General features: G+C 67.6%; 51 protein-coding genes (1 of these 51 running past the window's edge). 35 read left to right on the top strand and 16 right to left on the bottom strand.

All coding sequences use genetic code 11. The annotated features are described in order from the left end of the window. Both uvrB and AB4Y75_RS14370 read left to right on the top strand, forming a co-directional pair. Positions 1-309, top strand: partial view of an excinuclease ABC subunit UvrB gene (gene uvrB / locus AB4Y75_RS14375; protein ID WP_441436558.1) — the final stretch only. Its footprint begins 1,788 nt before the window's first position; the window shows 309 of its 2,097 coding nt (coding positions 1,789-2,097); its start codon lies beyond the left edge, outside the window; its stop codon occupies positions 307-309. Between the two features lie 191 nt (positions 310-500). Then, complete coding sequence (locus AB4Y75_RS14370; RefSeq protein ID WP_441436557.1) at positions 501-1,598, top strand: TerC family protein; 1,098 nt, start codon at positions 501-503, stop codon at positions 1,596-1,598. Positions 1,599-1,695: 97 nt separating this feature from the next. Here the strand turns inward: AB4Y75_RS14370 and AB4Y75_RS14365 are convergent, their stop codons facing one another. The 3 genes from AB4Y75_RS14365 to AB4Y75_RS14355 are packed head-to-tail and all read right to left on the bottom strand — an operon-like array spanning position 1,696 to position 6,027. After that, positions 1,696-3,021: an alpha/beta fold hydrolase gene (locus AB4Y75_RS14365; protein WP_441436556.1), complete on the bottom strand. Its 1,326-nt coding sequence runs from the start codon at positions 3,019-3,021 to the stop codon at positions 1,696-1,698. Beyond that, positions 3,018-3,521: a GNAT family N-acetyltransferase gene (locus AB4Y75_RS14360; protein WP_441436555.1), complete on the bottom strand. Its 504-nt coding sequence runs from the start codon at positions 3,519-3,521 to the stop codon at positions 3,018-3,020. Before AB4Y75_RS14360 ends, AB4Y75_RS14365 begins: the two co-directional genes overlap by 4 nt. Before the next feature lie 31 nt (positions 3,522-3,552). Then, the gene (locus AB4Y75_RS14355; RefSeq protein WP_441436554.1) at positions 3,553-6,027 is read right to left on the bottom strand and encodes a DEAD/DEAH box helicase; all 2,475 of its coding nucleotides are present in this window, start codon (positions 6,025-6,027) and stop codon (positions 3,553-3,555) included. A gap of 123 nt (positions 6,028-6,150) precedes the next feature. On the opposite strand from AB4Y75_RS14355, the gene AB4Y75_RS14350 reads away from it, so the two are divergent. Then, positions 6,151-6,960 (top strand): trans-aconitate 2-methyltransferase, encoded by an 810-nt coding sequence (locus AB4Y75_RS14350; RefSeq protein WP_441436553.1) that lies wholly within the window; start codon positions 6,151-6,153, stop codon positions 6,958-6,960. After that, on the top strand, positions 6,957-7,331 hold the full coding sequence (locus tag AB4Y75_RS14345) for a GntR family transcriptional regulator (protein WP_441436552.1): 375 nt from the start codon (positions 6,957-6,959) through the stop codon (positions 7,329-7,331). The genes AB4Y75_RS14350 and AB4Y75_RS14345 overlap by 4 nt, the downstream gene beginning before the upstream one ends. A gap of 3 nt (positions 7,332-7,334) precedes the next feature. On the opposite strand, the gene AB4Y75_RS14340 is transcribed toward AB4Y75_RS14345, so the two are convergent. Continuing rightward, positions 7,335-8,981: a beta-N-acetylhexosaminidase gene (locus tag AB4Y75_RS14340; RefSeq protein ID WP_441436551.1), complete on the bottom strand. Its 1,647-nt coding sequence runs from the start codon at positions 8,979-8,981 to the stop codon at positions 7,335-7,337. Between the two features lie 157 nt (positions 8,982-9,138). On the opposite strand from AB4Y75_RS14340, the gene uvrA reads away from it, so the two are divergent. The 12 genes from uvrA (at position 9,139) to secG (ending at position 23,101) form a co-directional block, all read left to right on the top strand. Continuing rightward, a complete protein-coding gene (gene uvrA, locus AB4Y75_RS14335; RefSeq protein ID WP_441436652.1) occupies positions 9,139-12,036 on the top strand; it encodes an excinuclease ABC subunit UvrA in 2,898 nt (965 codons plus the stop codon). Between the two features lie 87 nt (positions 12,037-12,123). Further along, complete coding sequence (locus tag AB4Y75_RS14330; protein WP_441436550.1) at positions 12,124-12,918, top strand: HAD hydrolase-like protein; 795 nt, start codon at positions 12,124-12,126, stop codon at positions 12,916-12,918. Further along, entirely contained in the window at positions 12,905-13,573 is a 669-nt protein-coding gene (locus tag AB4Y75_RS14325) for a lysophospholipid acyltransferase family protein (protein ID WP_441436549.1), read from the top strand. The genes AB4Y75_RS14330 and AB4Y75_RS14325 overlap by 14 nt, the downstream gene beginning before the upstream one ends. Positions 13,574-13,593: 20 nt before the next feature. Continuing rightward, positions 13,594-15,603, top strand: a complete 2,010-nt coding sequence (uvrC, locus tag AB4Y75_RS14320; protein ID WP_441436548.1) for an excinuclease ABC subunit UvrC — start codon at positions 13,594-13,596, stop codon at positions 15,601-15,603. 86 nt (positions 15,604-15,689) lie between these two features. Next, a complete protein-coding gene (rapZ, locus tag AB4Y75_RS14315; RefSeq protein ID WP_441436547.1) occupies positions 15,690-16,610 on the top strand; it encodes an RNase adapter RapZ in 921 nt (306 codons plus the stop codon). Continuing rightward, positions 16,610-17,626, top strand: a complete 1,017-nt coding sequence (locus tag AB4Y75_RS14310) for a gluconeogenesis factor YvcK family protein (RefSeq protein ID WP_441436546.1) — start codon at positions 16,610-16,612, stop codon at positions 17,624-17,626. The genes rapZ and AB4Y75_RS14310 overlap by 1 nt, the downstream gene beginning before the upstream one ends. 8 nt (positions 17,627-17,634) lie before the next feature. After that, on the top strand, positions 17,635-18,615 hold the full coding sequence (gene whiA, locus AB4Y75_RS14305; protein WP_278268939.1) for a DNA-binding protein WhiA: 981 nt from the start codon (positions 17,635-17,637) through the stop codon (positions 18,613-18,615). 159 nt (positions 18,616-18,774) lie between these two features. Then, complete coding sequence (locus AB4Y75_RS14300) at positions 18,775-19,401, top strand: superoxide dismutase (RefSeq protein ID WP_441436545.1); 627 nt, start codon at positions 18,775-18,777, stop codon at positions 19,399-19,401. Positions 19,402-19,675: 274 nt separating this feature from the next. Next, positions 19,676-20,686: a type I glyceraldehyde-3-phosphate dehydrogenase gene (gene gap, locus AB4Y75_RS14295; RefSeq protein ID WP_441436544.1), complete on the top strand. Its 1,011-nt coding sequence runs from the start codon at positions 19,676-19,678 to the stop codon at positions 20,684-20,686. Between the two features lie 10 nt (positions 20,687-20,696). Continuing rightward, positions 20,697-21,923 carry a phosphoglycerate kinase gene (locus tag AB4Y75_RS14290; protein WP_441436543.1) on the top strand — a complete coding sequence of 409 codons (1,227 nt, stop codon included), beginning with the start codon at positions 20,697-20,699 and terminating at the stop codon, positions 21,921-21,923. Between the two features lie 82 nt (positions 21,924-22,005). After that, on the top strand, positions 22,006-22,806 hold the full coding sequence (tpiA, locus tag AB4Y75_RS14285; protein WP_441436542.1) for a triose-phosphate isomerase: 801 nt from the start codon (positions 22,006-22,008) through the stop codon (positions 22,804-22,806). A gap of 40 nt (positions 22,807-22,846) precedes the next feature. Continuing rightward, positions 22,847-23,101: a preprotein translocase subunit SecG gene (secG, locus tag AB4Y75_RS14280; RefSeq protein ID WP_066212811.1), complete on the top strand. Its 255-nt coding sequence runs from the start codon at positions 22,847-22,849 to the stop codon at positions 23,099-23,101. Between the two features lie 135 nt (positions 23,102-23,236). Here the strand turns inward: secG and pgl are convergent, their stop codons facing one another. The 6 genes from pgl to tkt all read right to left on the bottom strand — a co-directional run bounded on the left by pgl (position 23,237) and on the right by tkt (position 31,530). Beyond that, positions 23,237-24,055 carry a 6-phosphogluconolactonase gene (gene pgl / locus AB4Y75_RS14275; RefSeq protein WP_441436541.1) on the bottom strand — a complete coding sequence of 273 codons (819 nt, stop codon included), beginning with the start codon at positions 24,053-24,055 and terminating at the stop codon, positions 23,237-23,239. A 1-nt stretch (position 24,056) separates the two neighbouring features. Beyond that, positions 24,057-24,983 (bottom strand): glucose-6-phosphate dehydrogenase assembly protein OpcA, encoded by a 927-nt coding sequence (locus AB4Y75_RS14270; RefSeq protein ID WP_441436540.1) that lies wholly within the window; start codon positions 24,981-24,983, stop codon positions 24,057-24,059. After that, complete coding sequence (zwf, locus tag AB4Y75_RS14265; protein ID WP_441436539.1) at positions 24,980-26,536, bottom strand: glucose-6-phosphate dehydrogenase; 1,557 nt, start codon at positions 26,534-26,536, stop codon at positions 24,980-24,982. The genes AB4Y75_RS14270 and zwf overlap by 4 nt, the downstream gene beginning before the upstream one ends. 44 nt (positions 26,537-26,580) lie before the next feature. Further along, positions 26,581-28,203: a glucose-6-phosphate isomerase gene (locus tag AB4Y75_RS14260; RefSeq protein WP_441436538.1), complete on the bottom strand. Its 1,623-nt coding sequence runs from the start codon at positions 28,201-28,203 to the stop codon at positions 26,581-26,583. Between the two features lie 7 nt (positions 28,204-28,210). Next, entirely contained in the window at positions 28,211-29,326 is a 1,116-nt protein-coding gene (gene tal, locus AB4Y75_RS14255; RefSeq protein ID WP_441436537.1) for a transaldolase, read from the bottom strand. Positions 29,327-29,409: 83 nt separating this feature from the next. Next, a complete protein-coding gene (gene tkt / locus AB4Y75_RS14250; RefSeq protein ID WP_441436651.1) occupies positions 29,410-31,530 on the bottom strand; it encodes a transketolase in 2,121 nt (706 codons plus the stop codon). 468 nt (positions 31,531-31,998) lie between these two features. On the opposite strand from tkt, the gene AB4Y75_RS14245 reads away from it, so the two are divergent. Then, positions 31,999-32,961: a heme o synthase gene (locus AB4Y75_RS14245; RefSeq protein ID WP_441436650.1), complete on the top strand. Its 963-nt coding sequence runs from the start codon at positions 31,999-32,001 to the stop codon at positions 32,959-32,961. Positions 32,962-33,192: 231 nt separating this feature from the next. Here the strand turns inward: AB4Y75_RS14245 and AB4Y75_RS14240 are convergent, their stop codons facing one another. Genes AB4Y75_RS14240 through AB4Y75_RS14230 form a run of 3 tightly spaced genes read right to left on the bottom strand, consistent with a single transcriptional unit; the run spans position 33,193 to position 35,973 of the window. Further along, a complete protein-coding gene (locus AB4Y75_RS14240; protein WP_441436536.1) occupies positions 33,193-34,137 on the bottom strand; it encodes a COX15/CtaA family protein in 945 nt (314 codons plus the stop codon). Positions 34,138-34,168: 31 nt separating this feature from the next. Further along, positions 34,169-34,969 (bottom strand): ABC transporter permease, encoded by an 801-nt coding sequence (locus tag AB4Y75_RS14235; protein ID WP_441436535.1) that lies wholly within the window; start codon positions 34,967-34,969, stop codon positions 34,169-34,171. After that, positions 34,966-35,973, bottom strand: coding sequence for an ABC transporter ATP-binding protein (locus AB4Y75_RS14230; protein ID WP_441436534.1), 1,008 nt, complete (start codon positions 35,971-35,973; stop codon positions 34,966-34,968). The genes AB4Y75_RS14235 and AB4Y75_RS14230 overlap by 4 nt, the downstream gene beginning before the upstream one ends. Before the next feature lie 187 nt (positions 35,974-36,160). On the opposite strand from AB4Y75_RS14230, the gene AB4Y75_RS14225 reads away from it, so the two are divergent. Genes AB4Y75_RS14225 through AB4Y75_RS14200 form a run of 6 tightly spaced genes read left to right on the top strand, consistent with a single transcriptional unit; the run spans position 36,161 to position 41,221 of the window. Then, positions 36,161-36,967, top strand: coding sequence for a helix-turn-helix transcriptional regulator (locus AB4Y75_RS14225; protein WP_441436533.1), 807 nt, complete (start codon positions 36,161-36,163; stop codon positions 36,965-36,967). Next, a complete protein-coding gene (sufB, locus tag AB4Y75_RS14220; protein ID WP_441436532.1) occupies positions 36,967-38,430 on the top strand; it encodes a Fe-S cluster assembly protein SufB in 1,464 nt (487 codons plus the stop codon). The genes AB4Y75_RS14225 and sufB overlap by 1 nt, the downstream gene beginning before the upstream one ends. Next, the gene (gene sufD, locus AB4Y75_RS14215; RefSeq protein WP_441436531.1) at positions 38,430-39,668 is read left to right on the top strand and encodes a Fe-S cluster assembly protein SufD; all 1,239 of its coding nucleotides are present in this window, start codon (positions 38,430-38,432) and stop codon (positions 39,666-39,668) included. The genes sufB and sufD overlap by 1 nt, the downstream gene beginning before the upstream one ends. Before the next feature lie 11 nt (positions 39,669-39,679). Continuing rightward, complete coding sequence (locus AB4Y75_RS14210; RefSeq protein WP_441436530.1) at positions 39,680-40,030, top strand: non-heme iron oxygenase ferredoxin subunit; 351 nt, start codon at positions 39,680-39,682, stop codon at positions 40,028-40,030. Positions 40,031-40,071: 41 nt separating this feature from the next. After that, positions 40,072-40,854 (top strand): Fe-S cluster assembly ATPase SufC, encoded by a 783-nt coding sequence (gene sufC, locus AB4Y75_RS14205; RefSeq protein ID WP_441436529.1) that lies wholly within the window; start codon positions 40,072-40,074, stop codon positions 40,852-40,854. Between the two features lie 34 nt (positions 40,855-40,888). Continuing rightward, a complete protein-coding gene (locus tag AB4Y75_RS14200; protein ID WP_066212780.1) occupies positions 40,889-41,221 on the top strand; it encodes a metal-sulfur cluster assembly factor in 333 nt (110 codons plus the stop codon). A gap of 110 nt (positions 41,222-41,331) precedes the next feature. Here the strand turns inward: AB4Y75_RS14200 and proS are convergent, their stop codons facing one another. The 3 genes from proS to AB4Y75_RS14185 all read right to left on the bottom strand — a co-directional run bounded on the left by proS (position 41,332) and on the right by AB4Y75_RS14185 (position 44,744). Then, positions 41,332-42,753 (bottom strand): proline--tRNA ligase, encoded by a 1,422-nt coding sequence (proS, locus tag AB4Y75_RS14195; RefSeq protein WP_441436528.1) that lies wholly within the window; start codon positions 42,751-42,753, stop codon positions 41,332-41,334. A gap of 65 nt (positions 42,754-42,818) precedes the next feature. After that, positions 42,819-43,271, bottom strand: coding sequence for a carboxymuconolactone decarboxylase family protein (locus tag AB4Y75_RS14190; protein WP_441436527.1), 453 nt, complete (start codon positions 43,269-43,271; stop codon positions 42,819-42,821). A gap of 48 nt (positions 43,272-43,319) precedes the next feature. Next, positions 43,320-44,744, bottom strand: coding sequence for an MFS transporter (locus AB4Y75_RS14185; RefSeq protein ID WP_441436526.1), 1,425 nt, complete (start codon positions 44,742-44,744; stop codon positions 43,320-43,322). 122 nt (positions 44,745-44,866) lie between these two features. Between AB4Y75_RS14185 and AB4Y75_RS14180 the strand changes: the two genes are divergently transcribed. The 12 genes from AB4Y75_RS14180 to AB4Y75_RS14125 all read left to right on the top strand — a co-directional run. Next, positions 44,867-45,721, top strand: a complete 855-nt coding sequence (locus AB4Y75_RS14180) for a helix-turn-helix transcriptional regulator (protein ID WP_441436525.1) — start codon at positions 44,867-44,869, stop codon at positions 45,719-45,721. A 137-nt stretch (positions 45,722-45,858) separates the two neighbouring features. Then, positions 45,859-47,868 (top strand): threonine--tRNA ligase, encoded by a 2,010-nt coding sequence (gene thrS / locus AB4Y75_RS14175; RefSeq protein WP_441436524.1) that lies wholly within the window; start codon positions 45,859-45,861, stop codon positions 47,866-47,868. Between the two features lie 2 nt (positions 47,869-47,870). Continuing rightward, complete coding sequence (locus tag AB4Y75_RS14170) at positions 47,871-48,515, top strand: HIT family protein (RefSeq protein WP_441436523.1); 645 nt, start codon at positions 47,871-47,873, stop codon at positions 48,513-48,515. 4 nt (positions 48,516-48,519) lie between these two features. Then, positions 48,520-49,131, top strand: coding sequence for a phosphatidylinositol phosphate synthase (gene pgsA / locus AB4Y75_RS14165; RefSeq protein WP_441436522.1), 612 nt, complete (start codon positions 48,520-48,522; stop codon positions 49,129-49,131). 196 nt (positions 49,132-49,327) lie between these two features. After that, positions 49,328-50,257, top strand: a complete 930-nt coding sequence (pdxS, locus tag AB4Y75_RS14160; RefSeq protein WP_441436521.1) for a pyridoxal 5'-phosphate synthase lyase subunit PdxS — start codon at positions 49,328-49,330, stop codon at positions 50,255-50,257. A 218-nt stretch (positions 50,258-50,475) separates the two neighbouring features. Further along, a complete protein-coding gene (locus AB4Y75_RS14155; RefSeq protein WP_441436520.1) occupies positions 50,476-51,366 on the top strand; it encodes a helix-turn-helix transcriptional regulator in 891 nt (296 codons plus the stop codon). Positions 51,367-51,368: 2 nt separating this feature from the next. Continuing rightward, positions 51,369-52,355, top strand: a complete 987-nt coding sequence (locus AB4Y75_RS14150; protein ID WP_441436519.1) for an aldo/keto reductase — start codon at positions 51,369-51,371, stop codon at positions 52,353-52,355. Positions 52,356-52,385: 30 nt separating this feature from the next. Beyond that, the gene (locus AB4Y75_RS14145) at positions 52,386-52,823 is read left to right on the top strand and encodes a cupin domain-containing protein (protein WP_441436518.1); all 438 of its coding nucleotides are present in this window, start codon (positions 52,386-52,388) and stop codon (positions 52,821-52,823) included. 206 nt (positions 52,824-53,029) lie between these two features. After that, a complete protein-coding gene (locus AB4Y75_RS14140; protein ID WP_441436517.1) occupies positions 53,030-54,973 on the top strand; it encodes a glucose PTS transporter subunit IIA in 1,944 nt (647 codons plus the stop codon). Positions 54,974-55,000: 27 nt separating this feature from the next. Next, entirely contained in the window at positions 55,001-56,419 is a 1,419-nt protein-coding gene (locus tag AB4Y75_RS14135; RefSeq protein ID WP_441436516.1) for a glycoside hydrolase family 1 protein, read from the top strand. An 88-nt stretch (positions 56,420-56,507) separates the two neighbouring features. Continuing rightward, entirely contained in the window at positions 56,508-57,356 is an 849-nt protein-coding gene (locus AB4Y75_RS14130) for a PRD domain-containing protein (RefSeq protein ID WP_441436515.1), read from the top strand. Between the two features lie 91 nt (positions 57,357-57,447). Beyond that, on the top strand, positions 57,448-57,671 hold a 224-nt coding region (locus AB4Y75_RS14125), incomplete at its 3' end, for an HPr family phosphocarrier protein (protein WP_441436168.1).

Raw genomic sequence — 57,671 nt, 5'->3', positions numbered from 1 at the left:
CGGAAGAAGATCGCGGACATCACGGATCAGCTGGCCCGGGAGGACGCGGACACTCAGGAGCTCCTGGCGGGCGCCAAGCGCAACACCAAGGGCTCCAAGGCCGCCGCGGAGAAGGGCAGTGCCACGATCCGCCGGGATGGCCTCGCGGCCGCTCCGGCCACGGAGTTGGTGGGCCTGATCGAGCAGATGACCGAGCAGATGCACGCTGCGGCCGCCGAGCTGCAGTTCGAGCTGGCAGCCCGGCTCCGCGATGAGGTGGGCGATCTGAAGAAGGAGTTGCGCCAGATGCAGTCGGCGGGCCACGCCTGAGCCGTGGTGTGTGACGGACGGACGCAGGTGGACTTCGCGGTGGGATAGAATGGTCACCGAGTAGGGGAGTATCCCGTGTGCTCAGTCCGTCAACACGTGAGGCAATGGCGCTTCGCCGGGCTGGGCAGATCCTGTGCGACAGGATCGGAGAGACTTATGGCAATGTCCCATACCCTCTGAAAGGTCTCCCCGTGCCTGAACTTCCCCTCTGGTTTGAGGTCGGATCCTTTGTGGTCCTCGGCGTCGTGCTTCTCGTCGATCTCCTGATGGTCCTCAAGCGTCCCCACGAACCCTCCATGAAGGAAGCCGGCCTCTGGGTCGGTTTCTACGTGGCTCTGGCGCTCGTGTTCGCCGGCCTGATGTTCGCCTTCACCGGCCCCGAGTACGGCAGCCAGTTCGTGGCCGGCTGGGTCACCGAATACAGCCTGAGCATCGACAACCTGTTCGTCTTCATCATCATCATGGCGCGCTTCTCGGTGCCCCGGAAGTACCAGCAGGAAGCCCTCATGGTGGGCATCATCATCGCGCTGATCCTGCGCGGCATCTTCATTCTCCTGGGTGCCGTCATCATCGAGCAGTTCTCCTGGGTCTTCTACATCTTCGGCGCCTTCCTCCTCTGGACCGCCTACAACCAGGCCAAGGACGACAGCGAGGATGACGAGGACGGCGGCGACAACCGCCTGGTCCGCTGGTTCTCCAAGGTCCTCCCCATGCACAACGAGTTCAACGGCGGCAAGGCCACCGTGAAGATCAACGGCAAGCGGCTCTTCACCCCGATGCTCCTGGTCTTCCTGACCCTCGGCATGACGGACCTGATCTTCGCCCTGGACTCCATCCCCGCGATCTTCGGCCTCACCAAGAGCCCGTTCATCGTCTTCACGGCCAACATCTTCGCCCTCATGGGTCTGCGGCAGCTGTACTTCCTGCTGGGCGGACTCATGGAACGGCTCATCTACCTCAAGCACGCTCTCTCGATCATCCTGGCCTTCATCGGTTTCAAGCTGATCTTCCACGCCATGCACGAGAACGAACTGCCGTTCATCAACGGCGGCCAGCACATCGAGTGGGCCCCGGACATCCCCACGTCCTTCTCGCTGATCTTCATCCTCGGCACCATCATCCTGGCCGTGGTCGCCAGCCTGGCGGTCTCCAAGAAGAGGGACGGCCGGGAAGAGACGCAGCACCAGATCAGCCGGACGGCGGAGCGGGTGGCTCATCAGGAGGAAGTGGCCGCCCGTCGCGAAGCCGAGGCGGCGGCTGAGGCAGGAAAGACTCCCGAGCAGCGCTGACGTCAGCCCGGGTTTCCGGGAACGCCTCTGAACGACGACGCCGGGCGCCAGCTGACAGCTGCCGCCCGGCGTCGTTCGTCTGGGGAGGAGGCTCGCGTCAGGCCGCCGGGCCGTCCCCGCTCCGCGCCATGGCGAGCAGGCGGCGGAAGATGGCCTCGCCGTCGTCGGCGATCCCGTCATGGTGGAAGTCAGGGGTGACCCAGCTCTTCAGGCCGCGGACGGAGGACGCGGTCTCCAGGGAGAGCTCACGGTCCACGAAGACGTCATCGGCATACACCGCAGCCGCGACGGGCACCGTGTTGGTGGTCAGGACGTCCCGGTCGAAGACCCGGGGCCAGTCCTGCTTGGCGGCGATCAGCTCCGCCACCTCCTTCAGGGGCCGCAGCGACGGATCCTGGTCGAACAGCCAGGGCTGGATCATCTCGCCCGTGAGCAGGACGTCCTCGGCGTCGGGGGAGAACTGCGGGAACTCCTGGAGCACCCGCCAGGACGACCAGTCGGTGGCCGCCTCCTGGGCGTAGATCGACTCGTGGATCGCGGCATACAGAGGATTCGCCGCGAAGTCCAGGTAGGCGGGCAGCTGCGCGAGGAACCAATCGGACAGACGCTCACCCTCGGGAGTCTGGATGAACGCCTTCTCCAGGAGATAGTGCAGCGAGTCGACCCGCGTGTTGCCACCCAGGTACATGCCGAGCATCTGGAAGCGCTCCACGGTCAGCCGCTCGCCGCGTGGCAGGAACTCCGGCACTTCGCGGAGGTGCGCCGCGATCCGGTTCACCAGGACCCGGTCCTCCGGGTACCAGGCGAAGTACTCGCGGTTGCGGGCTTCCATCCGGGAGTAGGTCGCGCGGTAGACGCGGTCCGGGGAGCCGTGCAGGGGAGCGAGCCCTCCGGTGATCAGGACCTCGCGGAGGGCCGCCGGCGCCAGCGAGAGGTAGGCCAGAGAGCACCAGCCGCCGAAGCTCTGCCCGAAGATGCTCCACCGGTCGATGCCGAGGGCGGTGCGGATCGCCTCGGCGTCCGCCACGATCGAGTCGTGCCGGAAATGGCTGAGATACTCGGCCTGGGCTGCCGCGTCACCACGGGCGGCGAGTGTCTTCGCCTCCACCGGGGATGAGAGCCCCGTGCCGCGCTGATCCAGCATCAGGACCCGGAAGTGCTCGGTGGCGGCCTTGGCCCAACCGCTCAAGGATGTCCAGCGGTTGCCGGGGAAACCGGGCCCGCCCTGAAAGAACAGCAGCCAGGGAAGTTCGTTCCGCTGCTCGTCGCTCAGGCCTGCCGGGCCGTACTCCCGGGCGAAGACCTCCAGGGTCTCGCCCTCCGGCTCGGCCGGGCGCAGCGGCACGGTGAAGACGTGGTCCGCAGTGCGGAGACCGCGGAATTCGTGGACCTGGCCGGCCCGGTGAGTGACGGCGTCGCTCACGCGGTCACCGCCGAGGCGTCCTCACCGGTCCCGACGGCCTGCAAGGCGTCGCCCGTGAGACGGAACGTGGACCAGCCGTCCATGGGGACGGCGCCCAGGGAGCGGTAGAAACGGATGGACGGTTCGTTCCAGTCCAGGACGCTCCACTCCACGCGGGCGTAACCGCGTTCCACCGCCAGCGCTGCCAGATGGGCCAGGAGGGCTTTGCCGTGGCCTTCGCCCCGGGCCTCCGGCTTCACGTACAAGTCTTCGAGGTAGATCCCGTGGACGCCCTCCCAGGTGGAGTAGTTCAGGAACCAGAGGGCGAATCCACGGGTCCGCCCGAGGTCATCCTCCGCGACGGCGGCGTAGATGGCCGGGTGGCCGTCGAAGAGGTGCTTCTCCAGCTCCTCCGGGGTGTTCCGGACGGCGTCCGGCTCCTTCTCATACACGGCCAGGTCCACGATCATCTGGTGGATCGCCGGGACGTCTGCGCGGGTGGCTTCTCTGATGCGGCTCATGGATTTCAGCTTAGCCGGGGAGCCGGGCCAATCAGAGTCGATTGACGTCCAGGACCTTGATCACGGCGCTGCCCGCCTCGTCGGACGCCGCGAGATCGACCTCGGCCGAGATGCCCCAGTCGTGGTTCCCCGCCGGATCCGCGAAGATCTGCCGGACCTCCCAGCGCCCCGGGTGCTCCGTGATGAGGAGCAGCTGAGGGCCGCGGGCGTCTGCTCCCGTGCTGATGTCCTCGTGCTCTTCGAAGTAGTCGTCCAGGACGTCCTCCCAGCGGTCCGAGTGCCAGCCGGACTCGCCGTCGAGCTCCGCCAGGGCCCGGGAGTCCTCGTCGGCGAACAGTTCGACCCTGCGGAACATCTCGTTGCGGACCATGACCCGGAACGCCCGGACGTTGTCGGTCAGACGGGGCGGGGCGGGAGGGAGCAGGGGATCCTCCGCGTGATCATGCGGGTTGCTCAGCTCCTCCCATTCGTCCAGGAGGCTCGAGTCGACCTGACGCACCAGCTCGCCGAGCCAGGCGATCAGGTCCTCGAGATCCTCACGCAGCGCATCTGCCGGGACGGTCTGGCGCAGGGCCTTGATGGCATCGCTGAGGTACCGCAGGACGATGCCCTCGCTGCGGGCCAGCCCGTAGAACTGGACGAATTCGCCGAAGCTCATGGCGCGTTCGTACATGTCCCGGACCACGGACTTGGGCGTGAGTTCGAAGTCGCCCACCCAGGGGGCCGCCCGGCGGTACGTGTCGAAGGCTTCGAGCAGCAGCTCGGCCAGCGGCTGAGGATAGCTCACGTCCTCGAGGGCCTTCATACGCTGGTCGTACTCCACCCCTTCCGCCTTCATCGCGGCGACGGCATCCGTCTTGGCCTTCTTGAGCTGAGCGGCGAGGATCTGGCGTGGCTTGTCCAGCGTGGATTCGATCGCCGAGACCACGTCCAGCGCATAAGACGGCGACTCGGGGTCGAGGAGATCCAGTGCCGCGAGAGCGAAGGGGGAGAGCGGCTGGTTGAGGGCGAAGTTGTCCTGGAGGTGCACGGTGAGGCGGACGGTCCGTCCATCGGGCCCGCGCTCGGCTTCGGGAATGCGCTCCACCACATCCGCGGCGAGCAGTTCGCGGTAGATGCCCAGGGACTTCCGCATCAGCTCCAGCTGGCGGCCACGCGGCTCGTGGTTCGACTCCAGCAGGTGCCGGGTGGCCGCGAACGGATCCCCGGGCCGTTCCAGCAGGTTCAGCAGCATGGCGTGGGTGATGGTGAAGCTGGACGTGAGCGGCTCGGGAACCGACCCCACCAGCCGTTGGAAGGTCGGCTCACCCCAGGAGACGAAGCCCTCAGGCGGCTTCTTCTTGACCACCTGACGCAGCTTCTTCTGGTCATCGCCGAACTTCGCCACGGCCTTGGCCATCGCCTTGGCGTTCTCGATCGTGTGCTCGGGAGCCTGGACCACCACCGTCCCGGCGGTGTCGAAGCCCGCGCGGCCGGCGCGGCCGGCGATCTGCTGGAACTCGCGAGCGTTGAGCAGCCGGGTGCGCACGCCGTCGAACTTGCTGAGGGCTGTGAGCACCACGGTGCGGATGGGGACATTGATCCCGACGCCGAGCGTGTCCGTCCCGCAGATGACCTTGAGCAGGCCCGCCTGAGCGAGCTGCTCCACCAGGCGCCGGTACTTCGGCAGCATGCCCGCATGGTGCACACCGATGCCGTGCCGGACCAGCCGGTTCAAGGTCTTGCCGAAGCCCGCGGAGAAGCGGAAGCCGGCGATGAGCTCGGCGATCCTGTCCTTCTCCTCACGGGAGCACATGTTGACGCTCATGAGGCTCTGCGCGCGCTCGATGGCCTCCAACTGGCTGAAATGCACCACGTAGACGGGGACCTGCCGGGTCTCCAGCAGCTCCTCCAGTGTCTCCGCCATGGGCTTCATGCCGTAGTAGAAGTGCAGGGGGATGGGCCGCTCCGCCGAGCTCACCGTCACGGACGGCCGTCCGGTGAGCTCCGTCAGACCCTTTTCGAACCGGGTGACGTCGCCGAGGGTGGCGGACATGAGCAGGAACTGCGCCTGGGGAAGTTCAAGGAGCGGCACCTGCCAGGCCCAGCCGCGCTGGGGGTCCGAGTAGAAGTGGAACTCGTCCATGATGACCGAGCCCACGACCGCTTCCCGCCCCTCCCGGAGCGCGATGTTGGCCAGGATCTCCGCGGTGCAGCAGATGATGGGGGCGTCACCGTTCACCGAGGAATCGCCGGTGACCATCCCGACGTTCTCAGCGCCGAAGATGTCGCAGAGGGCGAAGAACTTCTCCGAGACCAGGGCCTTGATCGGCGCTGTGTAGTAGCTCCGCTCCCCGCGGGCCATCGCGTAGAAGTGCGCGGCGATGGCCACCATCGACTTCCCTGACCCCGTGGGTGTGGCGAGGATGACGTTCGCGCCGCCCGCCAGCTCCATGGCGGCCTCGTCCTGCGCAGGGTAGAGCTCCAGTCCACGGGACTCGACCCATTCGACGAAGGCGGTGTACACACCGTTTGTGGCGGGTGTTCGCCCGCWACACCCGCAACAACTGAGCACACAACGGGTGGGGTAGTCTCGGCCCTGAGAGTTGGCTCACGCCTGCCCGGCGTGCTCTGCACCGAAGGAGAAGCGATGCCCCCGACCGTGGAGTGGGACCCCGCTGCGTACGTGAAGTTCGGTGACTACCGGGACCGGCCCTTCTTCGACCTCACGCAGAGGATCCATGCGGAGTCCCCTCGACTGGTGGTGGACCTGGGATGTGGTCCCGGCTCCCTGACCGCCACCCTCGCGGAGCGCTGGCCGGACGCACAGGTGGTGGGGGTCGATTCCTCGGCCGCCATGCTTGAGCAGGCCGCGGTCCATGCCGATCGTCTCCCGAACCTCCGTTTCGAGCTCGGCGACATCGCGTCGTGGATGCCCGGCGAGGCCGACGTCGTGGTGTCCAATGCGGCGCTGCAATGGGTCCCGGGCCACGAGAAGATGCTTCCGGTGTGGCTGGACGCCATGGCGGAGGGTTCATGGTTCGCTTTCCAGGTCCCGGGCAATTTCGGTGCGCCGTCCCATGTGCTCATGCGTGAACTCGCGGAATCCCCGGCCTGGGCCGTGAAGCTCGCCGGCGTGCTGCGGCACCGGGACGCGGTGCTGGAGCCGGCCGACTATCTGCGGATCGCGCTCGACGCCGGCTGGCAGGCCGATGCCTGGGAGACCAGTTACCAGCAGCTGCTCCAGGGGGCGGACCCGGTCCTGGAATGGGTGCGCGGCACCGGGCTGCGGCCGGTCCTCGGGGCACTCGACGCGGCGGATGCCAAGGCCTTCGAAGCGGACTACGCGGCCATGCTCCGGGAAGCGTATCCGGCCACCCCGCACGGTACCGTCTTCCCCTTCCGCCGGCTGTTCACGGTCGCCCGCAAGGGCCCCTCCGGAACGGTGCCGGGCGCATGACGGCCTTCCCTGGCGAGTGGCGCCCCCGGACGGACAGTTCCGTCCCGCTGTTCGAACAGCTCCGGCTCAGGATCGTCCATCTGGTCGACGACGGTGGCCTGCCATCGGGCCAGCGGCTGCCCGCCGTGCGCGCGCTGGCCACCGAGCTCGATGTCGCGCCACACACGGTGGCGCGGGCGTACAAGGAGCTGGAGGCCGCCGCGATCGTGGAGACCCGTGGCCGGAACGGCACCGTGATCCTGCCGCGGGACGACCGCAGGAAGAGCCTGAGTGAGGCCGCCTCGGCCTACGCCGCAGCGGCCCGCGCAGGCGGCGTCAGCCTCGCTGAAGCGGTCCGGCTGCTGACGGCCGCCTACCGCGACCAGGGCTGAGCCTCACTCGGAGGAGGAGTGGGCCGCGCGGAACAGCGCCACGTCGGGCCGGGACCTCCAGGGTTCCGGGCCTTCCAGGGGCCGGAACCCGACCCCTGCGGCCTTCAGCCGGGCCAGGTGCCCCGGGACCTCGGGGTCCCCGGTGAGCCGGGCGAGGAAGTCCGCGAAATCCGGCTTCCGGGTGGACCAGGCCACCTCGGCGAAGGCGCACAGGCGGGGAAAGGCATGGAAATCCCTGAGCCGCTGGTCCACCAGGTATTCGGTCCAGAGCTGTGCCTGGACACCGGCCACCTGGCCGCCGTGTTCCCGTTCAAGCGCCGCGATCCGTTCGGGGACCGGGTCGAAACCGTGGACCTTTTCCAACGGCAGCACCGGCCAGAACGGGCTCGGTTCGTCGGGGTGGTCGCTCTCGCGGTAATCCAGATACGTGAACTCATGCTGTGAGATCACGGTGCGGTGTCCCTGTTCCAGGCTGAGTTCCACGGTGTCCACGCCCAGCCATGCGTTGACGATCGCGCTCTGCGGGAGGGCCTCCCCGATGGCCTCGTGCCAGACGCCGGTCTGGCGGCCATGGCCGGCCAGATGCTCGGTGAGCCGTCCGAGGAACCAGCCGTGCAGTGACGCCACGGAAGCCAGCCCGAGGTCCTGAGCACGGGCCATGATCTCCGGTGACCGTTCCCAGCGCGTGTACGGCACCTCGTCGCCACCCAGGTGGATGGTCGGAGAGGGGAAGACGGCGACGAGTTCGTCCAGCACGGTCCGGTAGAAGTCCAGGGTCCGCTCGGACGGGTCGAGGATGCAGTCGCTGACACCCCAGCGCGTGCTGACCTCGACGTCGGGGGAATCGACGCCGAGGAAGGGGTAGGCGGCGATCGCGGCCACGCTGTGCCCGGGCAGGTCGATCTCCGGGATGATCGTGATCCCGCGTTCCGCGGCGTACGCGACGGCCTCGCGCAGCTGGCCCTGTGTGTAGAACCCGCCGTGCGGGTGGCCCGCCATGAGGGCGTTCTCCAGCCGGGGTGTGTCGAAGGCGACTGGGGTGTCCCGCCGCCAGGAGGCCACCTCGGCGAGCCGGGGGAAGGCCTTGACTTCGAAGCGCCAGCCCTGGTCGTCGCTGAGGTGGAGGTGGAGGACATTGAGCTTGTGAGCGGCGAGCAGGTCGATGAACCGCAGCAGCTCGTTCAACGGCATGAAATGGCGCGCGACGTCCAGCAGCACGCCACGGTGCGAGAACCGCGGTGTGTCCTCCACCCGGAGACGGGGGAGCGCGGGCACCGTCTGCCCGTTCGCACGGCGGCGCGCCGACCCCTGAGGGGCGAACGACTCCGGGCCGCTGAGCTGACGGAGCGTCTGCCAGGCATGGCGCACGCCGTCCAGATCCGCGGCGGACACGCGGATCTTCTCGTCGATCTCCAGCCGGTACGCGCCTGGTGTCAGGGACGGATCGTGATCCACCTGCAACAGAGCATCCTCCGCGGCGGTGTCGCGAAGCCTCACGCCCAGCCAGTCCTCCGCCTGATGCCGCAGCAGCGCCCAGCCCGGATCCTCGGACGCGAGATCCGTGGCGAAGGCCAGCCGGGACGGGACGGGCAGATGCCCGGACAGGAGTTCCAGGGACTCCGGAGCTGGGACCAGCGGGGGAATGCGCATGGAGAACCTCTTCGCTACTAGGGGGTCTGTCTGCAGTCCAGCCTGCCACACCGGGCCGACATGGAAATTCGAACAGGTTTTCGATTAGCATGGCTAGGTGCCTCATATCAGCGGTGAACAAGTCCTGTCTCCTGATCAGCTCAACCACAGCAATGGCGTGGCCCGCCTGAACGGCGCCGGCTCGCCTGGTCATGCCCCGTCGTCGCGCCTGGTGGTGAAGGGCGCCCGCGAGCACAATCTGCGCAATGTGGACCTGGACCTGCCCCGGGACGCCATGATCGTCTTCACCGGGCTCTCGGGCTCCGGGAAGTCGTCCCTCGCGTTCGACACCATCTTCGCCGAGGGGCAGCGCCGCTACGTCGAGTCCCTCTCCGCCTACGCCCGCCAGTTCCTGGGGCAGGTGGACAAGCCGGACGTCGACTTCATCGAAGGCCTGTCCCCAGCCGTCTCGATCGATCAGAAGTCCACCAGCAAGAATCCCCGTTCCACCGTGGGCACCATCACCGAGATCTACGACTACATGCGCCTGCTCTGGGCTCGCGTGGGACGTCCGCACTGCCCGATCTGCGGTGAGGAGGTGACCCGCCAGACGCCTCAGCAGATCGTGGATCAGCTGCTGGAGCTTCCGGAGGGCACGCGCTTCCAGGTGCTCGCTCCCGTGGTGCGCGGCCGCAAGGGCGAGTTCGTGGACCTCTTCAAGGAGCTCGGCGCCAAGGGCTTCGCCCGGGCCCGGGTCGACGGTGAGCAGGTCCAGCTCACGGATCCGCCCAAGCTGGGCAAGCAGTACAAGCACACCATCGAGGTGGTCGTGGACCGTCTGGTGGTCAAGGAGGGCATGCGTCAGCGCCTCACTGATTCGGTGGAGACCGCGCTGGGTCTGGCCGAGGGCCGCGTGCTCGCCGACTTCGTGGACCTCGACGCCGACGATCCCGGCCGGGTGCGCGCGTTCTCCGAGAACCTGGCGTGCCCCAACGAGCACCCGCTCGCGATCGACGAGATCGAGCCGCGGTCCTTCTCGTTCAACAACCCGTTCGGCGCGTGCCCCGAATGCACCGGCATCGGGACCAAGCTGGAGGTGGACGAGGAGCTCGTGGTGCCCAACCCCGAGCTGAGCCTGAACGAGGGCGCCATCGCTCCGTGGTCCCTGGGCACCGCCACGCAGGAATACTGGAATCATCTGCTCTCCGGCCTGGCCGACGAGCTGGGGTTCTCCATGGACACGCCGTGGGAGAAGCTCGGCAAGACCGTCCGCGAGACCGTGCTGCACGGCAAGGACCACAAGGTGGTGGTCCAGTACCGCAACCGCTTCGGCCGGGAGCGGAAGTACAGCACCGGGTTCGAAGGTGTGGTCCAGTACGTCCACCGCAAGCACGGGGAGACGGAATCGGACTTCGCCCGTGACCGCTACGAAGAGTACATGCGGCAGATCCCGTGCCCGGCGTGCAACGGCGCACGGCTCAACCCGGCCTCCCTCTCGGTGCTGATCAACGGCAAGTCGATCGCCGCCGTGTGCGCCATGCCCATGCGGGACTGTGTCGAGTTCCTGGGCAGCCTGGAACTGTCTCCGCGTGAGGCCCAGATCGCGGCCCAGGTGCTCAAGGAGATCCACGCCCGCCTGACGTTCCTGCTGGACGTCGGCCTGGACTATCTCAACCTGGAGCGCCCGTCAGGCACTCTTTCCGGCGGCGAGGCCCAGCGCATCCGGCTGGCGACCCAGATCGGTTCGGGGCTGGTGGGCGTGCTGTACGTCCTGGACGAACCGTCCATCGGCCTGCACCAGCGGGACAACCGCCGCCTGATCGAGACCCTGACCCGTCTGCGCGGACTCGGGAACACGCTGATCGTCGTCGAGCACGATGAGGACACCATCCGCGAGGCGGACTGGATCGTGGACATCGGCCCGGGCGCCGGTGAGCACGGTGGCAAGGTCGTCCACTCGGGCACCTACCAGGAGCTCCTGGCCAACACGGATTCACTCACGGGCGACTATCTGTCCGGCCGCAAGGGGATCGAGATCCCGGCCAAGCGCCGCCCCTATGACCGCAAGCGTGAGCTCGTGGTGGTGGGCGCGCGGGAGAACAACCTCAACAACGTCACGGCGAAGTTCCCCCTGGGTCTGCTGACCGCCGTGACCGGAGTGAGCGGCTCCGGCAAGTCGACGCTGGTCAACGAGATCCTGTACAAGGTGCTGGCCAACAAGCTCAACGGAGCCCGTCAGGTGGCCGGACGGCACAAGACCGTGGAGGGCCTGGAGCACCTGGACAAGGTGGTCCACGTGGACCAGAGCCCCATCGGGCGCACCCCTCGGTCCAACCCCGCCACCTACACCGGTGTCTTCGACAACATCCGGAAGCTCTTCGCCGAGACCAATGAGGCGAAGGTCCGCGGTTACCTGCCGGGCCGGTTCTCCTTCAACGTCAAGGGCGGGCGCTGCGAGGCCTGCTCCGGTGACGGCACGCTGAAGATCGAGATGAACTTCCTCCCGGACGTCTACGTCCCCTGTGAGGTCTGCCATGGTGCCCGGTACAACCGGGAGACCCTGGAGGTCCACTACAAGGGCAAGACGATCGCGGATGTCCTCAACATGCCGATCGAGGAGGGGGCGGAGTTCTTCTCCGCGTTCACCCCGATCGCCCGGCACCTGAACACCCTGGTGGACGTCGGGCTCGGGTACGTCCGTCTGGGCCAGCCCGCCACCACGCTGTCCGGTGGCGAGGCGCAACGCGTCAAGCTGGCCGCGGAACTGCAGAAGCGGTCCAACGGGCGCAGCATCTACGTGCTCGACGAGCCCACCACGGGTCTGCACTTCGAGGACATCCGGAAACTCCTCCTGGTGCTCCAGGGTTTGGTGGAGAAGGGCAACACCGTCATCACCATCGAACACAATCTGGATGTCATCAAGAGTGCCGACTGGATCGTGGACCTGGGACCCAATGGTGGTTCCGGCGGCGGCCGCATCATCGCCACAGGAACCCCCGAGCAGGTCGCGGCCACGGAAGGGTCGTTCACGGGGGAATTCCTGGCTGAAATCCTCGACGGAAGCCCGGTCAAGTAGTCGCGTGACGGCATACATCGGCCCGAAGCATGCCGTGCGGTGCATGGGTGTTTTCTGTCCGCGCGCCCGGCATGAGAAACTACCTCGGTGACTCTCGCTCAAGCTGCCGTGCTCTTCGACCTGGACGGGACCCTCGTCGATCCCGCGGGTGGGATCACCGGGGGAATCGCCTCGGCACTTCAGGAGGCCGGTCTTCCCGTCCCGTCCGATCAGGCCCTCGAAGCGATGGTCGGCCCCCGGCTGAGCCACGCTCTGCAGGAATTCGCCGGCGTCCCCGCACACCGGGTGGAGGAGGTCATCGGGCTGTATCGCAGGCACTACCGTTCCACGGGGATGGCGGCCAGCCGGGTGTACCCCGGCATCCGCGACCTCCTGGTGGAACTCCGCGCACGCGGCTACGCCCTGGCGGTGGCCACCCAGAAGCCACGCACTCTGGCACGGGATCTCCTGGCGCAGCACGGACTCCTGGAGTCCTTCGACGCCGTTCAGGGGTCTTCGGACGATGAAACCGCTCAGGCGCCCGGACAGGGTGTGCCCCTGGGCAAACAGCAGATCATCGCGGCCGCGCTCCAGGACCTCGGCGCCCCGGCGTCGGCGGTGATGGTGGGCGACCGGTATCAGGACGTCGAGGGTGCGCTGGCCAACGGCCTGCCGTGCATCGGCGTCGCCTGGGGTTTCGCCGTCGAGGATGAACTGGAGAACGCGGGGGCGGTCTCGGTGGTCGAGTCCGCCGAAGAGTTGCTCAGCGGACTGCCCGGCCCTGCCGGTGCACAGCCGGGCGTGCTTCGGCCGGCCGGGCGGGAGGCGGTGGCCACGGTGGCCGCCGTCGGGGGAGCAGTGGTTGATGGAGCAGCGGAGGAAGAAGACCATGGCCGTATTTGACGCAGTTCGCTTCACCACCCGGACCCTCATCAAGGGCACCTGCCGCCCGACGGTCATCGGTCTCGAGAACGTTCCGACGGACGGCCCCTTCATCGTCGCCCCGAATCACCTCTCGTTCTTCGACAGTGTGATCGTCCAGGCCCTGATGCCGCGGCCGGTGGCCTTCTTCGCCAAGGCGGAGTACTTCACCGGGACCGGAGTGAAGGGCAAGGCCATGAAGGCGTTCTTCGAATCCGTGGGGTCGATCCCCGTCGAGCGCGGTGAGCAGGCGGCGAGTGTTCAGGCACTCAAAACGCTCCTGGACATCCTGGAGAACGGCAACGGCGTGGGCATCTACCCGGAGGGAACCCGGTCCCGGGACGGACTGCTGTACCGCGGCCGGACCGGTGTGGGCTGGCTCGCGCTGACCACCGGCGCCCCCGTGGTGCCCGTCGGTCTGATCGGCACGGACAAGCTCCAGCCGGCCGGCAAGAACACGCTCAAGCCACAGCACTTCACCATGGTGGTGGGCGAACCCCTCTATTTCGAGAAGACGGGGCCGGACCACTCGCTTCCCGCCCGGCGGCAGGCCACCGATCGCATCATGGATGCCATCGCGGCACTGAGCGGTCAGGAACGGGCCAGCGGCTACAACCAGGTGCGCACCAGCGAGTGATCTAGAGAAGCGGAGGAGCCATGGCGGATCCGGCCAGCTACCGGCCCAGGACGGGGGAGATCCCCACCGAGCCCGGGGTCTACCGCTTCCGTGACCAGCACGGGCGGGTCATCTACGTGGGCAAGGCGAAGAGCCTCCGGTCACGTCTGAACTCGTATTTCGCCAACCCCGCCGGCCTGACGCCGAAGACCTATGCGATGGTTCACGCCGCCTCGAGCGTCGAGTGGACCGTGGTGGGCAGTGAACTCGAATCCCTCCAGCTGGAATACACCTGGATCAAGGAGTTCAAGCCGCGCTACAACGTCGTGTTCCGGGACGACAAGAGCTACCCCTACCTCGCCGTGACCCTGGGGGAGAAGTTCCCGCGGGTTCAGGTGATGCGGGGCGAGCGGCGGAAGGGCACCAAGTACTTCGGCCCCTACACGGCCGGGGCCATCCGGGAGACCATGGACACGCTGCTGCGCGTCTTCCCGGTCAGAAGCTGCAGTGCCGGGGTGTTCCGGCGTGCCGAAGCCAGTGGCCGGCCGTGCCTGCTGGGTTACATCGACAAGTGCTCCGCGCCGTGTGTGGGGCGGATCAGCGAAGAGGACCACCGCGCCCTCGCCGAGGACTTCTGCTCCTTCATGGGCGGGGAGGCCGGCCGTTTCCTCCGGCGCCTGGAGCGGGACATGAAGGACGCCGTCGCGGAACTCAACTACGAGCAGGCCGCGCGGATCCGTGACGACATCGCCGCCATGCGCAAGGTCTTCGAACGCAATGCCGTGGTCCTCGCGGACACCACGGACGCGGACCTCTTCGCGATCCATGAAGACGAACTCGAAGCCTCGGTGCAGGTGTTCCGTGTCCGCGGTGGCCGGATCCGGTCCCAGCAGGGCTGGGTGGTGGAAAAGGTCGAGGACACCACGCCCGCGGACCTCGTGGAGCACCTGCTGCAGCAGGCCTACGGCGAGGAGGCCGGCAACACGGACCGGATCCCGCGCGAGGTGCTCGTCCCGGTGCTGCCGCCCGAGCCGGCCCAGCTGGCGGAGTGGCTGAGCGGCCTGCGGGGGAGCCGTGTCGACGTCCGCGTGCCTCAGCGCGGCGACAAGGCCCAGCTCATGGAGACCGTCAGGACGAACGCCGAGCAGGCTCTCAAGCTGCACAAGACCCGCAGGGCCGGGGACATCACCACCCGTTCGCTCGCCATCCAGGAGCTCCAGGAGGCCCTGGAACTGGACGAACCGCCGCTGCGCATCGAGTGCTTCGACATCTCTCATGTCCAGGGGACCAACGTCGTGGGCTCGATGGTCGTGGTGGAGGACGGCCTGCCGCGCAAGAGCGAGTACCGGAAGTTCACCATCACGGGCGCCGCCGCGCATGATGACACCGCCGCCATGGATGACGTCCTCACCCGCCGTTTCCGGGCTTACCTGCGGGACCGCGTCCACGTGCCGGAGACGATCGGCCGGGTCGACGACGGCGGCGCGGAAGCCGCGGAACCAGCCGCCGCGGCGCCGGAGGAGGCAGTCCTCGGCGCGCCCCCGCAGCCCGGCAAGTTCGCGTACCCGCCGAACCTCGTCGTCGTCGACGGCGGCAAGCCTCAGGTGGCCGCGGCGCAGCGTGCGCTGGACGCGCTCGGGATCACCGAGGTGCGGGTGGTCGGGCTGGCGAAGCGGCTCGAAGAGGTGTGGCTGCCGGACAGCGATTTCCCGGTCATCCTGCCGCGCGCGTCCCAGGGCCTCTACCTGCTGCAGCGGATCCGTGACGAGGCGCACCGCTTCGCCATCACCTTCCACCGGCAGCGCCGCGGCAAGGCCATGACCGCCTCGGCCCTGGACGGTGTCCCGGGGCTCGGGGAGAGCAAGCGGAAGGCCTTGCTGTCCCACTTCGGCTCGGTCAAGAAGATGCGCGCCGCCACGGTCGAGGAGCTGTGCGAGGTCAAGGGGATCGGCACCGTTCTCGCCACCGCGATCCATGCTCACCTCACCCGGGCGAGTGCCGACGAGGTCCCCGCCGTGAACTACACCACCGGCGAAATCCTGGAGCCCTGAGCGTCAGGAAAGTTCGCTAGGCTTGAGGCAGCCGCGTCGCCTGGCCGGCGGTGCCGCCCGCACTGATCCAAGGAGCAGGAAACCCCATGTCGGACGCAGAAGTGACCAGTCCCGCCGCAGAGGGCGCGGGCTCGGCCCAGGAGCACATCGCCGAGCTGCTGATCATCACCGGCATGTCCGGGGCGGGTCGCAGCACGGCCGCGGATGCTCTGGAGGACCACGGCTGGTACGTGGTGGACAACATCCCGCCGAAGATGCTCAACATGCTGACGGAGATCGTCTCCCACGCCGGACCGGCGATCCCGAAGCTCGCCGCCGTCGTCGATCTGCGCAGCAAGGGTCTTTCCGCGAACATCCTGGAATCCCTCAACAACCTTTCGGCCAGCGGCATCAAATACCAGGTCCTCTTCCTGGACGCCTCGGACGAGGTCCTGGTGCGCCGCTTCGAACAGGGGCGCCGTCCGCATCCGCTGCAGAACGGCGGCCGGATCCTGGACGGCATCGCCGCCGAGCGCGAACTGCTGAAGGACCTCCGCCACAAGGCGGACATCGTGCTGGACACGTCGTCGCTGAATGTGCACGGCCTCGCCAGTGCCGTGACGGACCTCTTCACCGATTCCGGACCCGTGGTCCTGCGGCTCAACGTCATGAGCTTCGGCTTCAAGTACGGCCTGCCCGTCGACGCCAACTACGTGGCCGATGTGCGTTTCCTGCCGAACCCGCACTGGATCCCCGAGCTGCGTCCGCACACGGGCCAGGACGAGGATGTCCGCGACTACGTCCTGGCCGCGTCCGGCGCCGAGGAATTCCTGGACAGCTACGTCAAAGCCTTGGAGCCGGTTCTGGCCGGATACCGCCGGGAGAACAAGCATTACGCCACGATCGCCGTGGGCTGCACTGGCGGCAAGCACCGGTCCGTGGCCATGTCCGAGGAACTCTCCAAGCGCCTCGCGCAGCTGCCCAATGTCACGGTCAACACGAGCCACCGAGACCTGGGACGCGAGTAGTGACGATCTTCACCGGCCAGCTTCCGCTGGTCCCGCCGGGCGGACGTGCCGCCGCGCAGGACGGCGCGGGGCCGTCCGTGGTGGCGCTCGGTGGCGGACACGGGCTCTCCGCCACGCTCAGCGCGCTGCGGCTGCTCACCACGTCGCTGACGGCGGTGGTGACGGTGGCCGACGACGGCGGCTCGTCCGGCCGCCTGCGCCAGGACTTCGGTGTCCTTCCGCCCGGCGACCTGCGCATGGCGCTGGCGGCGCTCTGCGATGACACGGACTGGGGACGCACCTGGCGTGACGTCATGCAGCACCGGTTCCGCGGCCGCCCCGGGGGCAGCGGTGCGCTCGACGAGCATGCCATGGGCAATCTCCTGATCATCACGCTCTGGGAGCTGCTGGGCAACCCGGTGGACGGGCTCAAATGGGCCGGTGCGCTGCTGGGCGCCCGTGGCCAGGTGCTGCCGATGTCCACGGTGCCTCTCACGATCGAAGGCGAGGCGAAGGTGCCCGGCGACGATGGTGAGACCGGCACGCGCACCATCCGCGGTCAGGCGCAGTGTGCCGTCGCGGGGGAGCTGGAGAACGTCAGGCTGATCCCGCAGGACGCCCCGGCGTGCGCCGAGGCCCTGAGCGCCATCGAACTCGCGGACTGGGTGGTCCTGGGCCCCGGGTCCTGGTACACCTCGGTGCTGCCGCATCTGCTGCTGCCGGAGATGCGTTCGGCGCTGGCGAGCACGCCGGCCCGGAGGGCCCTGGCCATGAATCTCACCACTGAGACCCAGGAGACGGTGGGCATGAGCGCCGCCGACCACCTGCGGGTGCTGCGTGAGTACGCCCCGGAGGTCGGTTTCGACGTCGTGATCGCGGACCCGGATTCCGTGGGGGACCGGGAGGCTTTCATCGCGGAGGCCGGCCGCCTGGGGGCCGAGGTTCATCTGGCCACCGTGCGGAGCCCCCGTTCCGCGGCGGTGCACGATCCGCTGCGGCTGGCCACCGCCTACCACGAAGTTTTCAACAGGAAATAGGAGCACGTGTGGCGCTGACCGCATCCGTCAAGGAAGAACTGTCCCGGCTGGACGTGAAGAAGGTCTCCGAGCGTAAGGCCGAGGTGTCCGCTCTGCTGCGCTTCGCCGGGGGACTGCACATCATCTCGGGCCGGATCGTGATCGAGGCCGAGGTGGACCTCGCCGCCACCGCACGCCGGCTGCGGGCCGCCATCTTCGAGGTGTACGGCCATCAGAGTGAGATCATCGTGGTGTCCGGGGGCGGACTGCGCCGGGGCTCGCGGTACGTGGTGCGCGTGGTGGTGGACGGTGAATCGCTGGCTCGCCAGACGGGCCTGCTGGATTCGCGCGGACGCCCCGTGCGCGGCCTGCCGCCCGTCGTCGTGAATGGATCCGCGGCGGATGCCGAGGCCGTCTGGCGCGGGGCCTTCCTGGCCCACGGATCCCTCACCGAGCCGGGCCGGTCCTCCGCCTTGGAGATCACCTGCCCGGGCCCGGAGGCGGCTCTGGCTCTGGTGGGCGCCGCCCGGCGCCTGGGGCTGGCGGCCAAGGCGCGCGAGGTGCGCGGCGTGGACCGTGTGGTCATCCGCGACGGCGACACGATCGCGGCACTGCTCACCCGGATGGGCGCGCACGACGCGCTCATGGTCTGGGAGGAGCGCCGCATGCGCAAGGAGGTGCGTGCCACGGCGAACCGCCTGGCCAACTTCGACGACGCGAATCTCCGCCGCTCGGCGCAGGCCGCCGTGGCCGCCGGGGCACGTGTGGAGCGCGCCCTCCACATCCTGGGGGAAGACGTGCCGGATCACCTCAAGTACGCTGGTGAACTGAGGGTGGCCCATAAGAACGCGAGTCTTGACGAGCTCGGCCGGCTGGCTGATCCGCCCATGACGAAGGACGCGATCGCGGGCCGCATCCGGCGCCTGCTGGCCATGGCCGACAAGCGCGCCGCCGAACTCGGCATTCCGAGTACGGAGGCGAATGTGACTGCCGAAATGCTGGACGAATAGACAAAAGCCCTGGTCGTCACATGAAGTAGTGCGTGGAATGCCCTGAGCGGACGCGGTGTTGTGCCAGCCAGGGGCCATGCCTCACAGATTTCCGGGGAGCGATTCCCGGATTGACAACAAGTCAACACAGGACCCACGTCCTAACGTTTGGAGGAATCAGTGTCTGAGTACGTACTCCCGGAACTGGGCTACGACTACGCGGCGCTCGAGCCGTACATCTCGGCTCGCATCATGGAGCTGCACCACGATAAGCACCACGCTGCCTACGTCGCAGGGGCCAATGCCGCACTGGCCGGCCTTGCCGAAGCCCGTGAGAAGAACGACTTCGCCAACATCAACCGACTCTCCAAGGATCTGGCTTTCCACACCGGTGGCCACATCAACCACTCCGTCTTCTGGAAGAACCTCTCCCCGGACGGTGGCGACAAGCCCGAAGGTGAGCTGGCCGCCGCGATCGATGACGCCTTCGGCTCCTTCGACGCGTTCCGCGCACAGTTCACCGCTGCGGCCCTCGCCCTGCAGGGTTCCGGCTGGGCCTTCCTGGCGTACGAGCCCATCGGTGGCAACCTCCTGATCGAGCAGCTCTACGATCAGCAGGGCAACGTCGCCGTCGGCACCACCCCGCTGCTCATGCTGGACATGTGGGAGCACGCCTTCTACCTGGACTACGTGAACGTGAAGGCCGACTACGTCAAGGCGTTCTGGAACATCATCAACTGGGCCGATGTGGCCGAGCGCTTCGAGGCCGCCCGCAACGGCGCCTCCAAGCTGATCACCCTTTCCTGATCACCCTGGGAATCAAGCCCCGTCCGGTCTTCCGGGCGGGGCTTTTCCGCGCCGTAATATAGCTCACTTTTGCCGCGAGCTCCGCGCGGTCACTTGCCCCCGGCACCCGCATTAAACGTAAGATAGATCACGGAAGGCCTCGTGCCTTCAGCAACGTGGCTGCGAGTCCTTTCACAACGGTAATTCTCTCTGCCCAATGGCGTGCGGGGTCTGTATGTCGGACCTGGTCCGACTCGATACGTGCGTCGTCGTGGCGCATGAAGGAGATTGCACAGTGACCACCCGTATTGGCATCAACGGCTTCGGCCGTATCGGCCGTAACTTCTTCCGTGCAGCCCTCGCGCAGGGTGCGGACCTGGAAATCGTCGCCGTCAACGACCTGACCAGCCCGGAAACCCTGGCTCACCTGCTCAAGTACGATTCGGTCACTGGCCGTCTGGGCGTCTCCGTCGAGGTTCAGGACGGCGACCTGGTGGTGGACGGCAAGCACATCAAGGTGCTCGCCGAGCGCGATCCCGCCAACCTGCCCTGGGGCGAGCTGGGCGTGGACATCGTGATCGAGTCCACCGGTTTCTTCACCAAGGCCGCAGACGCGAAGAAGCACATCGAGGCCGGCGCCAAGAAGGTTCTGATCTCCGCTCCCGCCACGGATGAGGACATCACGATCGTCATGGGCGTGAATGATGAGCTCTACAACACGGATGAGCACAACATCATCTCCAACGCCTCCTGCACCACCAACTGCCTCGGCCCGCTGGCCAAGGCCATCAACGACGCCTTCGGCATCGAGCGTGGTCTCATGACCACCATCCACGCCTACACCGCCGACCAGAACCTGCAGGACGGTCCCCACAAGGATCTGCGTCGCGCCCGCGCCGCCGCGATCAACATGGTCCCGACCTCCACGGGTGCCGCCAAGGCCATCGGCCTGGTCCTGCCGGAGCTCAAGGGCAAGCTGGACGGCTACGCCGTTCGCGTCCCGGTCCCGACCGGCTCCGCCACGGACCTGACCGCCACGCTGTCCCGCGAGGTCACCGTGGAAGAGGTCAACGCCGCGGTGAAGGCAGCAGCCGAGTCCGGTCCGCTCAAGGGCTACCTGACCTACACCGAGGACCCCATCGTGTCCTCGGACATCGTCACCGACCCGGCCTCCTCGATCTTCGACGCCGGCCTCACCAAGGTGATCGGCAACCAGGTCAAGGTCGTCTCCTGGTATGACAACGAGTGGGGCTACTCCAACCGTCTTGTCGACCTCACCGAGCTGGTCGCCTCCAAGCTGGGCTAAGCTCTAAATCATGACGTCTCACACCCTCAACGAGCTCCTCGCTGAAGGTGTCCGCGGGCGGCACGTTCTGGTCCGAAGTGACCTGAACGTGCCGCTCGACGGCTCTTCAGTGACAGACGACGGCCGCATCCGCGCCTCTCTCCCGGTCATCCAGAAGCTGGTCGACGGCGGCGCCCGCGTCCTCGTCTCCGCTCACCTCGGCCGCCCCAAGGGCGCGCCCGAGGAGAAGTACTCCCTCAAGCCGGCCGTGGACCGTCTGGCCGAGCTGGCCGGCTTCCCGGTCAGCCTCGCCGCGGACACCGTGGGCGCCTCCGCGCAGGAGCTGTCCGCGAAGCTGGCGGACGGCGAGGTCCTGGTGCTGGAGAACGTGCGCTTCGACCCGCGCGAAACCAGCAAGGACGACGCCGAACGTGCGGCCTTCGCCCGTGAACTCGCCGCATTGACGGGCGAGAACGGCGCGTACGTGGACGACGCCTTCGGCGCCGTGCACCGCAAGCACGCCAGTGTCTACGACATCGCCACCATCCTCCCGTCCTACCAGGGTGACCTGGTCAGGACCGAGGTGGAGGTCCTGCAGAAGCTCACCGTGTCCCCGGAGCGCCCCTACGTGGTGGTTCTGGGCGGTTCCAAGGTTTCGGACAAACTGGCCGTGATCGACAACCTCATCGGGAAGGCCGACACGCTCCTGGTGGGCGGCGGCATGCTCTTCACGTTCCTGGCGGCCGCCGGGCACAAGGTCGGGTCCAGCCTCCTGGAGGAGGATCAGATCCCCGTGGTCCAGGACTACCTGGCCCGTGCCCAGGCCGCCGGCAGCCGCTTCGTGGTCCCGACCGACGTCGTGGTGGCCAGCCGCTTCGCCGCGGACGCCGAGCATGAAGTGGTCCCCGCGAGTGCCATCGAGGAGAGTGCCTTCGGCGCCTCCGGCATCGGCCTGGACATCGGACCGGACACTGCGGCGGCCTTCGCGGAGCACATCCGCGGTGCGAAGACCGTCTTCTGGAACGGCCCCATGGGCGTCTTCGAGTTCGAAGCGTTCGCGCAGGGCACCCGGGCGATCGCTCAGGCCCTGACCGAGACCGACGGCTTCACTGTGGTGGGCGGCGGCGACTCCGCAGCCGCCGTGCGCACCCTCGGATTCGCCGACGATCAGTTCGGCCACATCTCCACCGGCGGCGGTGCGAGCCTGGAATACCTTGAAGGCAAGGAACTTCCCGGCCTGAGCGTCCTGGACCGCTGAGAACACGGAAAGGCCGCGGCGCCGCGCCGCGGCCTTTCCGTTCCCACCCACTTCATTCCCCTCGACTGTCACGGAGGCCATTGTGACCACCACCCCCGAGCGCACTCCGCTCATCGCCGGCAACTGGAAGATGAACATGGACCACCTGCAGGGCATCGCGCTCCTGCAGAAGCTGGCCTGGACCCTGGAGGACGCCAAGCACGACTACCAGCGCGTCGAGGTCGCCGTGTTCCCGCCGTTCACCGATCTGCGCGGTGTGCAGACCCTCGTGCAGGGTGACGATCTGGACATCGCCTACGGTGGACAGGACCTCTCGCAGTACGACTCTGGCGCCTACACCGGCGACATCTCCGGGGACTTCCTCAACAAGCTGGGCTGCCGCTACGTCCTGGTGGGTCACAGTGAGCGCCGCACCATCCACGGCGAGAGCGACGAGGTCCTGAACGCCAAGGTGCAGGCCGCCTACCGTCATTCCCTGATCCCGGTGCTCTGTGTCGGTGAGGGCCTGGAGATCCGCCAGGCCGGCACCCACGTGGAGCACACGCTGACCCAGCTCCGCGCCGACGTCGCGGGTCTCAGCGCCGAGCAGGCCGCTCAGCTCGTGGTGGCCTATGAGCCCGTCTGGGCCATCGGCACCGGCGAGGTCGCCGGCCCGGAGGACGCTCAGGAGATGTGCCAGGCGATCCGCGCGGAGCTTACCGAGCTCTTCGGCGCCGAGGTGGCCGACAAGACCCGGCTGCTCTACGGCGGTTCGGTGAAGGCCGCGAACGCCGCTGCGATCCTCGGACAGGCCGACGTGGACGGCGTGTTGGTGGGCGGCGCGAGCCTGGACGCAGCTGAGTTTGCTAACATTGTCAGGTTCGAGGAGCACGCCGGCGCCTAGCCGGCAGCGCTTCTCACCTCATCGACGCAGAAAGGCCGTTGTGGGCGTTCTCCAAGTCATCCTGCAGATCCTCCTGGGAGTGACGAGCTTCCTCCTCACTCTCCTGATCCTCCTGCACAAGGGCCGCGGTGGCGGTCTGTCCGACATGTTCGGGGGCGGCATGACTTCCGGGCTGAACTCCTCCGGTGTCGCCGAGCGGAACCTCAATCGCTTCACCGTGATCCTGGGTGTCACCTGGGCCGTGGTGATCATCGGCCTGGGCCTCATCATGAAGTTCAACGGCGCAGCCAGCTGATCGGTCGCAGCGACTCGGAAGGCCCCCGGCGGAAACGCCGGGGGCCTTCGTCGTTCACAGGAACTCCGTTCACGGGTACGACGAAGGGGTGGGGAGCCGTTGCTCCCCACCCCTTCGTCGTCGCGGCGCTTCCGGTCAGAGACCGCGCGGTTCCTTGTGCACCAGGTTCTCGGGAACCTTGGCGGCGGCGGCCTCATCGATCAGCCACAGGGTGCGGTTGCGTCCCCGGGGACCGGCTGCCGGCACCTGCACGGTCCCCGCGCCGGCCAGGGCGAGCCCGACGGCGCCGGCCTTGTCCTCGCCGGCGACGACCATCCAGACCTCGTCGGCGGTGTTGATGGCCGGAAGGGTCAGCGAGATCCGCTGCGGCGGAGGCTTGGGGGAGTCCTGGACTCCCACCACCAGGGCCTCCTTCTCCCGGATACCGGCCATCTCGGGGAAGAGGGACGCGATGTGCGCATCGGGTCCCACACCCAGGAGCAGGACGTCGAAACGGGGCAGGGGCGCGGGAACATCCGGGCGCTGATCCGAATAGTCGGCCGCATGCTCGGCGGCGGCCGCTTCCGCGAGCCGTCGCGCATAGTCGGCCGCGGCGTCGTCCACCGAGGCGAACTCATCCGAGGAGCCCGGGACGTGCACGCGCGCGGGATCGAGGTCAAGGCTGTCCAGAAGGGCCGTCTGAGCCTGGACGGCATTGCGGTCCGCATCCTCGGAGCCGACGAAACGCTCGTCGCCCCACCAGAAGTTGACCCGGCGCCAGTTGACGGCCGGCGCGGCCGCGGACTCGGCGACGGCGCGCAGGGTGCCGATCCCCACGGTTCCACCGGTGAGCACCACCGTGGCCTCACCGAACCGGTCCTGGGCATCGACCAGCTTGGTGACCAGACGTGCGGCGATGGCCGCCATCAGGACCTGCGAGTCGGGATGGACGCTCACCCGTGGTTCGTGGGTCATCTCAGGCACTCCTTTGCGCGATTCGAGGCAATCCTTCGGTCAATACTTCCCCGAAGACCTCGTCCGGGTCCAGCCGGCGCAGTTCCTCGGCGAGGCAGTCCTGCAGGCCGCGCCGGGGGAGGGAGATCCGCTGCAGGGGCTGATCGGGCTGGCTCAGCTCGGCCACGGTCAGGCCGGGCCGGTGGAGCTGCACATCGCCGGACGGCCGCCGGATCAGCACGCGGCGGATGCCAGTGCCGGCCGGGTCCTCGGTGATCTTGACCGGGACGTCGAAGGCCAGACCCAGCCAGGAGGCGAGCAGCAGGGTGCTGGCGGAATCGCTGGCGCCCTCCACCTCCACCTCGGTGACGGGGGAGTCATCCACCTGATCGAAGGCCGCGGCCAGCTGAATGCGCCAATTGGTCAGTCGTGTCCACGCCAGATCGGTGTCGCCGGCCTGGTAGGTGCGGTGGAGGTTCTCCAGCGCGGCCACCGGATCGGCTTCATTCGCGGCGTCGGTGATGCGGCGGTGTGCGATGCGCCCGATCGACGTCCCGGAGGCGTCCTCCGGGGCTCCGTGGGGCCACCAGGCGACGATCGGGGCGTCCGGCAGCAGGAGGGCGGACACGAGGGACTCGCTCTCCTCGGAGAGCCGCCCATAGCCGCGGAGCACGATCACTTCCGAAGCGCCGGCGTCGCCACCGACGCGGATCTCCGCGTCCAGGCGATCCGGTTCCTCGGCGCCCGCGTCGGCGAGCACGATGATGCGGCAGGGGTGCTCCCGGCTGGCCTCATTGGCCGCCTGGATGGCCTCGTCCTCGAGCCCGTTGCGGGTGAGGACCACCAGGGTCAGCACGCGGCCCAGGGCGATGACGCCGCCCTGTTCGCGCAGCTTGGTGATCTCCTTGGAGATCTTGGAGGTGGTGGTGTTGGGAAGTTCGACGATCATGGCCTTCTCCAGGTGCGTCCGTCACGGGCCAGGAGCTCGTCCGCGGAGGACGGTCCCCAACTGCCCGGGGCATACGGTTCGGGTTGTTCCTCCAGGCTCGCCCAGTACTCCTCGAACGGGTCGAGGATCTTCCAGGAGAGCTCCACCTCCTGATGGCGCGGGAACAGCGGCGGCTCGCCCAGCAGGACGTCCAGGATGAGACGCTCGTACGCCTCGGGGCTGGACTCGGTGAAGGAGTGCCCGTAGCCGAAGTCCATGGAGACGTCACGGACCTCCATCTGGGTGCCCGGGACCTTGGAGCCGAAGCGGATGGTGGCGCCCTCGTCGGGCTGCACACGGATCACCACGGCGTTCTGGCCGAAGTCCTCGTCGCCGTTCTCGCGGAACAGGAGGTTGGGCGCCTTCTTGAACACGACGGCGATCTCGGTCACGCGGCGTCCCAGGCGCTTGCCCGTGCGCAGGTAGAAGGGCACACCGGCCCAGCGACGGGTGTTGATGTCCAGGCGGATCGCGGCGAAGGTCTCCGTGGTGGAATCCGCGGGGATGCCTTCCTCCTCCAGGTAGCCGAGGACTTCCTCGCCACCCTGGAGACCGCCGGAGAACTGTCCTCGTGCGGAATGCGTGGAGAGGTCGTCCGGCAGCTTGACGGCGGCCAGGACCTTCTCCTTCTCCGCGCGGAGATCCTCGGCGTTGAAGGAGATGGGCTCCTCCATGGCCGTCAGCGCGAGGAGCTGGAGGAGGTGGTTCTGGATCACGTCGCGGGCCGCGCCCACGCCGTCGTAGTAACCCGCACGGCCGCCGGTGCCGATGTCCTCGGCCATGGTGATCTGCACGTGGTCCACATAGTTGGCGTTCCAGATCGGCTCGAAGAGCTGATTGGCGAAGCGGAGTGCCAGGATGTTCTGGACGGTCTCCTTGCCGAGGTAGTGGTCGATGCGGAACACCGAGTCGGGCGGGAAGACCGATTCGACGATGTCGTTCAGGGCCCGGGCCGATTCGAGGTCGTGGCCGAACGGCTTTTCGATGACCACGCGGCGCCAGGTTCCGGGCTCGGCCTGTGCCAGACCGTGCTTGGAGAGCTGGGTGCAGACGAGTTCGAAGGCCTTCGGCGGGATGGAGAGGTAGAACGCGTGGTTGCCGCGCGTTCCTCGCTCCCGGTCGAGTTCTTCGATCGTCGCCTTGAGACGTTCGAAGGCGGCATCGTCGTCGAACTCACCCTGCACGAAGCGGATGCCCAGCGAAAGCTGGTCCCAGACCCGCTGGTCGAAGGGGGTTCGGCAATGCTGCTTGACGGATTCGAGGACCTCTGCGGCGAAATCCTCGTTCTCCCACTGCCGGCGGGCGAAGCCCACCAGGGCGAAGCTGGGAGGGAGGAGCCCACGGTTGGCCAGGTCGTACACGGCCGGCATGAGTTTCTTACGGGCGAGGTCGCCCGTGACACCGAAGAGGACAAGGGAGGACGGACCGGCAATCCGGCTCAGACGGCGGTCCCGCGGATCCCGCAAGGGGTTCCGGGGACCGCCGTTCTGGGCGCCAGGTTCACGTGTTGGCATTGTGCTTGAGGAGCCTTAGCGATATGGAGGGATGGGTGCTGGGCTCAGTGGCCCAGGCTGTTGACGATGTCCAGGAGCTGACGCACACCGGCCGCGCGGTCGGTGAGGTGCAGCCTGAGGACCGGGACGCCGTGGTCCGCGAGGACCTGAGCGTCGCCTGCGGCCTGTGCCGAGATCAGCTGTCCGAAGGTGAACGGCCGCTCCGGGATGACCACGTCGGTCGGGCTGTCCGCAGTGATCTGCAGGAAGACGCCCTCGGCGGGCCCGCCCTTGTGGAACTGCCCCGTGGAGTGCAGGAAGCGAGGTCCCCAGCCGAACGTCACAGGACGTCCGGTGGCGGCCACGAGCGGGTTGCGGACCGATTCGAGCTGCGGGTACGCGAGGCGGTCCAGGTAGGCCTGGACGCTCAGGTACCCGCGGTCGCCCAAGCGGCCCAGCAAGGCCTTGAGCGCGGACTCGGCGGTGTCGTTCACCTCGGCGTCGGCCAGCCACTCACCGCCGCGCACCTCGATGGCGCCGTCGGTGAAGTCGGCGGGCACGGGCTCGGGGCGGGCGTCGAGCAGACCGCGGGCGGCCACCTTGGCGGCCTCCACATCGGGCTGGTCGTACGGGTTGATGCCCAGGAGGCGACCCGCGACGGCGACGGCGAACTCCCACACGACCATCTGCGCGGCCAGCCCACCGGCGATCGCGACCTCATTGCCCGTCGCGGCCGCGTCGTCGTCGTCCGGGGAGACGAGACGGACCACCAGGACGTCCGGAGCGTCCAGGGACAGCTCCGGGGCGTCGGCGGGAGCGACGACGGGCAGCAGGCCCTTGCCGCTCTTGCCGGTGGATTCGGCGATCAGCTGTTCGGCCCAGTCCGCGAAACCGACGATCCCGGAGCCGTTGTCCACGATCACGATCTTGTTGCGGAGCGGATCGGTGCCGCCGAGGGCGGCTCCGAGGGCCAGGCCGATGTTGTCCGTGTCGTCCTCGTTGAGGATCTCGAGGGTGTCCTCGGCCTCATCGAGCAGCGCGGCGATGTCCACTCCGGCCAGACCCGACGGCACCAGGCCGAAAGCGGTCAGAGCGGAGAAACGGCCGCCGACGTTCGGGTCGGCATTGAAGACGGCCCGGTATCCGGCGGCGCGGGCCGCCTCGTCCAGGGGGGACCCGGGATCGGTCACGATCACCACGCGGCTCTTCGGATCGATGCCGGCCGCCTCGAACGCCGCCTCGAAGGCACGGCGCTGCGAGTCGGTCTCCACCGTGGAGCCGGACTTGGAGGACACCACGACGACGGTGCGCTCGAGGCGGTCCGCCAGGGCCGCCGCGACCTGCTCCGGGTCGGTGCTGTCTAGAACCGTGAGCTCGACGCCGGCCGTCGCGGTGATCACCTCGGGCGCCAGCGAGGAGCCGCCCATGCCGCAGAGAACGACGTGATCGATCCCCTCGGCATGGAGCTCCTCACGCAGGCTGACGATCCCGTCCACGAGCGGCCGGGAGACCGCCGGGGCCTCCACCCAGCCGAGGCGGATGGAGGATTCGGATTCCGCCTCCGGGCCCCACAGGGTGGCGTCCTTGGCGATGATCCGCGTGGCGACGTGGTCCTGGACCAGCTGGTCGATGTGGAGGGTCTTGGCGTCGGCGGCCGCGCCGGCGGCGTCGTAGCTCAGGGTGCTCATGGAGGTGTCAGCCTTCCTTGGATGCGGTGTCGAGGGCGGCCTGGACGTCGGCCAGCAGTTCCTTCCAGCTGGCCACGAACTTCTCGAGGCCTTCGCTTTCGAGCTTGGCGACGACGTCGTCGTAGGACACGCCGATCTTCTCGAGAGCGTCCAGGACCTCGTTCGACTCGGCGTAGGTGCCGGTGATGGTGTCACCGGTGACTTCGCCGTGGTCGAAGACGGCGTCCAGGGTCTTCTCGGGCATGGTGTTCACCACGTGCGGGGCGACCAGGCCGGTGACGTAGAGGGTGTCCGGGTACGCCGGGTCCTTCACGCCGGTGGAGGCCCACAGGGGACGCTGCGGGCGTGCGCCTGCGGCGGCCAGGACGTTCCAGCGCTCGGTGGAGAAGAGCTCCTCGTAGACCTGGTACGCCAGGCGCGCGTTGGCGACGCCCGCCTTGCCCTTGAGCGCGGCGGCCTCCTCGGTGCCCAGGGTGTTCAGGCGCTTGTCGATCTCGGTGTCCACGCGGGAGACGAAGAAGGACGCCACGGAGTGGATCTTGGAGAGGTCCAGTCCCTTGGCCTTGGCCTGCTCCAGACCGTTCAGGTAGGCGTTGATGACAGCGCGGTAGCGCTCCAGGGAGAAGATCAGGGTCACGTTGACGCTGATGCCCTCGGCGATGGTGGCCGTGATGGCCGCCAGGCCTTCCTGGGTGGCGGGGATCTTGATGTGGACGTTGTCCTTGCCGACCTTGGCGTGCAGTTCCTTGGCCTCGGCGATGGTGCCTTCGGTGTCCCAGGCCTTGCGCGGGTCCACCTCAATCGAGACGCGGCCGTCCACACCGTCGGTGGCCGCGGCCACCTCGGCGAAGATGTCGCAGGCATCCGCGACGTCGGAGGTCGTGATCTCGAAGACGGCCTTCTCGGCGTCGGCTCCGGCGGCGGCCAGCTCGCTGATCTGCGCCGCGTAGTCCTGGCCTCCGGTGATGGCGGCCTGGAAGATGCTCGGGTTGGTGGTCACACCGACCACGTTCTTCTCGGCGATGAGCTCCTGAAGGTTGCCCGTGTTCAGGCGCTTGCGGGAGAGGTCGTCAAGCCAGATCGAGACACCGGCGTTGGACAGTTCTGCAGTGGGAGTGCTCATGTTTCAAATTCCTCGGTTCTGTACCTTGTAGCTCAGTACCTTGTGTTGCTCGGTACCTTGATGCTCTTGTGCCTCGTGGCGGCTCAGGCGTTGGCCAGGGATGCCAGGGAGTCCTTGGCGGCGGCGACCACGGCTTCGGTGGTGATGCCGAACTCCTGGAACAGACGCTTGTAGTCGGCGGACGCGCCGAAGTGTTCCAGGGAGATCGAGCGGCCGGCGTCGCCGACGAACTCGCGCCAGCCCAGTGCCAGACCCGCCTCGACGGAGACACGGGACACGACGGCGGCGGGGAGGACCGCCTCCTGGTACGCGGCGTCCTGCTTCTTGAACCACTCGACACACGGCATGGAGACCACGCGGGTCGGGATGCCTTCGGCCTGGAGGGTCTCGCGGGCCTCCACGGCCAGCTGCACCTCGGAACCGGTGGCGATCAGGATGACTTCCGGGGTGACCGAGGCGCCGTCGCGGCTGGCGTCGGCCAGCACGTAGCCACCGCGGGCTGTGCCGGCGGCGGAGCCGAAGACGTCGCCGGAGGCCTCACCCTCGCCACGGGCGTAGGTGGGGATGTTCTGACGGGTCAGGACGATGCCGGCCGGGTTCTCGTGGTTCTCCAGCATGGTGTGCCAGGCGACCGCCACCTCGTTGGCGTCGCCCGGGCGGACCACGTCCAGACCCGGGATGGCGCGCAGGGAGGCGAGCTGCTCCACGGGCTGGTGGGTGGGGCCGTCCTCGCCGAGGCCGATGGAGTCGTGCGTCCAGACGTACAGGGACGGCACGCCCATCAGAGCGCCGAGGCGGATGGCCGGACGCTGGTAATCCGAGAAGATCAGGAACGTCCCGGAGAAGGCGCGGGTGTTGCCGGACAGCGTGATGCCGTTGACGATCGACGCGGCGGCGTGCTCACGGATGCCGAAGTGCAGGACGCGGCCGTACGGGTTGCCCTTCCACGCGTTGGTGGAGCGGTTCTCCGGGATGAACGACGGCGCGCCCTCCAGGGTGGTGTTGTTGGACTCGGCGAGGTCGGCCGAGCCGCCCCACAGTTCCGGCATGACCGGGCCGATGGCGTTGAGCACCTTGCCGGAGGCCGCGCGGGTGGAGACGTCCTTGCCGGCCTCGAACTCGGGCAGTGCGCCTGCGAGCTCACTCGGAAGCTCGTGGGCCTCCATGCGCTTGAGCAGTGCGGCGCCTTCCGGGTTCGCGGCGGTCCAGGCGTCGAACTTCTCCTGCCAGGCCTGGTGTGCGGCGGCGCCGCGCTCCACGACCTGGCGCGCGTGGGCCAGAACCTCGGGGTCCACCTGGAAGGACTTCTCCGGGTCGAAGCCCAGGACCTCCTTCAGCGCGGCCACTTCACCGGCGCCGAGAGCGGAGCCGTGGATCTTGCCGGTGTTCTGCTTGGTGGGGGCCGGATAGCCGATGATGGTGCGCAGCGAGATGATGGACGGCTTGCCCGTCTCGGCCTTGGCCGCCTGCAGCGCGTTGTAGAGCTCATGGACGTCCTCGACGTACTCGCCGGTCTTGGTCCAGTCCACGCGCTGGGTGTGCCAGCCGTAGGCCTCGTAGCGCTTGAGGACGTCTTCGGTGAAGGCGACGTTGGTGTCGTCCTCGATCGAGATGTGGTTCTCGTCGTACAGGACCACCAGATTGCCGAGTTCCTGCAGGCCGGCCAGCGAAGAGGCCTCGGAGGTCACGCCTTCCTGGAGGTCGCCGTCGGAGGCGATGACCCAGATGGTGTGGTCGAACGGCGATTCGCCCTCGGGGGCGTCGGCGTCGAAGAGACCCCGCTCGCGGCGGCCGGAGTAGGCGAAACCGACGGAGGACGCCAGGCCCTGGCCGAGCGGGCCCGTGGTGATCTCGACGCCGGCGGTGTGCTTGTACTCGGGGTGGCCCGGGGTCAGGGAGCCCCAGGTGCGGAGTGCCTCGAGGTCTTCCAGCGCCAGGCCGTAGCCGGAGAGGAAGAGCTGGATGTACAGGGTCAACGAGGTGTGTCCGGGGGAGAGGATGAAGCGGTCGCGGCCGAGCCAATCCGGGTTCTTCGGATCGTGTCGCATCAGTTTCTGGAAGAGCAGGTAGGCGGCCGGGGCCAGGCTCATCGCCGTCCCGGGATGTCCGTTGCCGACCTTCTCCACCGCATCTGCGGCCAGAACGCGAATGGTGTCTACCGCACGCTGGTCGAGATCAGTCCAGGACAGTTGCTGTTCTTCCACTTGTGACACGTAAACCGGGCCCCTTCTCTTGTGTGTTTTCGAGAGTGCGGCCACCCTGCGGTCCCGTGCCCGGGGCACAGCTGTGGCGCCCGCAGCGAGGTCTCCGCGCTCTCGTTCACCATTGAATAACCACCGGCCTGCGCACCCTGTTCCCTCGCATCATCGGGGAGTCCGGGGCCGCCAAGCCGAGCTGTGTTCAGCTTAGCCCGATTCGCGGGGGTTCTGGTGGCACCCTCTGGTTTAAGTGTGATTTATGTCAAAGATGAACCCGCCCGAGAGCGGCCTCCCGTGTACCTGGGGCGATGCCGCAGGTCCCGACGTCCGCGGCGAGCGGACGCCCGAGGCTCGCCTGCGGCGGCCAGGGGGGAGCGGGCGGTAGAATGGGAGGGGCCGGTCCATGCGCGGGTTGCGGTTCTTTCCGCGCCGCAGGACGGGCCGGTCATCAGTCGCGAAGCAGAAACTAAGGTCATCGTCGCCGTGAGCACTTCAGAATCCGCCCTCCGCACGCCGTCATTGCCGCAGGGAGGCGGTTTCTCCCGCAAGCTGAAGGCGTATGTCGCCCTGACGAAGCCGCGCGTCATCGAACTGCTGCTGGTGAGCACGCTGCCGACCATGATCTTCGCGCAGCGCGGATTCCCGTCGATCGGTCTCATGGTGGCCACCATGGTGGGCGGTGCTTTCGCCGCCGGAAGCGCCGGGGCCTTCAACTGTTACATCGACCGCGACATCGACAAGGTGATGAAGCGCACCAAGAACCGGCCGCTCGTCACCGGTGAGGTCACCCCGCGGGAGGCGCTGGTCTTCGCCACGCTGCTGGGCATCGCCTCCATCCTGATCCTCTGGTTCGGCGCCAACGGTCTGACCGCCCTCCTCGGACTCGGCGCGATCTTCTTCTACGTGGTCATCTACACGCTGATCCTCAAGCGGCGCACCGCACAGAACATCGTCTGGGGCGGGGCCGCGGGCTGCTTCCCGGTGCTGATCGCCTGGGCAGCGGTCCGGGACACCGTCGAGTGGCCCTCGATCGTCCTGTTCATGGTGATCTTCCTCTGGACCCCGCCGCACTACTGGCCGCTCTCCATGAAGTACGGCGAGGACTACCGCAAGGCGGAAGTGCCCATGCTCGGCGCCATCGCGGGCGCCAAGGTGGTCTCCGTCCAGGTGGTCCTGTACGCGTGGGCCATGGTCGCGTGTTCGCTGCTCATGATCCCGGTGGGCGGGGCCGGCTGGGTGTACTCGATCGCCGCGGTCCTCTCGGGCGCCTGGTTCCTCTGGGAGTCCCACAGCCTCTACAACCAGGCGCAGGGCGAGAACGTGGACAACAAGCGGGCCATGAAGGTCTTCCACGGCTCCATCAGTTACCTGACGGTCCTGTTCCTGGCGCTGGCCGTGGACCCGTTCGTGGGCGGTCCGCTCATGGCTGGTTTCTGACCGGAGTCCTCCACCCTCCCGTTCGGTCCTCCTGCGGGGACGTGCGAAAGGCCCGGCCGCTCGGCCGGGCCTTTGCCGTGTCCGGTGACTGACGTGTGGGGTGACTGACGGGGCGGCGGAAAGTGGCGCGCGACGGCGGGAACCGGGCCGTCGCGCGCGTCGCTGTTGCGCCTCAGGCCGTTGCCGGACATGACGAAGGCCCCGCCGGTGGCGGGGCCTTCGGGGTGAGGCTCAGGCCTTGGGGCTCCAGCGGCTCACGTCCGCGAGGTTGGTGGCCGCGGCCATGAGCAGGGCGCCCACCACCATGTGTGAGCCCACCAGCAGCGGGGGGATGCCGTTGTAGTACTGGATGAAACCGATCGCCGCCTGGAGCAGCGTGACACCGAGCAGGGTCAGCGCGGCGGTGCGGAACAGCCCCTGGATGCGGTGGCGGAAGGCCAGCACCACGGCGACGAGGACCCCGGCCGTCACCAGGTAGGCGGGGACGGCGTGGAAGTGGCTGACCATGTCCCAGTCGAGCCCGTTGCGCGGGGCCTTGGCGTCACCGGCATGCGGGCCCGCGCCGGTCACCACCACGCCGAGCACGACGGCGAGGGCGGCGAAGGAGGCGACCGCCGCGGTGAGCGGTGCGGCGATGCCCGGAAGCGCCTCGAGCGAACGGTTCATGAAGCGCCCGGTGCGCCCATAGGCGCGGTTCACCAGCAGCATGGAGAAGATGACCAGCGCCATGGAGACCAGGAAATGCAGGCCGACCACCCAGGGGTTCAGGCCGGACAGCACCGTGATGCCGCCGATGATCGCCTGAGCCGGGATGCTCGCCAGCAGGCCGAGCGCCAGCACGAAGAGGTCGCGGCGTTCCTTGCGGATCCGCCACAGCGCCACGAGCATGAGCAGCGCGACTGCGGCGAGCAGGAAGGTCAGCGTGCGGTTGCCGAACTCGATGATGCCGTGGACGCCCATCTCCGGGGTGTTGACGAGCGACTCGCTCGTGCAGCGGGGCCACGTGGGGCAGCCCAGGCCCGAGGAGGTCAGCCGGACCGCGCCGCCCGTGCCGATGAGGACGATCTGGCCGACCAGCGAGGCGATCGACAGCTTGCGGACGCGGCCGTCCACCTCGGTGGGGAGCCGCTCCACGAGACGGTTGATCCGTTCACCCAGAGGGGTGCTGGCATTCATACAGGTACCTCATCCATCGTTACTCGCATCATCAATTCCACTTGAACCATTTCACGGCCAGCACCCCGGCCACCCCGGCCCACAGCACCAGGACGACGACGGCGGCCAGGTCCACCGTGCCGTGCAGCAGGGCCGCGCGCAGGGCGTCGCCCAGGGCCCCGGACGGCAGGAACGGCGCCACGTCTCCGAGCAGCCCGGGCAGGCGGCCCGGAGGGACCACCACTCCGCCGAGGGCGCCGAGCAGGATCCAGAGGAGATTGGTGAGGGCCAGGGTGGCTTCGGGGCGCACGGTGCCCGCCACGAGAAGCCCCAGCGCGGTGAAGGCCGCGGCTCCGAGGATCAGGAGCGGGATCGCCAGAAGGAGCCCCGCGCCATTCGGGTGCCAGCCCAGGAACAGGCCGACCACGGAGATCACCACCGTCTGGATGGCCAGCACGGAGAGCACCGCCAGGATCTTGCCGGCGATCAGGCCGCCGCGGCCCAGGGGAGTGGTGGACAGGAAGCGGAGCACTCCGTAGCGGCGGTCGAAGCCCGTGGAGATGCCCTGGCCCGTGAACGCCGTGGACATGGTGCAGAGTGCCAGCACCCCGGGGACGGCGATGTCCACGCGGGCGCCTTGGAGGTCGTCCAGAAGAGGGGTGAAGCGCAGGGCGAAGAGGGCCATGAGCGGGAGCACGATCGCCAGCACCAATTGCTCGCCGTTCCGGAGCATGGTGAGAGTCTCGTAGCGGCCCTGAGCGAGGACCCGCTGGACCGTGGAGGCGGGGCGCTGTGCGGCGAGTCCGGCGGGCCCCTGCCGTGTTCCGGGGGCCGGTGAGCTGTGGGCCGTCATTCCTGACCTCCGTTCAGGGAGTGCTGTCTCGGGGAGCTGCCGTCCTCGGCCTGATCCGCACCCCGGGCCGCGATGTCGAGGAACACGTCCTCCAGCGTGGACGAGGACATGGACAGGCTCCGGGGGAAGATCCCGCTGTCCTCCCAGGCGGTGGCGATCGCGCGGAGGTGCGCGGGGGTGCTGATGCCTTCCACGGCGTAGGAACCCGGCCGCGTCTCCTCCAGGCCGAGGCCCTCCGGCAAGGTCAGGGTCAGGCCGGGGTCGGCGTCGAAAGCCAGAGTGCGGCTCTCGGAGGCCGCGTCGTCGCGATGCGCCAGGAGTGAGGCGACGGTGCCCTCCGCGACGATCCGTCCGGCGTCGACGATGTAGACGTAATCGGCCAGTCGCTCGGCGTCGTCCATGAGGTGCGTGGTCAGGACGATGCCCATGCCGGAATCGCGGAGCTCCTGGATGAGGGAGAACACCAGCTGCCGAGACTGCGGGTCCATGCCGGCGCTGGGTTCGTCGAGGAAGAGGACCTCGGGCCGTCCGATGAGCGCCGCCGCCAGGGCCAGGCGCTGTTTCTGGCCGCCCGAGAGCCGGCGCACGGACGTGCGGGCGAACTCGGCGATCGAGAGCCGCTCCACCAGATCCTCCACGGGCCACGGATCCTCATACATGCGGGCCACGTGCTGCAGCAGCGGGATCGGATGCGCGGAGGGCGGCAGACCGCCGTCCTGGAGCATGACACCCACCCTCGCCCGGAGCTCCGGTCCTGCGGCGTCGGGGTCCTGGCCGAGCAGTTCGATGCTGCCCTCGGTCCGCCGTTGGAGGCCCTGGGCGCATTCGAGGGTGGTGGTCTTGCCGGCGCCGTTGACGCCGAGCAGGGCGGTGACTTCGCCGGCGTGAGCGGTCAGCGAAAGGCCGGCCACGACGCGCATCATGCGGCCGTCGAGGGCCGTGACCGGACCGACATCCTTGACGAGGGAATCGATCACGAGGACTGGGGGAGCAGCGGAACGCACCATAGCATTCTACGCGAGGTAGAAGGTTCCCCGGGCGGGGTGGAGGGCCGTGCCGCGCAGGGTCGGAACGCCCGCTGATCCGGCCCGGGCGAACGATGTGATGGTGGTCTCTGGTCACAATCGGCAGGTCAGCCTAGCCTTAGTGGAAGGCGGGAAGTTATTTAGTGATGATTGTGTTGTGTATTCCATGGACACCTCCACGAACAGGCCGGTCGACAGCCTGAACCCGGGGGCCCAGCAGGGCGCTCCGGGCTCGGTCGTCCCTGCGTCCCGTGGAGCCTCACGGGGCTCCCTGGTGGAAACCGAGGACCGCACGCGGGACAAGGTCCGGGCCGCCGTGCTGGAGCACGGACCTATCAGCGCCGCCGAACTCGGCAAGCTGCTCGGGTACACCCCGGCCGCCGTCCGCCGCCACCTGGACCAGCTCGAACGCGGAGGCGTGATCGAGGTCAAGCGCATGGTCAAGGCCGGCGCAGGCGCGGGACGCCCCGCACGGCGCTATGTCATCAGTTCCCAGGGACAGCAGCACTGGGGCGATGACTATCTGGACATCGCCAGCAAGGCTCTCCGTGAACTGGCCGCCCTGGGCGGCGAGCAGGCCGTCGAGGCGTTCGCCGAACGCCGCTTCGCCGACATGGAGGCACGCTACGCTTCCGCCGTGGACGCCGCCGGGCCCGACGTCGAGGCCCGGGCCATGGCTCTGGTCGAGGCGCTGAACCGGGACGGCTTCGTCGCGAATGCGAACGTCCTGCGCATCCATCCGGTGAGCAAGAAACCCTTGCCGCCGCAGCTCACAGCGATCCAGCTGTGCCAGGGCCATTGCCCCATTCAGAACCTGGCCGCCGAATTCCCGGTCTTCTGTGACAAGGAGACCGAGGTGTTCGAACGGCTTCTCGGTGTGGACGTCCGTCGTCTCTCCACGTTGGCCAACGGCGGCCACGTCTGCACCACGCACATTCCCACCGGACGCAACCACCAGCAAGAAAGGCCGTGATGACGGACCAACTAGCAGAAAAGCCAGTGGCTGAGGGTACGGTGATCTCCGAGATTCTGGAAAAGAACCCGGAGCTCCACGGTATCGGCAACTACGAATACGGCTGGGCAGACAAGGACGACGCCGGTGCCAACGCGCGCCGCGGCCTGAACGAGGACGTCGTCCGGGACATCTCCACCAAGAAGAGCGAACCCGAATGGATGCTTGATCTGCGTCTGAAGGGTCTGAAGTACTTCGACCGCAAGCCGATGCCCGCCTGGGGCGCGGACCTCTCCGGCATCGACTTCGACAACATCAAGTACTTCGTGCGCTCCACGGAGAAGCAGGCCGGTTCCTGGGAAGAGCTTCCCGAGGACATCCGGACCACCTACGAAAAGCTCGGCATCCCGGAAGCGGAGCGCAGCCGCCTCGTGGCCGGCGTCGCGGCTCAGTACGAGTCCGAGGTCGTCTACCACCAGATCCGTGAGGACCTGGAGCAGCAGGGCGTCATCTTCCTCGACACCGACACCGCACTGAAGGAACACCCGGAGATCTTCCAGGAGTACTTCGGCACCGTGATCCCGGTGGGCGACAACAAGTTCGCCTCCCTGAACACGGCCGTGTGGTCCGGCGGCTCCTTCGTCTACGTCCCCAAGGGCGTCCACGTGGAGATCCCGCTGCAGGCCTACTTCCGTATCAACACGGAGAACATGGGCCAGTTCGAGCGCACCCTCATCATCGCCGACGAGGACTCCTACGTGCACTACATCGAGGGCTGCACCGCCCCGATCTACAGCTCGGACTCGCTGCACTCCGCCGTCGTGGAGATCGTGGTCAAGAAGGGCGCCCGCGTCCGCTACACCACCATCCAGAACTGGTCCAACAACGTGTACAACCTGGTGACCAAGCGCGCCATCTGCGAAGAGGGCGCCACCATGGAGTGGATCGATGGCAACATCGGCTCCAAGGTCACCATGAAGTACCCGGCCGTCTACCTGGTGGGCGAGCACGCCAAGGGCGAGACCCTGTCCATCGCCTTCGCCGGCGAGGGCCAGCACCAGGACACCGGTTCCAAGATGGTGCACATCGCTCCGAACACCAAGAGCTCCATCATCTCCAAGTCGGTGGCCCGCAACGGTGGCCGTGCCGCCTACCGTGGCCTGGTCCAGGTCCGCGAAGGCGCCAAGCACTCCGCCAACACCGTCCGCTGTGACGCCCTGCTGGTGGACACCATCTCCCGCTCGGACACCTACCCTTACATCGACATCCGTGAGGACGATGTGCAGCTGGGTCACGAGGCCACGGTCTCCCGTGTCTCCGAAGAGCAGCTGTTCTACCTGATGTCCCGCGGCATGCCCGAGGACGAGGCCATGGCCATGATCGTGCGCGGCTTCATCGAGCCGATCGCCCGCGAGCTCCCCATGGAGTACGCGCTCGAGCTCAACCGCCTCATCGAACTCCAGATGGAAGGATCCGTCGGTTAATGACTGCCGAAGCAACTGAGAAGGCCCGCATCGGCGCCCCGTCGATCGCCGGTTTCACTGAAGAGGGCGAGCAGCTGGTCTCCAGCAAGGTCGACCACAAGCACAATGACGGCACCACCGTCATGTCCTCGCGTGCAGAGCGCCTGACCAGCCAGAACGTGGCCGACTTCGCGCTGCCGGACGGCCGCGAGGAGGAGTGGCGTTTCACTCCGGTGCGTGAGCTGCTGCCGCTGCTGGAGGATGCCGCCAGCGACGACGGCGCCACGACGGTCTCCGTCGAGGCCCCGGAAGGCTACCTGGCCGCTCCGCTGGCCGTGGGTCAGTCGCCCCGCGCCACGGCGCTGGTCCCGGCCGACCGGGCCGCCGTCGTCGCCTCCGCGAACGCGCCCGAGGCGCTCCACATCGTCGTGCCCGAAGGCGCGGAGCCGGCCGAACCCGTGCGGGTCCTGCTCTCCGGCCAGGGCGCCGGTAAGCGCTCCAACAGTCACCTCGTTCTCGAGGCGGGCGCCAACTCCAAGTCGGTGGTCATCCTCGAGCACGACGGCTCCGTGAACCACAACGGCAACGTGGAGATCTTCGTCGGCGAAGCCGCGGAGCTCACCGTCGTGTCCGTGCAGCTCTGGGAGGATGACGCCATCCACCTGGCCCAGCATGACGCCGTCGTGGCCAAGGAAGGCGTGTACAAGCACATCGCCGTGACCCTGGGCGGCAAGATCGTCCGTCTGAACTCCAACGTGCGCTTCTCCGGCGAACAGGCCGAGGCCGAGCTCCTGGGTCTCTACTTCGCGGATGCCGGTCAGCACCTGGAGCACCGTTCGTTCGTGGACCACAACGTGCCCAACTGCACCTCCAACGTCCTCTACAAGGGTGCGCTGCAGGGCAAGGGCGCTCACACGGTGTGGGTGGGCGACTGCCTCATCCAGAAGCAGGCCGTCGGCACCGACTCCTACGAGAAGAACCAGAACCTGGTCCTGACCGACGGCTGCCGCGCGGACTCCGTGCCGAACCTGGAGATCGAGACCGGCCTGATCGCCGGTGCCGGTCACGCTTCTTCGACCGGCCGTTTCGATGACGAGCACCTGTTCTACCTCATGGCCCGCGGTATCCCGGAGGATGTGGCCCGCCGTCTGGTGGTCCGTGGCTTCCTGAACGAGATCATCCAGAAGATCAAGGTCCCGGCACTCGAGGATCGCCTCACCGAGGCCGTGGAACGCGAACTGGTCGCAGGCGAGAACTAGAAGGAGCTGACGTGCCGGAAACGCCCCAGGGCACCTTGGTGTGCAAGAGCACCGAGATCTCGCCCAAGCAGGCCCTCAGGGTCCTTCTGGACGGATATCCCGTCGCCGTGGTGAAGGACTCCATGGGAGAGATCCACGCCATCGGGGACACCTGCTCGCACGCCGACGTCTCCCTCTCCGAAGGGGATGTCGAGGGCTGCGCGATCGAATGCTGGGGACACGGTTCCCAGTTCGATCTGCGGTCCGGCCAGCCGCTCCAGCTGCCCGCCTATGAGCCCGTTCCCGTCTTCGCCGTGGAGATCCAGGGCGAGGACGTGTACGTCGACACCAGCAACGTTGTGAACGGCGCCCGGGTCTTCTGAGCCCCGGCCGCATCAACAGACTTAGGACAAGAAAGAACAGCATGTCTACTCTTGAAATCAAGGACCTGCACGTCAGCATCGAGACCGAGCAGGGCGAGAAGGAAATCCTCAAGGGAGTCTCCCTGGTCATCAAGACCGGCGAGACCCACGCCATCATGGGCCCCAACGGCTCCGGCAAGTCCACCCTGGCCTCCACGATCGCCGGTCACCCGCGCTACACCGTGACCAGCGGCTCCATCACCCTGGACGGTGAGGACGTCCTCGAGATGAGCGTGGACGAGCGCGCCCGCGCCGGTCTCTTCCTGGCCATGCAGTACCCGGTGGAGGTGCCGGGCGTGACCATGACCAACTTCCTCCGCACCGCCAAGACCGCGATCGACGGCGAAGCCCCCTCCCTGCGCACCTGGACCAAGGACGTCAAGGCCGCCATGGAGCAGCTGCGCATCGACGCCGACTTCGCGCAGCGCAACGTGAACGAGGGCTTCTCCGGTGGTGAGAAGAAGCGTGTCGAGATCCTCCAGCTCGAACTCTTCAAGCCGAAGTTCGCCATCCTCGACGAGACCGACTCCGGCCTGGACGTCGACGCCCTCAAGGTCGTGTCCGAGGGTGTCAACCGCGCCCACGCCGGTGGCGGGATGGGCACCCTGCTCATCACCCACTACACGCGCATCCTGCGCTACATCAAGCCGGACTTCGTCCACGTCTTCGTCGACGGCAAGGTCGTCGAGCAGGGCGGCCCCGAGCTGGCCGACCGCCTCGAGGACGAGGGCTACGACCGCTACGTGGCAGGCGCCGGCACCGCCGCCGAGCCGGCCGCGGTCTGAGTCACTCGCCAGGTAACCCGGGAGGGGAGAGAAGATGACCGAAGTGAATGCGGCCAGGACAAGTCTCGAGGACGTCGAAGAGGCGCTCAAGGACGTCATCGACCCCGAGCTCGGCGTCAACGTCGTGGACCTGGGCCTGCTGTACGGGCTCAAGTACTCCGATGAGGACGGCGCGCTCCTGATCGACATGACCCTGACGACGGCGGCCTGCCCGCTCACCGATGTGCTCGAGGAGCAGGTGGGCAAGGCCCTGGACGGGGTCGTCGACGACTGGCGTCTCAACTGGGTGTGGATGCCGCCATGGGGTCCCGAGCGGATCACCGATGACGGCAAGGACCAGATGCGGGCCCTCGGCTTCAACATCTGATCCAGACTGAAACACGACGGCGGCGGCCGGGAGCGATCCCGGCCGCCGCCGTCGTTGTCGTGCCGTCAGTCCGCGGATTTCCTCGCCGGGGCGTGGGCTCCGGCGCCGGGTCAGTAGCTTCTGGCGACGACGGCGAACAGCTCGTCGGGCCGCGTGTCCGGACCGGGGAGCCCTCCGTCCTCGGTCTGCAGGCAGCGGACCGTGATCGCCGAGGCGTTGAGACTCTTTTCGCCGGCCTCGCCGAGCAGATCCCAGCGGATCCGGGCGAACCCGGTCTGGGCGGCTTCCTGTGCCTGGCCGGGATCCGTCGTGTCGAGGGTGCGCTCCGCAAGCCGCCGCCTGGCCTCCTCGAACATGGCGTCCTGGATGTCCGTCAGGAGGCCCGGGATCTTTCCCGCGGTCTCGCTCAGGGCGACCTGTTCTTTGGACCCCGTGTCCCGGCGCACCAGCGTCACGACTCCCTGGTCGAGATCACGTGGGCCGATCTCGATCCGGAGCGGGATTCCCTTGAGTTCCCACTCGGTCACCCGGCGTCCGAAGCCGGTCGTGAGACGTTCGTCGATCTTCACCCGTACTCCGGCCCCTTCCAGCTCGTCGCGAAGGCGAGCTGCGGCGGTGAGGACGCGGTCGTCGTCGCGCACCGGGATGATCACCAGCTGGATCGGTGCGATCGCGGGCGGGAGACGCAGGCCTGAGTTGTCACCGTGGGACATGATGAGGCCACCCAGCATGCGGGTGCTCGATCCCCAAGACGTGGTCCAGCAGTCCTGCACGGTGCCGTCCGCATCCGTGAAGCCGATGCCGAAGGCCTTGGCGAAGTTCTGACCGAGTTCATGGCTCGTGGCCATCTGGAGGGCCTTGCCGTCGGCCATCATGGCCTCACACGTCATGGTGTTGACAGCCCCGGCGAACCGTTCCGACGGCGACTTGTCGCCCACCAGGACGGGAATGGCCAGCACATCCTCGAGGAACGAGCGGTACACCTGAAGGTGGATGCGCCGAGCGTATGCCGCCGCCTCCTCGCGCGTCGCGTGGGCGGTGTGGCCTTCCTGCCACAGGAACTCGCTGGTCCGCAGGAACGTCCGGGGCCGCATCTCCCAGCGGACCACATTGGCCCATTGGTTCAGCAGCAGCGGCAGATCCCGGTAGGACTGCACCCATTTGGCCATGAGCTCACCGAAGATGGTCTCGCTCGTGGGCCTGACGACCACCGGCTCGCTGAGCTGCTTACCCCCGGCATGCGTGACCACGGCGAGCTCCGGGCTGAACCCGTCCACGTGCTCGGCCTCCCGTTCCAGGTAGGACTGCGGGATGAGGAGGGGGAGGTAGACATTCTCGGCGCCCGCGGCCTTGATGCGGCCGTCGACTGCCGCCTGCATCCGCTCCCAGATGCCGTAGGCGTAGGGGCGGATGACCATGGTCCCGCGGACCGGTCCGTTGTCGGCCAGCTGCGCCTTGTCCACGACATCCTGGTACCACCGGGGGAAGTCCTCGGCCTGATCGGCGAGGACGGAAGCGTGTGCTTTCACCATGGGCCGACCCTACCCGACCGTGAGGATCGGCGTCCCGTCTCGGGAGGGGGAGCGGCCCCGCCGGCTCACGGCTTGACGGTGTAGTGGCTCGTGATCGCCACGCGGTTGTAGGCGTTGATGGTGATGGCGAGCCAGGACACCGCCGAGATCTGCTCTTCGCTCAGGACCTGTGCGACCGGGACGTAGATCTCATCGGGGACCTGATGATCGGAGACCCGGGTGATGGCTTCAGTGAGGGCGAGGGCGGCGCGTTCCACGGCCGTGAAGTACTCGCTCTCCTGCCACGCGGGCAGCACGGCGAGGCGCTCCTGGGTCTCGCCCAGCTTCACCGCGTCCTTGGTGTGGAGACGCAGGCAGTACGCGCAGCCGTTGATCTGTGAGGCACGGATCTTGAGAAGCTCGCAGAGCAGAGGGCTGATGTCCGCGGCGGTGGCTGCCTCGGTGGCTGCCTTGCTCAGCTTCCCCAGCGCCTTGAAGGTGTCGGAATGGGCTTTGCTGATGTTCACTCGACGGTTCATGTCTGCATGGTAGCCCCGGGCCGGGAACCGGGACATCCCCCGTCCGGCTTATTCATGAGACGTTCGACGCCGGTTCAGCCGGAGCGCCAGGAGCACCACGACGAGGGCGATTCCGAGATCCAGCAGCGTGCCCGCCGCGAACTCGGCCTTGCCGGACAAGCCCGTCGCGGTGCAGATCCCGCCGATCAGAATGACTCCCAGTGAGAGGGCAAGCTGCTGCACGGTGCCGAACAGTCCACCGGACAGTCCGGCCGCCTCCACGGGGATCTCCCGGACCACGGCCTGGGTGAGCGGGGAGAAGATCATGGCCTGCCCGGCTCCGAGGAGGATGAGTCCCGGCTGCAGGAGCAGGGGGAGCACGGGGGACCAGGCCAGCAGGATGACCACGAGGATGTAAGCCAGCGCGAGTCCCTGGAAGGAGACGCCCCAGAACAGGGTGCGGTCGCCGAGCCACCGCTGGATCGTGGCCAGACTCAGGGAGACCACCGTGAACACCAGCGCGAACGGGAGCAGCAGCAGCCCGGCGTCGAGCGGGGTCAGGGCGAGACCGTGTTCCAGCGCGCGGGGGATGACGTAGAGGATCGCTCCGTAGCCGGCGAAGAAGAGGCCTGCGGCCAGCAGCCCGGTCTGCAGGGCGGGCAGCCGCAGGATGCTCGGCGGCAGCAGCGGCACGCGTCCGGAGCGTTCGATCCTGTTCTGATGCCTCCACAGGGCCAGCAGGAGGAACGCGCCCACCACGAGCGCGGCAGGCACCGGCCACGGCCAGCCGAGCGAGGGTCCGAACGTCAGGCCGGCGGCCAGCAGCAGGACTCCGCCGCCCAGCTGCAGGGTGCCTGCGACGTCGATGTCGACGGCCTCGTGTGCACTGCTGCGGGGTGCGAAGCGGCCCAGCACGACGGCGGCCGCGGCGATCGCCGCGGCGAGCCAGTACACCGCGCGCCAGCCGGAGACCGGGCCGAAGGTGACGCTCGCCAGCGCCCCACCGGCGACCTGTCCGAGCGCCGCACCGATCCCGCCGCTGGCGCCGAAGGCCGAGATGGCGCGGACCCGGGCCGCGCCCTCGCTGGTCGCCTGGATGGTGGCCAGCACCTGCGGCGTGCACAGGGCTGCTCCGAGACCCTGCGCGATCCGTGCCGCGATCAGAACCCCCAGGCTGGGCGCGAACGAGCATGCCAGGGCCGCCACCAGGAACACCGCCATGCCGATCGTGAACATCCGGTGGCGGCCGTGGCGGTCACCCAGACGCCCTCCCAGGATGAGCAGCGTGGCGAAGGGGATCCCGTAGCCCGCGATCACGAGCTCCAGGCCGGCGTCGGACGCCGAGAACTCCGTGTGGAGCTGTGAGAGCGATACGGCGACCGCGTTGAAGGCGTAGGAGCCGACCCCAGGGGCCAGGACCAGGCCGAGGTAGCGCCAGATCGGAACGGCGGCCTGGGGGATCGGGTGGAGGCGGGTCGAGGGTGCGGTGGTCATGTCACCACTCTGTTCCCGTTCGTATCCTGGTGCCAGGAGCATGTTTATCCTGGTAGTGAGACCACCCGGCCCAGGCGGCCATGGCCGCCGTCCGGCGTGAGAGGATCGCAGCAGGAGGAGACATGTCCACTTCGGCACGGCGCGAGGAATTCGCGGAATTTCTCAGCTCACGGCGGGCGCGGCTGCGCCCGGAGGACGTCGGGCTGCCCCGCGGCCCGCGACGCCGGGTGGCAGGGCTCCGGCGCGAGGAAGTGGCTCAGCTGGCCGGCGTCGGACTCACCTGGTTCACCTGGCTGGAGCAGGGCCGTCCGATCGCCGCTTCGGAACAGGTGCTGGCTTCGATCGCGCGTGCCCTGCTGCTCAGTGACGACGAGCGGGACCACCTGTTCGCCCTGGCCGGCGCGGCGATTCCCGAGCGAGCCCCGATGAGCTGCCTGAACGATTCGCATCACGAACTTCTCGCCAAGCTCATGCCTTATCCCGCGGCCGCGCAGACCGCGCGGTTCGACATCGTCGCCTACAACCGCTCGTACCGTTACCTCTTCACGGACTTCGACCGGATCCCGGTGGGGGAGCGGAACTGTGCCCGGCTGCTCTTCACTCAGCCGGCCTGGCAGAGTGCGCACGTCGACGTGGAGCATGCCCAGCGGCGCATCGCCGCGCGCCTCCGTGCCGCCTACGGACGGCACCGGGAGTACCCGGAGTGGCAGCGATTCATCCAGGAACTCCAGGATGTCTCCCCGGTGTTCCGGGAACTGTGGGCCAGGGGCGACGTCACCGGCGAGCGGAACGCGCTCAAACGGCTCCGCCATCCTCAGCTGGGGGAGCTGAATCTCACCATGACGAGTCTGTGGACCGACGAGACCCTGGGAACCCGGATCGTCTGGTTCGGGCCGTCGGACGCCCTGAGCGCCGAACGCCTGGAACGCCTGGCGCTGCTCGAGGCGGATCAGCCGCTCATCAGCGCCGCGGCCTGAGCCCCGTCGCCGGGAATTCACCAGCCCTCCACAGAGGCCGTTCCGAGTGCTTCCGATGCTCGTACTAGACTGTTCGGTGGCTGGCTGTGGTCCCGTATGCCGCAAGTCATGAAGCCGCAACATGAATAGGAGACACCGTGTCAGAAGCCCAACAGATCACCCTCAGAGTCGACGGAGACGAGACCCAGGTGACCGCGGGCACCACTGGCGCGGAGTTGTTCTTCGATCGCCGCGACGTGGTGGTCATGCGAGTGGACGGCGTGCTCAAGGACCTGGACCAGCCCCTGGAGGCCGGCACCGAGGTCGAGGCCGTCACGATCGACTCCCCGGATGGACTGAACGTCCTCCGTCACTCCACCGCCCACGTCATGGCGCAGGCCGTCCAGCAGCTGCGTCCGGATGCCAAGCTCGGCATCGGTCCGTACATCAAGGACGGCTTCTACTTCGATTTCGACGTCGCGGAGCCGTTCACCCCTGAGGACCTGAAGGCCCTCGAGAAGATGATGCTCAAGATCGTCAATCAGAATCAGAAGTTCGTCCGCCGTGTGGTCTCCCCGGAGGAGGCCCGCGAGGCGATGGCGAATGAGCCGTACAAGCTCGAGCTGCTCGGCAAGGCCGATTCCGCCGATGAGGCGGGCGAAGGCGTGAACGTCGAGGTCGGCGCCGGTGACATCACCATCTACGACAACGTGGACCGCAAGAGCGGCGACGTGGTCTGGTGCGACCTCTGCCGTGGCCCGCACCTGCCCAACACCAAGCTGATCTCCAACGCCTTCGCGCTGACCCGTTCCTCCGCCGCCTACTGGCTGGGCGACCAGAACAACAAGCCGCTGCAGCGCATCTACGGCACCGCGTGGCCCACCAAGGAAGCCCTCAAGGAGTACCAGGAGCGCCTCGCCGAGGCGGAGCGCCGCGATCACCGCAAGCTCGGCGTCGAACTGGACCTGTTCTCCTTCCCGGATGAGCTGGGTTCCGGCCTGCCGGTGTTCCACCCCAAGGGCGGCATCATCCGCAAGGCCATGGAGGACTACTCCCGTCAGCGTCACGTGGAGGCGGACTACGAGTTCGTCTACACCCCCCACATCACCAAGGGGCACCTGTACGAGGTCTCGGGACACCTGGACTGGTACAAGGACGGCATGTTCCCGGCGATGCACGTCGACGCGGAATTCAATGAGGACGGCACGGTACGCAAGCCGGGCCAGGACTACTACCTCAAGCCCATGAACTGCCCCATGCACAACCTGATCTTCCGCTCCCGCGGACGGTCCTACCGCGAGCTCCCGCTGCGGCTCTTCGAGTTCGGTTCGGTGTACCGCTACGAGAAGTCCGGCGTGGTGCACGGGCTGACCCGCGTCCGGGGTATGACTCAGGACGACGCTCACATCTACTGCACCAAGGAGCAGATGAAGGATGAGCTGACCAACACGCTCAACTTCGTGCTCGGGCTTCTGAAGGACTACGGTCTGGACGACTTCTACCTGGAGCTCTCCACCAAGGACCCGGAGAAGTACGTGGGCAGCGACGAGGTGTGGGAGGAGGCCACCCGCACCCTCGCCGAGGTGGCTGAAGCCTCCGGTCTGGAGCTGGTGCCGGATCCGGGTGGAGCCGCGTTCTACGGCCCCAAGATCTCCGTGCAGGCCAAGGACGCCCTCGGCCGTACCTGGCAGATGTCCACCATCCAGCTGGACTTCAACCTGCCGGAGCGCTTCGAGCTCGAGTACCAGGCTGCGGACGGTTCCCGTCAGCGGCCCGTGATGATCCACCGCGCGCTCTTCGGCTCCGTGGAGCGGTTCCTGGGCGTCCTGACCGAGCACTACGCCGGGGCATTCCCTGCCTGGCTCGCTCCGGTTCAGGTGGTGGCCATCCCGGTGGCCGAGGCGTTCAACGACTACCTCTACGAGGTCGCGGCGAAGCTCAAGAAGGCCGGCATCCGCGTGGAGGTGGACTCCTCCAGCGACCGTTTCCCGAAGAAGATTCGCACTGCCAGCAAGGACAAGGTGCCCTTCGTTCTGATCGCCGGTGGTGAGGACGCCGAGAACGGCGCGGTCTCCTTCCGTTTCCGCGATGGCAGCCAGGACAACGGCGTACCCGTCGACGAGGCCGTGCAGCGGATCGTCGACGCTGTGAAGAACAGGACCCTCTAGGCATGACGGAACCCACAGGCGCTGCGGAGAAGTCCGGGACGGGCGCGACCTCAGACGAAGCCGTGACCGACGATTTCCAGCTCCCCGGCGTCCCGGACGCCTTCCAGCGCCTGTGGACCCCGCACCGGATGGCCTACATCAAGGGTGGCCAGGAACAGTACGACCACCCTGACGCGTGCCCGTTCTGCGTGGCGCCCGGCCGCACGGATGAGGAATCCCTGATCGTGCACCGGGGGAGGCTCTGCTACGTCATCCTCAACCTGTACCCGTACAACCCCGGGCACGCGCTCATCTGCCCCTACCGTCACGTGTCCTACTACACGGACCTGACCGAGGAGGAGACCGCCGAGTTCTCCGCCCTCACCCAGACGACGATCCGCGTCCTGCAGAAGGTCTCCCGTCCGGGCGGCTTCAACATCGGCATGAACCAGGGCAAGGTGGGCGGCGCCGGCATCTCGGAGCACCTCCACCAGCACGTGGTGCCGCGGTGGGGCGGGGACGGCAACTTCCTGCCGATCATCGCGCAGACCAAGGCGATCACGCAGACGCTAGGCGAGGTCCGGGAACTGCTCGCGGACGGCTGGCCGGTGGACGACGACGGCGACCTGGCCGGTGCCGCACGCACCGCACCGGCGGGGGACCTCTGAGCCCATGCTCAACCGTTTCGCGCGCAGCTTCTTCACCCGCTTGTTCACGCCCCTCGCCAAGGCCCTGCTCAAGGCCGGGGTGAGCCCGGATGCCGTGACGGTGGCAGGCACACTCGGCGCCGTCCTCTCCGCCCTGATCCTGTACCCGCAAGGTCAGCTCTTCTGGGGCACCGTGGCGATCACGGTGTTCATCTTCTCCGATGTGGTGGACGGCATCATGGCGCGTCTGTCCGGCAGGCATGGTCTGTGGGGCAACTTCCTGGACTCCACTCTGGACCGCGTGGTGGACGGGGTGCTCTTCTCCACGGTCGCGTTCTGGTTCTTCACCGGAGGGGCGAACCCCGTCATCGGCTCGGCGGCCCTGGCCTGCCTGGTCCTGGGCATGCTCGTGTCCTACGCTCGCGCCAAAGCAGAGGCGCTGGGCTTCGAATGCAATGTGGGGATCGCGGAACGGGCGGAACGGCTCGTGGCGCTGCTGGTCATGACGGGCCTCACCGGCCTCGGACTGCCCCCGGTCGTCCTGCTGGTGACTCTCGTCCTGCTCGCGCTGGCGTCGCTCTTCACCATCGGACAGCGTGTGGAGACCGTGCGCCGTCAGGCGGCCTCCGTCCGCTGACGGCGCACGGAGGATCTCCCGCCGATGATGCCCGGCCGGAGTCTGTTACGCGTGGGCGCCTCACGGGCTGTGATGCCGTCGGGCAGCTATTAGACTGGACCCCAGGTGGCGTTCTGCCGCCGGTCGGGTGACACTGCGTGGGTTTGGCCGCGTGTCCCTGGCGTACGTCATTTTCTGATACCCATAGGGGTTTTTTGTGTCTACAGCTGAACTGAACGGCGAGAACACCAACGGCAATGCCGCCGTCGTCACCGGCAGCAGCCGCGTCAAGCGGGGCATGGCCGACATGCTCAAGGGCGGCGTCATCATGGATGTCGTCAATGTGGAACAGGCCCGGATCGCCGAGGATGCCGGCGCCGTCGCCGTCATGGCCCTCGAGCGGGTTCCCGCGGACATCCGCGCCCAGGGCGGCGTCTCCCGCATGTCCGATCCGGACATGATCGATCAGATCATCGAGGCCGTGTCCATCCCGGTCATGGCCAAGGCCCGTATCGGCCACTTCGTGGAGGCTCAGGTGCTGCAGTCCCTGGGCGTCGATTACATCGACGAGTCCGAGGTCCTGACCCCGGCCGATTACGTGAACCACATCGACAAGTGGGCCTTCGATGTCCCCTTCGTCTGTGGTGCCACCAACCTCGGTGAGGCCCTGCGCCGCATCAACGAGGGCGCGGCGATGATCCGTTCCAAGGGCGAGGCCGGCACCGGCGATGTCTCCAATGCCACGGGCCACATGCGCAAGATCCGTTCCGAGATCGCCAAGCTGTCCGCCCTCCCCGAGGACGAGCTGTACGTGGCGGCCAAGGAGCTGCAGGCCCCGTACGAGCTGGTCAAGGAGGTCGCGGCCACCGGCAAGCTGCCCGTGGTGCTCTTCACCGCCGGTGGTATCGCCACTCCGGCCGATGCGGCCATGATGATGCAGCTCGGCGCTGATGGCGTGTTCGTCGGTTCCGGTATCTTCAAGTCCGGCAACCCGGCCCAGCGTGCCGCCGCCGTGGTCAAGGCGACCACGTTCTTCGATGACCCCGAGGTCATCGCGAAGGTCTCCCGCGGTCTGGGCGAGGCCATGGTCGGCATCAACGTCGACGAGCCGGCCCGCTCCATCCAGTTCGCCGAGCGCGGCTGGTAGGACGCGGCTGGTAGGACTCAGCGCTGACGCACGACGGCGGCCGGTCACCTTCCTGCGAAGGTGACTGGCCGCCGTCGTACCATTCCTCTGGCAGCGCTCGGCTGACGGAATGCGCTGCGATGCCCGACGACGGCGGACAGGCCGGTGGGGGAGCCGAGTACGAGGGGTGTACCAGGAGGGACTCCCTTCGCGCGCGTGCCGGGCATAGCGTTGTCTGCATGAACACCAGGGACGAAGCACGCCAGTTCCTCATGTCGCGCCGGGCGAACGTCACCCCCGGGCAGGCCGGTCTGCCGGTGTCCGGCCAGCGCCGGGTGGCGGGCCTGCGGCGTGGGGAGGTCGCCATGCTCGCGGGGGTGAGCCCGGAGTACTACGCCAAGATCGAGCGCGGTCAGCTGGCCGGCGTCTCGGATTCCGTGCTGGAGGCGATCTCCCGGGCACTTCAGCTCGACGACGCCGAACGCGAGCATCTCTTCGATCTCGCCCGGGCCGCGAACGGCCACATCCCGCCCGTGCGGCGCCGGAAGACCAAGGGCTGGGTGGCACGGGACAGCCTCGTCCGGGCGCTCGAGGCCGTGGTGTACGGCCCCGCGTTCGTGCGGAACGGCCGGATGGACGTCCTGGCCGCGAACGCTCTGGGGCGCGCCTTCTACGACGAGGTCTTCAACGGCCCGGGCCAGGGGAATCTCGCGCGGTACTGCTTCCTCGACGAACGGGCCCGGGTGTTCTACGCGGACTGGGAGTCGGCGGCCGACGTCACCGTCGCAATTCTGCGGACCGAAGCCGGTCACGACCCCCGGGACAAGCAGCTGCACGACCTCATCGGTGAGCTGTCGACGCTGAGCGAGGAGTTTCGCACCCGTTGGGGAGCCCACAACGTCCGGCGGCACGGGTCCGGTTCCAAAGCCTTCCACCATCATGACGTCGGCGACCTGACGCTCAGCTATGAAGGACTTGAACTCACGGCGGAACCGGGGCTGTCCTTCCTGATCTACACCGCCGAGCCGGGTTCCCCGAGCGACGATCGCCTGCGGCTGCTCGCCAGTCTCGCCGCGCAAGCTCCGGCGGCACGCCCGGCGCCCGCTGAAACCACGCTGACGAAGGACTGATCATGCATTTCAGGACATTGGGCCAAGGCCTGCAAGTCTCCGCTCTCGGACTCGGCGTGATGGGCATGTCGCAGAGCTACGGCCCCAATCCGGGAAGCCGTGCCGACATGATCGCGGTGCTGCGTTCCGCCGTCGAGGAGGGGATCACCTTCTTCGACACCGCCGAAGTCTACGGGCCGTACGTCAATGAGGAGCTGGTCGGCGAGGCCTTCGAACCGTTGCGGGACGACGTCGTGATCGCCACCAAGTTCGGGTGGGACATCCGCGAGGGGAAGAGCATCGGGCTCAACAGCCGGCCTGAGCAGATCCGCAGGGTCGCCGAGGAGTCGCTGCGGCGTCTTCGCACCGACAGGATCGACCTGTTCTACCAGCACCGTGTCGACCCCCGTGTGCCCATCGAGGAGGTCGCGGGCGCCGTCGGCGAGCTGATCGCGGCGGGCAAGGTGAAACACTTCGGCCTCTCCGAAGCGTCCGCGGACACGATCCGACGAGCCCACCTGGTGCAGCCGGTCACCGCGGTCCAGAGTGAGTACTCCCTCTGGACGAGGGACCCCGAACCCGAGGTCCTGCCGACGCTGGCGGACCTCGGTATCGGATTCGTGCCGTTCAGCCCCCTCGGCAAAGGCTTCCTGACCGGGACCGTCGACACCTCCACGGCCTTCAGCGAGGGGGACATCCGCGCCCGCGTCCCCCGTTTCCAGGCCGAGAACCTCGCCGCGAACCAGCGGCTCGTCGACCAGGTGGCGGCCCTCGCCGCGGCGAAGGGGGCCAGCCCGGGTCAGATCGCCCTGGCCTGGCTCCTGGCTCAGCACCCCTGGATCGTGCCCATCCCCGGCACACGCCGCACCGCGCGCATCCGCGAGAATGCCGGAGCGGCCGCCGTCGCGCTCTCCGCCGACGAACTGGCCGCGCTGGACGGTCTCGCGGACCGCATCGGAGTCCAAGGCGATCGGTACAACGCCGAGCACATGAACTACGTCAACCGCTGACGATCAACCGACCAAGGAGAGAAGAACCGCATGGCTCACGACGAATTCGAACAGATCTTCCCGCTGGGCGCCCCCAATGACGCTTTCGCCCAGTACTTCATCGGGCAGAGCTACCTTGCGCCGCTCACCTCGGGCACCATCGCGGTGAGCAATGTGTCCTTCGAACCGGGCTGCCGCAACAACTGGCACATCCACCATGGTGAGGACGGCGGCGGCGACCAGATCCTGCTGTGCACGGCAGGCTCGGGCTGGTTCCAGGCGGAGGGCGAGGGCCCGGTCAGTCTGGAACCGGGGTCCGTGGTCCATGTGCCGGCCGGGACGAAGCACTGGCACGGCGCCAAGGCCGGTTCGTGGTTCTCCCACGTGGCCTTCATCACGCCCGGGAAGGGCGTGAGCAATGAATGGCTCGAACCGGTGACGGACGAGGTTTACGGCGGGCTGCCCGGTGGGAATGGCGAGCAGGCCTGACCGCCCGCTTGACGTGATGCGGATCACCTGACAGAATCGGTCCTGGTTCTTTCGAGACCTGGGTATGTAACTCGCTTCGGGCGAGGCAAGGCTCAAGCTCTGCGACCTTCATCGGTCAACCGGCTTGGGCCTTTTCTGTGCCCCGAAGGCACACCATGTGCCCCCTGTGAAGCCGCGTTGCCTCATTCTGAGAACGCGAGGAAATCATGAGCAAGCAATACGCTCCCCTGGCCGCCGAGATCGTGCGGCTCGTTGGCGGGAAAGCCAACATCTCCGAGGCTTACCACTGCCAGACCCGCATCCGGTTCGCCCTCAGAGACGAATCCGCGGTGGCGCTGGACGAACTGAACGCCACCGAGGGCGTCGCGAAGACCCTGTCCAAGGGCGGCGTGTTCCAGGTGGTGGTCGGCATGCACGTCAAGGACGTGTTCGACGAGGTCGAGCGTGAACTGGGTGACCTCGGCGCCGGCCAGGAAGACGGCGGAGGTTCGACACCCCGGAAGCGGAAGAACTTCGGATCCACCGTGATCGAGTTCGTCTCCAGCGTGTTCCAGCCCCTGATCCCGGCGCTCTCCGGCGCGGGCATGGTCAAGGCGCTTCTGGCACTTCTGGTGGTCCTGAACGTGCTGTCCAAGGAATCCCAGACCTACGCACTGGTGAATCTCTTCGCAGACGCGGTGTTCTACTTCCTGCCGATCCTCCTCGCTTTCAGCGCAGCGCAGAAACTCAAGATCAGCCCGATCCTCGCCGCCGCGGTCGCCGCCATGATGCTGCACCCGAACTGGGTGGCCCTGGTGACCAAGAAGGAACCGGTGAGTTTCTTCGATGTCCTGCCGTTCCCGCTCGTGAACTACTCCGGCGCCGTCATTCCGATCATTCTGGTGGTCTTCGCGCAGTACTACGTGGAGCGGGGGCTGACCCGTGTGATTCCGAAGTCGGTGAACCTGGTGTTCGTCCCCATGCTGACCTTCCTGATCATGGGAACCCTCGCGCTCGGCGTCCTGGGCCCGATCGGCAGCATCCTGAGCGGCTACCTCGGCACCTTCTTCACCTTCCTGAGCACCAACGCCGCCTGGGCACCCGCCCTCCTGATCGGCGCGACCCTGCCGATCATGGTGATGTTCGGCCTCCACAACGGTGTCGCCCCGCTCGGCGTCGTCCAGCTGGCTCAGACCGGCAAGGAGAGCATCTTCGGCCCCGGCGCCCTGGTCTCCAACATCGCGATGGGCGTCGCCGCCCTGGTCGTGGCGTTCCGCACCACCGACCGGAAAACGCGTCAGATCGCCACCGCAGGCGGGATCACCGGTCTGATGGGCATCACCGAGCCGATCCTGTACGGCATCGCCCTGCCCAAGCGGTACCCGCTGATCGCGGCGATGATCGGTGGCGGTGCCGGTGGTCTCTATGCCGGGCTGTCCCAGGCCCATCGTTTCGCCACGGGCTCCTCCGGCCTCCCCGCTGTGCTGCTGTACATCGGCGATGACTCCCTGCAGAACATGGTCAACATCATCATCGCCCTGGGTATCTCCGCGGTGGTGTCCGGCGTGCTGACCTTCATCCTCTCGTTCAAGTTCGAGAAGCCCACCGTCGAGGAGACCGTGGCTCTCGGCTCCGCAGACACTCGCCCGACCGGCCGCCGCGCCGCCGCGGAGACCATCATCGGGGAGGGGAACACGGCCACCCTGGTGCGCACCGACACCATCCGGCTCGCGACTCCGTGCGCCGGCACCGTGGTGCCGCTTGCGGAGGTCGGTGACCCGGTGTTCGCCTCCGGCGCCATGGGTCCCGGCATCGCCGTGGAGCCCACCGACGGCGTCATCACGGCACCCGTGAGCGGAACCGTCGCCGTCGCCATGAAGACGGGACACGCTTTCGGGCTCAGGACCGACGACGGCGTCGAGGTCCTGGTGCATGTCGGTATCGACACCGTGACCATGAAGGGCGAGGGTTTCCACGGCGCGGTGGCCAAGGGCACGCGCGTCGAAGCGGGCCAGCCGCTCGTGACGGCCGACCTTCAAGCCATCCGGGAAGCCGGTCACCCGGCCACGGTCCTGGTGGTCGTGACCAACGGACCCAAGGACGCGCCCGTCGAGCAGCTCGCGCACGGCGCTGTGATCCCTGGCGTGGCGATCGCCGCCGTCGGACGCTGACACCGGACCCCGAGAGAGGAGAACACCATGCAGCATGAGCAGCTCACACCCTTCCCCGAAGACTTCCTCTGGGGAGCCTCCACCTCCGCCTACCAGGTGGAGGGCGGGTGGGACGCCGACGGCAAAGGGCCGTCCGTGATCGACATCCACCTGCACCGGCCGGAGGGCGTCACGGACTTCACCGTGGCGGCAGACCACTACCATCGCTACGCCGAGGACGTGGAACTCTTCGCCGAACTGGGGCTGAACGCCTATCGGTTCTCCATCGCGTGGACCCGGATCATCCCGGACGGGGACGGCGAGATCAACGCCGCGGGCGTGGCGCACTACCACCGGGTCATCGACGCTCTCCTGGCGAAGGGCATCGAACCGGTGGTGACGATGTACCACTTCGACCTGCCCGCCGCCCTGGACGCCCGCGGTGGCTGGTCGCACCGGAGCACCATCGATGCCTTCGAACGTTACGCCCGTGTCCTGTTCCAGGAGTACGGCTCCAAGGTGAAGTTCTGGCTCACCATCAACGAGCAGAACATGATGATCCTGCACGGCAAGGCCATCGGCACCACGGGTCGCAGTGGCCAGGTGGAGGGCCGGGAGCTGTATCAGCAGAACCACCACATGTTCCTGGCCCAGGCTCGGGCCATGGTGCTCTGCCACGCAACGCTGCCCCAGGCGAAGATCGGGCCCGCACCCAACATCGTCTCCGTCTATCCGGCCACCTCCGCGCCGGAGGACGTGGTGGCGGCGGATGACTGGGATGCCATCCGGAACCTGCTCTACCTGGACCTCTCGGTGCGGGGGAGCTACCACCCGCTGGCCTGGGTGTACCTGAAGGCCAAGGGCTGGGAGCCGGAGATCCTGGACGGCGACCTGGATCTGCTGGCCGCTGCGCAGCCGGACTTCCTGGCCTTCAACTACTACTCCACCCAGACCGTCGGCGCCTCCCGCGGAGACGGCTCGGACATCCAAGTGCGGGGAGGGGATCAGCAGATCGTCCGCGGCGAGGTCGGCCTCTACCGGGCGGTGAAGAACGAGCATCTCCCGGTCAACGCCTTCGGGTGGGAGATCGACCCGGTGGGGTTCCGCACCACCATGCGGCGGCTCTGGGACCGGTACCGCCTGCCGCTCATCATCACGGAGAACGGCCTGGGAGCCTTCGACGAACTCGTGGACGGGCGGGTCCGGGACGACTACCGGATCGAGTTCCTGCGGCTGCACCTGGAACAGATCCAGCTGGCCATCAGCGATGGCGTGCAGGTCTTCGGCTATTGCCCGTGGACCGCGATCGACCTGGTGTCCACGCATCAGGGCATCTCCAAGAGGTACGGGTTCATCTACGTCGACCGCACCGAAGACGATCTGAAAGAGCTGGCGCGGATCCGGAAGGACAGCTTCTTCTGGTACCGGGACGTCATCGCCTCCGGAGGGGGATCGCTGTCCTCATGAGGACATGCCCGCTCGGCGGGCGCCGGTGGTGCGGGGCGTCTTGCCCCGCGCCACCCCCAGGAACTGTTGAGGGAAGGAACGGTGAGTCGTGCGAATCAAGCGCGTGCTCAACAACAACGCGGTGCTGGCCGTCGACGACGTCGGCCGGGACCTCGTGGCGATCGGCCGCGGCCTCGGGCACGGCCGCAAACCCGGCGATGAGCTCGACCGCGACGCGGCGGATCAGGTGTTCGTCGCCGCGGAGAACACGAACATGGAGCGGCTGGCCCGTTTCCTCGATGACATTCCGCTGGACTGCCTGAATGCGGCGGGAGAAGTCGCCGCCCTGGCCGGGGAGCGACTCGGTCTCCGGGTCAGCCAGGCACTCGTGGTGCCGCTGGCCGACCACCTGAGTTTCGCGATCGAACGTCAGCAGGAGGGGATACCCGCCCAATTCCCGCTGGCCTGGGAAGTATCCCAGCTCTACCCGAAAGAGCTGGCGACCGGACGTGAGGCCCTCGGCCTGGTCCAGCGGTCCCTCGGAGTGACCCTGCGTGACGATGAAGCCGTGGCGCTCGCAATGCATTTCGTGAACGCGCAGTTCGCGACGCCTGGCATGGAGAAGGCCATGCAGATGACCGGCGTGATCGCGCAGGCGTTCGCGGTGGTGGACACGACCTTCGGGATGACGGTGGACCAGCAGTCCTTGAACGCCGCGCGTTTCGTCACTCACCTGCGATACCTGTTCAGCAGGGTCGCCTCGGGGAAGCAGATCTCCGAGAAATCCTCGGCGCTGGTGGACGCGATCATTCAGAGCCATCCCGAAGCCGTGGTGTGCGCAGCGAAGATCCAGTACCTGTTGGAGATGGGCCTGGACACGAGCCTCACCCGGGATGAAGTCGCCTATCTGGCCCTGCATGTGGCCCGGTTGGTGGCGGACGCCTCGGAACATCGCTGAGACCGGTGCACGCGGAGCGCCGCCGCAGCAGCCCGATCGATGTGACGCCATGAAAAGTAATGCCATGAAAACAACCCTGAAGGAGAACCCCATGCCCGAACGCACCGCAGTCGTCGCCAGCGCCTCCGGCCTGCACGCCCGTCCCGCCGCGATCTTCGCCGAGGCCGCAGCCGAGCTGGACGTCGAGGTCACGATCGCCCTGGACGGCACCCCCGAAGACGAGGCCATGGACGCCTCGAGCATCCTGTCCCTGATGACCCTGGGCGCCGGCAACGGCGACACCGTGATCCTGCGCGCCGAAGGCCCCGGAGCAGA

It is taken from the genome of Arthrobacter sp. RAF14 (assembly GCF_052114185.1).
Classification (GTDB): Bacteria; Actinomycetota; Actinomycetes; order Actinomycetales; family Micrococcaceae; genus Arthrobacter_E.
Note: the sequence above shows the minus strand (reverse complement) of the source record. Positions and strands in the feature narration are given on the sequence as shown.

Bases quoted from the DNA above. Each gene is read 5' to 3' on its own strand.
- AB4Y75_RS14360 (WP_441436555.1), bottom strand. From the start codon at position 3,521: ATGAGCCGCATCAGAGAAGCCACCCGCGCAGACGTCCCGGCGATCCAC.
- AB4Y75_RS14350 (WP_441436553.1), top strand. From the start codon at position 6,151: ATGCCCCCGACCGTGGAGTGGGACCCCGCTGCGTACGTGAAGTTCGGT.
- AB4Y75_RS14345 (WP_441436552.1), top strand. From the start codon at position 6,957: ATGACGGCCTTCCCTGGCGAGTGGCGCCCCCGGACGGACAGTTCCGTC.
- AB4Y75_RS14340 (WP_441436551.1), bottom strand. From the start codon at position 8,981: ATGCGCATTCCCCCGCTGGTCCCAGCTCCGGAGTCCCTGGAACTCCTG.
- AB4Y75_RS14325 (WP_441436549.1), top strand. From the start codon at position 12,905: ATGGCCGTATTTGACGCAGTTCGCTTCACCACCCGGACCCTCATCAAG.
- uvrC (WP_441436548.1), top strand. From the start codon at position 13,594: ATGGCGGATCCGGCCAGCTACCGGCCCAGGACGGGGGAGATCCCCACC.
- rapZ (WP_441436547.1), top strand. From the start codon at position 15,690: ATGTCGGACGCAGAAGTGACCAGTCCCGCCGCAGAGGGCGCGGGCTCG.
- AB4Y75_RS14290 (WP_441436543.1), top strand. From the start codon at position 20,697: ATGACGTCTCACACCCTCAACGAGCTCCTCGCTGAAGGTGTCCGCGGG.
- pgl (WP_441436541.1), bottom strand. From the start codon at position 24,055: ATGACCCACGAACCACGGGTGAGCGTCCATCCCGACTCGCAGGTCCTG.
- AB4Y75_RS14270 (WP_441436540.1), bottom strand. From the start codon at position 24,983: ATGATCGTCGAACTTCCCAACACCACCACCTCCAAGATCTCCAAGGAG.
- zwf (WP_441436539.1), bottom strand. From the start codon at position 26,536: ATGCCAACACGTGAACCTGGCGCCCAGAACGGCGGTCCCCGGAACCCC.
- AB4Y75_RS14260 (WP_441436538.1), bottom strand. From the start codon at position 28,203: ATGAGCACCCTGAGCTACGACGCCGCCGGCGCGGCCGCCGACGCCAAG.
- tal (WP_441436537.1), bottom strand. From the start codon at position 29,326: ATGAGCACTCCCACTGCAGAACTGTCCAACGCCGGTGTCTCGATCTGG.
- AB4Y75_RS14240 (WP_441436536.1), bottom strand. From the start codon at position 34,137: ATGAATGCCAGCACCCCTCTGGGTGAACGGATCAACCGTCTCGTGGAG.
- AB4Y75_RS14235 (WP_441436535.1), bottom strand. From the start codon at position 34,969: ATGACGGCCCACAGCTCACCGGCCCCCGGAACACGGCAGGGGCCCGCC.
- AB4Y75_RS14225 (WP_441436533.1), top strand. From the start codon at position 36,161: ATGGACACCTCCACGAACAGGCCGGTCGACAGCCTGAACCCGGGGGCC.
- sufB (WP_441436532.1), top strand. From the start codon at position 36,967: ATGACGGACCAACTAGCAGAAAAGCCAGTGGCTGAGGGTACGGTGATC.
- sufD (WP_441436531.1), top strand. From the start codon at position 38,430: ATGACTGCCGAAGCAACTGAGAAGGCCCGCATCGGCGCCCCGTCGATC.
- sufC (WP_441436529.1), top strand. From the start codon at position 40,072: ATGTCTACTCTTGAAATCAAGGACCTGCACGTCAGCATCGAGACCGAG.
- AB4Y75_RS14200 (WP_066212780.1), top strand. From the start codon at position 40,889: ATGACCGAAGTGAATGCGGCCAGGACAAGTCTCGAGGACGTCGAAGAG.
- proS (WP_441436528.1), bottom strand. From the start codon at position 42,753: ATGGTGAAAGCACACGCTTCCGTCCTCGCCGATCAGGCCGAGGACTTC.
- AB4Y75_RS14190 (WP_441436527.1), bottom strand. From the start codon at position 43,271: ATGAACCGTCGAGTGAACATCAGCAAAGCCCATTCCGACACCTTCAAG.
- AB4Y75_RS14185 (WP_441436526.1), bottom strand. From the start codon at position 44,744: ATGACCACCGCACCCTCGACCCGCCTCCACCCGATCCCCCAGGCCGCC.
- AB4Y75_RS14180 (WP_441436525.1), top strand. From the start codon at position 44,867: ATGTCCACTTCGGCACGGCGCGAGGAATTCGCGGAATTTCTCAGCTCA.
- AB4Y75_RS14170 (WP_441436523.1), top strand. From the start codon at position 47,871: ATGACGGAACCCACAGGCGCTGCGGAGAAGTCCGGGACGGGCGCGACC.
- pgsA (WP_441436522.1), top strand. From the start codon at position 48,520: ATGCTCAACCGTTTCGCGCGCAGCTTCTTCACCCGCTTGTTCACGCCC.
- AB4Y75_RS14155 (WP_441436520.1), top strand. From the start codon at position 50,476: ATGAACACCAGGGACGAAGCACGCCAGTTCCTCATGTCGCGCCGGGCG.
- AB4Y75_RS14150 (WP_441436519.1), top strand. From the start codon at position 51,369: ATGCATTTCAGGACATTGGGCCAAGGCCTGCAAGTCTCCGCTCTCGGA.
- AB4Y75_RS14145 (WP_441436518.1), top strand. From the start codon at position 52,386: ATGGCTCACGACGAATTCGAACAGATCTTCCCGCTGGGCGCCCCCAAT.
- AB4Y75_RS14140 (WP_441436517.1), top strand. From the start codon at position 53,030: ATGAGCAAGCAATACGCTCCCCTGGCCGCCGAGATCGTGCGGCTCGTT.
- AB4Y75_RS14135 (WP_441436516.1), top strand. From the start codon at position 55,001: ATGCAGCATGAGCAGCTCACACCCTTCCCCGAAGACTTCCTCTGGGGA.